The organism is Mesobacillus harenae (assembly GCF_013343715.1).
Taxonomy (GTDB): Bacteria; Bacillota; Bacilli; order Bacillales; family Cytobacillaceae; genus Mesobacillus_A; species Mesobacillus_A harenae.
In genome coordinates, this window is record NZ_JABUNR010000022.1 from 1 (window position 1) to 53991 (window position 53991).

Consider the following 53991-nt stretch of genomic DNA (forward strand, 5'->3'; position numbering starts at 1 on the left):
TGAAGTCACTATAAATATTGTTTGTTGACGCTTGTTTGTTTAGTTTTCAAAGAACAATAACCGTCATCCGTTGATCGAATCAGCGGCGACAAATACTATCTTACCATAACGTTTCGTTGTTGTCAACTTCTGCGAAGTATTTATTTTTGACGAACACGATCAATTTCGGATCGCCCAACAACATATTCTATCTTATCATGTTATTTCGCTTGTGTCAACTTCTACGAAGTAATTCTAAACGGGCGTGCATCCTAGCCATATTGTTGTATCAGCAATATTATTTTGAAATCTGATAAACAACGGTCTATTCGTCTTTCCAGGAGCAACGTTTGTTATTCTACTACGAGAGACTTAGAAACGTCAAGTATTATAACTTCATTTTATCCACAGTCCCCAGCATATTTTTATCTTCTCCCTCCTACCACTTAAATACAAGAGAGAAGATAAAAATATAAAGTATTATATAGAAGAAAGACATTTAGAATAAAGCTAGTTCCAAACCTAAAGACCATGTTCCACACAATACTTGTCCACTAGCTGTTCGATTTGATTGAGTTCAGGAAAAGGCCCGCTAAATTCAAACCTGAGCTCTTCAATAAATTCACCATTTCGATACACATGAACTGCACCATTTTGCTCGATAACACTAAATTCAGGCTCAAACCTATATCCATCTCTTTCAATAGCACCCAATCTGACCACCTCTTTAATTTCATACCCCACTTAGATTGTCTATATCAAGCAACAATTAATCACTGAAAACAGAATTTAATAAAGATAGCTAGTAAACATCTCTCCGAGTAAACACCGAAAAGGAAACAATAAGTGCTGCTGCCCACCAAATTGTAAGAACTAACATTGAAAAAGGCAGTGTCATACCTTCAATTGGAGGAGCAGACCCAGTAAGATAGTCAGTTAGCTTTAAATTCACCATAAACAAATACTTGGCTGATTCCCAGGAAGAAACTACATTGTTCAATATAGCTCCAGATATTAAAGTTGCCAGGATAATCCCCATTGCCGCTGCGGTACTTCGAACCAATACTGAAAGCATAAAAGATAGGGTGCCCACAACGACTGCTACAAACCAAGCTAGCCCAAAAGTCATAAGTAAGAACTTCCACTGTTCAATAAGTCTTACATTGGAAAAATCCAGACCTTCGGGGCCTGTATTGAACCCTGTTAAGATAGGTGCTCCCCACCCGCCGTATCCGAAGACCAGTCCAGATATCAGAAATGATAAAAAACCAACAATGGCTATTATAGAAGAAATTGATAAGAGAAGTGTTATGTATTTGCTTAATAGTACCTTCCATCTCTTAACTGGCCTTGTCAACAAAAGTTTAACTGATCCTAAACTGTATTCTGAGGATACTAGGTCACTGGCAATAACCATTACTAGTAACGGAATAAATAAGTCAATCGCGCTCTCAATAAACAATCTCATAAAAGTTGGGGCACCTGGTTCAGAGGGATTAATATTTTGATCCAGATAATATTGCTGCTGTGTAAGGCCCATTTCAAGCTGCTGTCTCCACTCGTCAGAAACTCGGCTGCTGCTTAATCGGTTTTGAGTATCTATAATTTGTTGTTGCAGAATAGGTCTCCAGTCTTCTGTTCCTAACGTTTCTCGCTGAGTTTCAATTGCACGCATCTGAGCGTACGTAAACAGGCTAACCAATACAGCTACAATTATAATTATTACCCAAAGCTTTTTTTTCGCCAGAAGCTTCATCACCTCATTATGAACAAGGTTACTCAATGACATCATCTCCTGTAAGTTCCAAAAATAAATCTTCCAACACAGGAAGCTTCCGATTCATTTCAATTACACTAATTCCTTCTTTCACTAGGATTTCGTTCCATTCGGGCACCTTACCTTCATTAAAGTCTGTAATGATTGTGCCAAAAGGCCCTTCTGCTGCTGTTTGAGTTAACCTGTCTAGAATCCCTTTTCCTTTTTCGTATGGAGATAGCCGCCAAACCATCTTTTCTTGTGTACTTAGCAAGTTATGTACTGAGTCCACCTTGATAATTCTCCCTTTTGAAATGATGGCAACTCGATCGCAGAGCAGCTGTATTTCACTTAATAAGTGGCTTGAAACTAGAACACTTAATCCTTCTTTTACAGCCAAATACCGGATAAATTGCCTCATTTCCCGGATACCGGCTGGATCAAGTCCATTAGTCGGTTCATCTAAAATTAAAACCTTCGGGTTACCTAATAAAGCCTGGGCAATTCCTAGGCGCTGTTTCATTCCGAGAGAATAGGTTTTCACCTTATCTTGAACCCTTTCTTGCAAGCCAACTAATTCCACTACCTGTTGAATTCGGTCAGGTTCAATTTTAGGCAGCATCCCTGCAAAATGTTCAAGGTTTTCCATGCCTGTCAAATAGGGATACAGTTCTGGATTTTCAACAATACAGCCGATAAGATTCATCGCATTCATAAAATCCTTCTGGACATCAAAGCCTCCGATATTGACAGTACCGGATGTTGGCTTAATTAATCCAACTAACATCCGGATAGTAGTTGTTTTGCCAGCTCCATTGGGACCAAGAAACCCAAAGACCTCACCTTCATAGAGTTCGAAATCAAGCCCCTTAATAATTTCTTTTTTCCCAATTTTTTTTCGAAGCTTTTGTACCGACAAGGTCACCTTGGACATATTAGTCCTCCTTTTGAATAGAAATTTCGGTTTATTGCCATGTGATGAGTGAAGCTACCCGCTCTGCAATGATCTGATGGCCTGCTTTATTCGGATGAAATTCATCTGTGTATAAATAGTCAGCTACATTCAATTCAAATAAATCAAACGTAGGTACGAAGACAATCCCCTGATAATCAGCTGCTAACTCTGCACTGTTATAATTCCATAACCGTACAACATCTGAGGTCTTCTTACTATCATCTAACTCTAAAAAAGGATTGTATAATCCTACAAAAAAGATGGTAGCTTCTTTATTAGCAGAGCGTATTTCCTGAAAAATTGACGAGAGGTTGCTCAAGTAATCCTTCTGCAGTTTTTCAATGGTATCCTGGTCCGCATCTAATAGAGTTTGTCCCCCCTGAAATAAATCATTTCCGCCGATTGTTATTAAAATATAATCAGCTTGTTTTAGCTGATTTTTAACTTGGGTTTCCTGTACCTGATTCACCAACTGTCCGGATCGTTGCCCCCTAATTCCAAGGTTGAATAAAGTAACTGGCTGAGCAGACTTTTCCTCTAACTCTTCGCGAACATAGCCAACATACCCTTTTCCCGAAGAGTCGCCTGTGCCTCTTGTCAAGGAATCGCCTAACGCAACTACAATAAGGTCTCCCTCCTTTTTCTCAGCTTCTGGAATGTCTGTATTATTTGGGATAGGCTGTTGTTCACTGCTGTAATATTCGATAAAGACGAGTGCTAACCCAGCAGCCCATAGCAAACAAAAAAAAGTTGAAAGAATTGTAAAAAACCTAATTTTATTAATCTTCAACTAACTCATCTCCCTGTTATTTCCTCTTATAGTCCATTGAACCACAAAACTGTATAAAAAAAGAATTTTTACATAAAAAAAAGAGCCCGAGGGCTCTTTTTTTATGCATCCATTACTTCTACTTTTTCCATAATGTCGCCGTTTTTCATGGCTTTAGCTGCCTCTAAGCCCGAAGTGATTTTACCAAAGACTGTGTGCACACCATTTAAATGAGGCTGTGATTCATGGACAAGGAAGAACTGGCTCCCGCCTGTATCTTTCCCTGCATGTGCCATGGATAGTGAGCCTGGCTCATGCTTGTGAGGATTGCCTTCCGTTTCACATTTAATTTGATATCCAGGGCCGCCTGTACCTGTTCCGTGGGGGCATCCGCCTTGGCTAACAAAACCTGGGATAACACGGTGAAAGGATAGCCCGTTGTAAAAGCCCTCATTAGCAAGCTTTTCAAAATTGGCTACTGTTCCAGGTGCTTCATTAGGATAAAGCTCAAATTCAATTTTTTCTCCGTCTTTCATTTGTATGTATCCTTTTTTAGACACTGTTAATCCACTCCTTAAATTAGCATCCCTACTATCATACCATTATTAATATTGAAGTAAAAGCAAGCAAGCTTCAATGTCGAAGATTTGGAACATAAATCATGATATGTTATAATAGAAGTGCCTCTTCCGGACATTCGCGCTTGTTGCGGGACACTTAACCACTGTACGGACGGAAGAGGCAGGTGTCTGCTTTTGCAGGCACCTTTTTTATTAGGTCTAAAACGGCTGGAGCATTAAGCTTCGTTTTTTAATTTAATATCGGTATTGAACTAAGCCTAAACAGGCAACATAGGAAAGTATGCTTATCTATAATAAAACATCGTATCAGATCATAGGAGTACGGGTTATGAAAAAGTGGATTGTTGTTATAACTTATTTCATTATAATAATCATCGGTTTTATTTACCGTGATTTTTTAATTGGCTGGATACAGGATAGCGATCCGTCGCAACTCCTCTTAATGCTGTTTATATCTGTTTTCTTATCAACCGTTCCGGTCATCCCATTCACCTTGTTTGCAGGGATAATGGGCATGAAGTATGGTATATTTCTTGGCTTTTTTATTAATTGGTTTGGCGGGCTTGTCGCAGCAGTTATCTATTATCTGTTAGCACGTTACCTGCTATCCGATTTTTTTAAGGAATATGTCCTGAAATACCCTGCCATAACTAAGTTCAATCAGCTCATAAAAAAAAATGCCTTTCTTGCAGTATTTTTAAGCCGCATGATTCCGGTAATACCTCCGCCAGTCGTCAATATTTATTCAGCCCTTAGCAAAATACAATTTCCGGTATATTTTACAGCTACTGCACTCGGAAAAATCCCACCTACCTTCTTTATAGCTTTTGGAGGAAATCAACTCTTTTCGCATCCAAAAACGTTTTTGCTGGGTTTGATTCTGTACGGACTTTTTTTAGCACTGATCTTTTTCTTTTACCGTACTACCTTTAAATCGAAAGCCCCGGCATAAACCTATTGCCTCGGGCTTTTTCGTTTTCGAAAAAATACTTCAGGCTCCCATTTGTCAAAAGGGTGTTCGCGAATCGGACTGACAGGAGCCATGGGTGCATGCTTTGGTGTATTTTTCTGTAAAGCTGATTCCATTAGAGAGTTTTGGAGCGGTCTCCACTTTTTCAGGCTTAGTACCACAATAGATAAAATTACACCTGCCAAGGCGAAGGTAAGCCATGGCAAATAAGGTGTTTCTTTTCCGTATTCAAGAAGGCTGCTTCCTAAAAACCTGCCTCCCGCTTCTCCCAGTCCCGCTATTACATTCGCAAGCCCAAAAAACAACCCAATTAAGTTCGCCTTTGATAGCTGTGAAATCGTACTGTCAATAGTAGGCAAAATCAGCATTTCTCCAAATACAAAGATAACTCCGCTTAAAGCTAAATGCATAAAGGAACTTGCCCAAAATAACGACGCAACACCCGCCCCAACAAATAGCAGACCAATGCTTAAAGTGGTTAACGGATGGAGCCGCCGCGTGATTCGGTTTGAAACTTGATTTTGAGCAGCAATAACGATAAGGCTGTTTATCGTCCAGACAAGCGCGACATTCTCCGGAACTGCTAATACGTCTGCCGCACGTAAAGGGAGCATAAGTGAAAGCTGGGTGTATAAAGCCCATATGAATAGACTGATAAACCCAAACATCATAAATGGTTTGTTTCTAAACGCCTCTCCATATGCGCCTTTTGGTATTTCAGGGCAAGGCTCATTGCCACAGTTTTTCGGCAGAAAAATCCAGCTGATTGCAGTTAAAATATAAAAAATAGAGCCGGCAACCCAAAATATGAGAGTGGTGGAGCCGGAAATGAACAAAAAGACAATTAGACCGGCAGTTCCCGTCCCTACATTAGCCGCAATCCCGCGAAGGGAGAACGCAGTCGTCTGATTTTCCTTTGCTGCCATAGCCGCTATCGCCGCCTTCGTAGAAGGTGCATTGAGCCCATTTCCTAATCCTACAATTCCCGCTAATATCAGCAGATGTAAAAAGCCAGTAAAAAAACTAAAGCCAATTAGGCCTGAGCCTGTTATTAGTGCACCGAGCCCAATAATAAATCTTCTGCCGATTCGATCAGCTAAAAAACCACCGAGAATGCTTCCAAACTGAAAACAAATTGAAATAGCTGCTAATATACTTCCGATTTGAACGAGGGACAGACCTGCATCCATCTTTAAGAGGATTGGCAAAATAGGGAGCACTAAATAAATGCCCAGGTGTGTCATCATGACCCCTATCAATAGCACAGCCATTGGACGCTCAATGTTTTTTAATATACCTATGATAAAAACCTCCGCTCACTTAAATGAATACAGTTAGTCTGAACATAGCGGAGCAATCTATTCATAGGCTATTTTTAAGTATGCAAAAAGGCCAAACTGGTGTCGTAAGCACCTAATTTTCTTCTTTTATTAATATTATGTTAAAAATTCCAATACCTTTTTGGCCGCCTCCTGGCTCTGATCTATACAATCTGGAATTCCCACACCTTCAAAGGAGCCCCCCGCCAAAAAGACACCTGGCAGTTCTTTATTTAAAGACTCCTTTACGTTGCGGATCCGTTCTATATGGCCAACACAATATTGGGGCATCGCCTGCTTCCATCTTGTCACAACATGAAACATGGGTTTCTCTGAAATGTTCATCGTTTTATTTAAGTCCTTCAGCACTATGTCGATAATTTCTTCATCTGACAAATCAACGACTTCTTGATCATCTGGCTTCCCAACGTAGCAGCGCAAAAGTGCCATTCCCTCCGGTGTTGAACCAGGCCATTTTTTATGTGTCCATGTACACGCAGTGATTCGGTAATCATTATTTCTTGATACAACAAACCCCGTTCCTTCGATACCTTCCTTAATAGCTGACTTATTAAATGCTAAGGCAACATTTGCTACTGAGTTAGAAGGCATTGCTTTAAAGTTATCCATAAAAGAGTAATCAGACAAAATCCGTTGAGCATGATGATGCCCTGTGGAGATAATGATACTGTCCGCTAGCAACTCGGTTCCATTTGAAATTCGGACGGCATAGCCCTTTTCTGTTTTCCTCACTTTAGCAACCGGTGTACCTTTAATAACCGTGCCTTCCTCTAAACGTTTTTCAAGCTCACTGACAAGGCTGTTCAATCCTTTGCTAAGTGAGATGAACATACCCTTTTTTGTTTGTTTCCTACCTTTTTGAGGAGGAGCTGGCATCGTTTTCTTTAATCCAAATACAATACTCCGGTGTTCCTGTTCCATATGATAAAACATCGGAAAAAGTGACATCAGGCTAAGCTTATCTATATCGCCCGCATAAATACCAGATAACAAAGGCTCAATCAAATTCTCGACTACTTCATCTCCTAATCTACGTCTGAAAAATGCACCAAGGGACTGATCTTCATGCTTAGGACCTTTAAGCAATACAAAGTCACCGGCTGCACGCATTTTCCCTTTAAGAGAGAATAAACCGGAAAAAGCGAACGGGGTTACCTTTGTCGGAATCCCCATAAAAGACCCTTCAGGCATCGCATGAAGCTTTCCTCTTGCAAGTATATAAGACTTGCCTGCCAGATTTGAGACCACCTCATCCTGCAATCCGAGCTCCTCGATTAATTTAAGAGCGCTTTTTTTTCTTGCTAAAATTGAATCAGGGCCTTTCTCAATGATAAATCCATCTTTTTCAATCGTATTTATGACACCGCCTAACCGGCTGCTCGCCTCAACTAACTTAATTTTGAACGGTAAACACTTCTCTTTTATTTCCTTTTGAAGAGTATAAGCTGCTGCCAAACCAGTAATCCCGCCACCCACAATAAGGATTGTTTTCTTTTCCATTAGCTCACCTGCTCAAATATTTTTTCTTATCGTCTAATCAAGATTGTTAAGTATTTCACAAATATAGCTTCTAAAAGAGAACGACCTTCTTTCTCTTATAGATATTGATATTGTATAAGAAGAATCCATAAAAAACAGGAAAACTAGTGATTTGTTGAAAAGTGTTAATAAAGATGTCTAGATGAGGATGTAATTTTTCCAATTTTTTCAGTTATGTTTAATAGGACTCTAAAATGAATATAGAAACTATATAGGAGGGATATAAATGGCAGATAAAAAAAGAACAGGTGAAGTAAACTGGTTTAGGACAAATCAGGGATTAGGTGAAATCAATGTCGGCGACGGCGATGTGGCAAGGGTTCACTATTACGACATTAACCAGGATGGATTTACGGACTTAACTGAAGGAGACAAAGTAGAATTCAGATTGGATAGAGAGGATGACGGAGAATTAAAGGCAGTAGATGTAACAAGGATAAAGAACTAAACAAAATCCGGATGGAGATTCCATCCGGATTTTTGTCTAAAAAGATTATATTCTTTTCTGCCCAATTAATATTGGCAGCTGCCTGTATATCCCAACTACCTCATCCATTTTCATTCTGACAAGTCCGCTCGAGGAAGGTGCCACAAAATCAAGAACTCCGGGGATCACGGATTCGGATTGTACGCCCCAAGATACAACTTTCCTCTTACTGTACTGCTGGTATACACCTTTACCGACAAAACAGACGATCCGTGGCTTTAACGTTTGTATTTTAACTTTTAATTTTTCTCGGCCTTCCTCGTATTCTTCTTTAGTAATTTCATCTGCAGCTTTTGTAGGCCTGGCCACAATGTTTGTTAAACCGTAACCTAAGTCCAGAAGTCTGTAGTCCTCCTCTGTTTGATATTTTCTTGGAGTAAGCCCTGACTCGTAAAGAATTTTCCAAAAGCGGTTATTGGGATTAGCAAAATGATGACCTGTTTCAGCTGAACGGATACTGGGGTTAAATCCAACAAAAATCACCTCCAGTTCTTCCTTTAAATGGTCTTGAATAGGCTCCATAATCATTCCTCCTCATTAAATGCTTTTTTACACTTTATATAAGAGGCTCTTCTACTTTCAAGGGAAAAGGAAAGATATTATAAAACACTTTCTTTATAAAAAGCCAACAATAAGTTTATTCTTTTTATTGAAGAAAAAAAGAGTTGGGATAATGAGGCAATACAGAAGAGGAGCGATACCAAGCCAGGAAACGGGTAATGCACTAAGGTCTTTTTATGTACACCTTATGGATTATCTCATGGTCAATAATTCTTTATTTATACTTGATCCATGAGACAATCCCTAAAACTTCTGGTTTTACTGAACAACATCAGGCTGGGTTCGCTGCCCATGGAATGCCGGTCAACTTCTCTGGAGGATTGTTATCACACAACTGGGAAGAAAAAAAGATTAAACAATACATGGATCGGGCTAAAAAAAGATTATGCACAAACAGGCAAGGATTGCTCCATGCCTGTTAGAAACCATTTTTCTCATACATATTTTTGTATATTTGAAAATGATATTGAAATTCATCAAAGTAAAGTTCTTCTGCTTCTTCAAACGAATAATGATCCAAAAAAGACTCCAGAATATCAGAATCAACCTGGTTCATCATTCCGCTTACCCAGATTTTAAAACCATGCTTTTTATATAAGCTGGAACAGCCAGCCCAATCAAATATATCTTCCACTTGTTCCTCATTCACTGAACATCCGCCTCCAGTCAGGTTTAGAACTATTCATTGCCACCTTGGCAAAGAATATTCACGGACCAAGTAAAAGGTTCTCTTCTATTCGGAAAGCTTTTTGATAATCATGGCAAGCAGTAAGGTTCGTTCTGTCAGCGAGTCTATTTCCAAATATTCTTTTTCACTGTGGGAGTTTCCTCCTATTGGGCCGAGACCATCGACAGTAGCAACACCCACCGCTGCAGTAAAGGAGGCATCAGAACCACCGCCAGTTGCAGTATCGGTAATTTCTAAGCCAATTTCTTTGCCTGCGTCCTTAATAAACTTAAGCAGCTGAACAGTTTGCTTATTTTTTTCCATGGGCGGTCGATTCATTTCTCCTTCGAGCTCAACCTCTGTACCAGGAACAGTTGTAACCGAGCAGATTTCTTCAATTTTTTCTTCAATCTCCTGGGCCTGTTCTTTATCAGATATCCGGATATCAATCTGGGCAGTTGCATGCTCTGAAACAGTATTAATTGAAGACCCACCTTCGATTAAGCCGACATTCACACTAATCCCTTTTTCATGGTCGTTTAGGTCTTGAAACTGAATTACCTTATAAGCCAGCTCCTCAATGGCACTTCTGCCTTTTTCTGGCTCAATGCCTGAGTGGGCCGCTCTTCCTCTTACATGAAGCGTGAAATTACCTTTGCCTCTACGTGAAGAGACAAGAGAACCGTCCTTTCGGGCAGGCTCCATGACAAGCGCGAATTTTTTATCAGCTGCTATTTCTTCAATTAATGAGCGCGATGTAGGAGAGCCTACCTCCTCATCACTATTTAAAAGAAGCACTACGTTTTGATATGAAATATCCCCTGATTCTTTCAAGGCTTTTATCGCAAATAAAACGGATACCAGGCTGGATTTCATATCAATAATTCCGGGCCCGTATGCTCTGTTGCCGTTTATATGAAATGGCCTTTCTTTAACAGTTCCTTCAGGGTAAACTGTGTCCATATGCGCCATGATGAGAATGGCTGGGTCCTTGGCATCCTGATGATGAAACACAATATGATTGCCAAAGTCTTCTTGCTCATAAACTGTTGCCATAAAGCCTAATGCTTTATATTCCGTCAGTAAAAATTCACCAATCTGATCGACACCTGATTTCAAATACGAACCACTGTCTATGTTAACCAGATTTTCAAGCGTGTTGATCATTAGTTTTTGCTTTGTCTCTAAATAATTTTGCATATTCATTCTTTCTCCTACCCCATTGCACTTTATCTTATTATCAATATATTTAGCATAATTTAAGAACGACACGACATTTCATTTAAAAATTAGTCAATTTTGTATGGTATTTGGATGATTTCTTTAATTGATTGAAGGTTCGGAAAATTAACTGTACCATATTAAGCCTAAGTGATCTTAAATTGACCAGCTTAGCAGTACTTTTAGTAGATAGGGTGAAAACTATACTATATCCCCTGGTTTCGGTTTTAAATGTTCTATACTGTTTAATTTATCACATACTATGCTTCTATAATAAACGACCCGACCCTTTCTAACACAATCTCTTTCAATAGAAGAAAGTGTTATTCTTATTTCTTAATTTTAATAGGAATTAGCTGAAAAAGATTAAGCTTTTTAGCGATTAGAGGCGTTGTGAAGGAATTTTGGAGCACACATTTATAAAGTAGGGAATATAAAATGGATCGTGTCAGATTTATTTCACCCGGGTAAAACGGAGGTTTCACCCAAGTGAAATAAATCAAAAAGGGCACTAAACTATTATGAGCAAAAAGCCGGCAGCACCACTAAAATTTTTTTATAAAAGAACTTCCTCAAGCTTTATAACCATTGTCTTCCCGATATCCACAAACTTATCTGGGGTTGGTGCATTTTTGTCTGCCGGTTCTTTAAATTGGTTAAATGATCCAGTCAGTGCTCCGACATTTCCCTCTTCATCTACGCCTTGTTCCTGGATATGAGATAAAATAAACGGTCTTCCCAGTTCCACTTTAGCAGTTTCCTGGTCAACCTCCCCAGTAACAGCTTGAAACGGAAGCCTAAGGTACTGGTCGCCAGTTCCGTCATCAATCTTATAATCAAAATATCCATGGTCGTAATCCCAATTACCGCCAATTGTAAAACCGATTGGCTCTAATCGTTCTTCTAACTTGTTCATCGTATAGTTGACGCCTTCGACTTTTGATGGAATTTCTATCATCTTCAAAACCTCACATTCATTTGATATAAGCATGAACTCTCTCTATCTGCTTATCTTTATATGAGGCTTTTTCCACCCAGTTATGTTTCTCAAACATTCCTTTAATTTAGGAATACCGTCTTTTAACCGAATTTTCGATTTGCCAGCTTTTGCTTGTTCATGACATCGTATGATTTTTCAATAATATCTGTTAGAACGTCCCCTTTATAAACTCGGCCAACCTTTGTGTTTGCCTGATAATATTCGACAATTTCATCTAACTTATTTAACGTATCATGCGCCATTCTGACATTAAGCTGTTGTTTGGCTTGTTCTGGCATGACTCTTAGCCTCCTTGCAACGCTTTGCTAATATATCATTCTGCTAGCAATTGCTATTTATTATATATCAATTCGCTATAAAGCGCTATAGTCCTTCTGTTCCAACAAAAAAAGAGCAGGATTCCCTGCTCGATACCTATTCACTAAGAACGGCACTACCCGATTGTTTCCCCCTTTTTAGATAAAGCCCAAATGTAAATAAGGAGCATAAGAGTAGCATTGTAATGCCCAAAAAGATTGTTCTGTAAATATTTTCTGGGGACAAGTCGTTTAACAAAGTGATCAGGATACCTGTAAGACCGACACCAAAAGCTCCTCCGAAAAATTGAACAAGCTGAATTAATCCCATCCCGGAACCAATTTGGCTTTCGGGTAAAATCCTTGAGGCTTCATTTGCCATACTTGATGTTAAGGCTGAAAATCCCAGGCTAGTGAACATATACGTCACCATAATAAAATAAGGAGACTTTCCCGAAAGAAAAGCAAACATCAACGTTGAGATTAACAAGAAGGCATGACCAAAGAGAATAACAGGAACATTCCCTAGCTTATCGATAACACGCCCTATCAGTTGAGCTGCTGCAGCAGACAGGATGGCCCCTGGGAAGATTATCATTCCTATTTCACCCGGGGCTTTATTAAACACTACTGTCAGCATAATGGGCATTAGGAATAGTGCAGAGAAATGTGTTATAAAAGCGGCAAATCCTATAAATAAGAGCTTTACATATTGACGGTAATTAAGCAGGTCTGGTTGAATAAAAGGTGTTTTCACAAGATGTATATGCCGCCAGAGCACATATAAGAGAACAACACTAACTAAGAGAATAATCATGGAAAAAGAAGATAAAAATAGCAGAAGTCCAGTTACACTAAGCCCAGTTAATATACCGCCAAAAGTATCAAATTTTACTTTCTTTCGTTCTTCTATCGGTAAAAGGCTTTTAAAGAAGGGAATAAGAATTATAACAAAAACGGTAATAGCAAAGAGAAAGTTCCATCCTAAATATTGGGTAATTAATCCTCCAATAACAGGTCCAAGCCCAAATCCAAGTGATGCAGCAGAAGCGATCATAGACATTGCCTTTCCGCGTCTTGTCACAGGTATATATCTTCCTGCTAACACCATTGCCAGGCCAGGAACAGCACCTGCACCAGCTGCCTGAAGTATTCTAGCTCCAAGCAATAAATAAAACTCATCCGCCAGAAGGCCAATTATTGAAGCTAAACCAAGCAGTGATAACCCGCTAACAAGGAGTCTCGAAATCGGAATGAAGTCTGATAGGCGGCTATAGGTTAATGTAGAAATGGCAAAAACAATTGAGTACCCGGAAACAATCCATGAAGCAGTTGCTGAAGACAATGACAGATCAGTGAGAATGCTTGGAAGGGCAACATTAAACATCGTTGTGTTCATCACAACGAGCCAGACGGTAAAGCTCCAGACCAAAATTATTTTATTTTCGTTAATAACTGGTTCGTTTGGGGCAGGAGCAGACATGGGTATGCCTGTCATGTAATCCCTCCTTTTTCGTACAATAAAATACTTTAAATTACTTAACTGACTATAAAACCCTTCTTCATAAAGGTCAAATATTCCCCCTTACAGATACAAATTAATTTTTAAAACTTAATAGATAATACTAAAAATCCATTAGACAGCTTTAGTGAAAATGAATTTAATGTAAAACCTGCAGACGCGTTATGTATACGATTTTAGTTTATTGTAGCTTAAGTTAGTTACTAGCTTGAATTTTCGGGGTACATAGTAGACTATATTTCAATTACACCAAAATACCACTAAAAAGTGAGGTTGGCTTATGAACTTACCCCTGGCCATTGGCTTATTTTTATTAGTCCTTTTTCTTGTAAGAATAGTTGGGATCAAGTTTATAAAGATTCCGGATATCGTTTTATACATTCTGTTAGGGTTAGGAATAGCACCTTTTTTTCAAGAGGCAAAAGCAATAGAAATTGCAGGAGAGATCGGTCTTGTCCTGTTATTCTTTATCCTCGGATTAAAGTTCTCAGTCAACAGAATTACAAAGGACGGGAAAAAGGTTTGGAAAGCTGGCCTACTTGATGTTCTTTTTGGCATAGGTGTTACTACAGCTATTTGTTCTTTTTTTGGATTGGACTTTCTTTCTTCTATTATAATAGGCGGTCTTTCCTATGCAACAAGTTCTTCTATTACAGCTAAGCTTCTCGAAGATAAGAACCGCTTGAAAAATCCGGAGTCTGAATTCATGTTATCCATTTTGATTTTCGAAGATTTATTTGCGCCCATCCTTGTCTCTGTTTTAATTGGACTATCTGGTAAAGGCCTTACTGTTGTAGAATTTTTGTTGATATTCATTAAAATAACATTGCTTGCTGCTGTTGCTATTTTTATCAGCAAAAAAATCTTTAAGAAATTCCACTTCCTTCTCAGCGAATTACAAAAAGATGATTCCTTTATCGTCTTCATTGTCGGCTTTGCGTTATTGTACAGCGGCTTTGCAGTTTATTTAGGGCTATCGGAAGTTATTGGAGCATTCTTGGCCGGCATTATGTTGTCAGATTCTCCTGTTAGCAAAAGGGCAGGCCGTTATGCTGTGCCGATACAAAACATATTTTTGCCATTTTTCTTTGTGAATTTTGGTATGCACATTGAGCTGACAACAGATATACCATCACTCGGTCTGCTGATAACTGTTCTGGCCTGGTCTATCATTTTTAAGATCTTCATTGGTTATTTTGGAGGACAGTGGTTTGGTCTCTCAAAAGAAGATTCTCTTAGGGCTGGACTTTCCCTGACTCAACGAGGTGAATTTTCGGTTATTATAGCCGGCTTGGCGGCTGGAGCTCTTCAGGTTTTTGCTGGGATTTATATTTTAGCTGCTGCGTTAATCGGGACAATGTTATTCCAGTTTGCCCCGCAGCTGAACAAATTCCTTTTTAAAAAACTTGCCAACTAATCCCCCTTTTTAGGGGACAAACCTAGTTAAGTTTACATAAAAAAGTTATTAACAACCAAAAGGTGACAGGCACCATCCATAAAGTGGATGGTGCCTGTCACCTTTTTATTATTCTGCTTCAATTGGTACAATTTTTCCGTCTTCTACTGCTGCTACAATTAGTTCTGATTCAAATCCGCCATCATCGCCGATACCAGGAATGATATAGATTTTTTTCTCTTCAGGAAGATTGGCTAATCCTTCCTTCATAGCCTCACGAATTTTCTTAGGATCATCAACAGATCCGGCAGCTTTCATTGCTTCAGCAAAAGCGTGCATGCCAATATAGTTCAATCCTGCTTCAGAGCCTGGTTCTTCATCAAATTTCGCACGATAATTTTCAACAAATTGTGGGATTGCAGGAGTATCAGATTCAACTAAAGGCATAACTCCAATTGAACCGTTAAGAACATCATAAGAGCCTGTTACTCTCTTCATCTCATCAAACTTAGCCTGATCCATTACGATAAATCCACCTTCGAAGCCAAGCTCTCTTGCCTGTGCTGCAAGTTTAGCAGTCGGCTCAGATGGGCCTCCGATAAACAGTACATCAGGATCTTCTTTTAATGCATTTGTAATTAAAGTAAAGAAGTCAGTGTCTTTTGCAAAGTCGATAGAAGAATTGTAGACGATTTCTCCACCTTCTTTTTCCCAGAAAGGTGCCAATTTTTCAGACCAGTCCTTCCCGTATTGGGAAGCAGTTGGCAAAAAGGCAATTTTCTTTCCGTGTTTTTCCATAGCATACTTAGTAAATGGCTCTAGGTAACCGTCATATCTTGGCGGGATCCGTACTGTCAAAGAATTCCCTGCTTCGGTAATTTTAGGCTCACTAGTATAGGCTCCAATAATAAAGTTCTGCTGTTCATTGAAAACCTGCATGGCCAGAACTCCTCCGCTATGCGGCGTAAATACGATTGGTGTTTTGTTTTCTTGAATAAGACGCTGTGCATTACCAGCAGCTTCATTCGGCATATACTTATCATCGAGAGCAACTACATTTAGCTTATATTTCTTTCCGTCTACTTCAAAATTGCCTTCTTCATTTATTTCATCAACTGCCATTTGCACACCGCTCAATGTACGTTCACCGTAGAAGGCAGCTGGTCCGCTTAAAGGTCCGCTATAGCCAATATTAACAGTTCCAACCTCTTCACTTCCGCTATCTCCGCTTCCACTGTCACTTGGCTCCTCAGTGTCACCGCCTGATGATTGATTACATGCAGCTAGGCTTAACATTACAGCAAATAGAAAACTGACCATAAAAAGAAATTTTGACCTTTTCATGTTTTACCCCCTCAGATTAATAGTTTATAATTTTGCATATTTGATGCAGAATATTATTGCTGGAAAAACCACCTCCTTAACGGACCGTCTTGCTTATGCTCCAATATAGGCTTTACGGACTTCATCATTGGAGAATAGCTCCTTAGAGGTACCTTCTACTACAATGGAGCCACTTTCAAACACATATCCTTTATTGGAAATTCTAAGGGCAGCATTAGCATTCTGTTCTGCTAGTAAAATAGTCGTTCCTTCTCTATTAATCTGCTGAATAACATCAAACATCTGTTCAACAATTAGTGGTGCAAGGCCAACTGAAGGCTCATCCAGCATCATCAGCTTAGGCTTGGACATTAATGCTCTTCCAATCGCAAGCATCTGCTGCTGACCTCCGCTTAACGATCCTGCCGGGTCATCTGCCTTATCTTTAAGTATCGGAAACAAATCATAAACGTGGTTCAATGATTTTTTTATTTCTTCCCGCTTGCCACGGTGAACATAGGCTCCCATGTTCAAGTTCTCATAGACAGTCATCCCTCCAAACAGGTGCCGTCCTTCAGGGCATTGCACAATGCCTGATTTAACAATGCGGTCAGCTGAGGTCTTTTTTATGCTTGAACCATTGAAAAGGATATCTCCTTCTGCTGGTTTTATTAATCCGCTGATCGTCTTAAAAATTGTACTTTTTCCAGCGCCATTAGCTCCTAATAGAACAACAATTTCCCCTTTGGCAACCTCAATGTTTACATTTTGTATTGCAGTAAAGCTGCCATAGTTGACGGTAAGGTTTTCTAGCTTAAGCAATTGCGCTCCCTCCCAAATAAGCCTTGATAACAGCATCATTATTTTTAATTTCATCTGGAGTGCCTTCTGCTATTTTCTCACCGTAATTCAGCACCATAATCTTATCGGCAATTTTCATAATCATTGACATTTTATGTTCAATCAGACAGACCGTAATTCCCTTATCCACCATTTTTTTCATTAGGATGGCAAGTCCTTCTGTTTCGTCTGGATTGATCCCGGCTGCAGGTTCATCAAGGAAAACAATTTCAGGATCTGTAGCAAGAGCTAATGCAAAGGCAGCCCGCTTCTTTTCCTCCTGAGTAATCCCCCCGATTAATTGATTGGCCGATTCAGTAAGGCCGACAAAGTCGAGTACTTCCATAGCCTTGTCACGGCACATTTTTTCCTCTCTTTTTAAGCGTTTTGTCCTGAAGACCGCATCAAACAGGTTAGAATTTGTTCTGAGTCTGTGCCCGATAATTACATTATCCAGCACAGTTGCTTGTTCAAACAGATTGGTACTCTGAAAGGTTCTAGCTATTCCGAGCTCTGCTACCTTGTTTGGCGGCAATTTCGTAATATCCTGTCCGTTAAAAATCACCTGGCCTGAGGTCGGTTTATAAAAGCCGCTAATTAAATTGAAATATGTTGATTTACCTGCGCCGTTCGGTCCAATAATTGCATTAATTTTGCCTTTTTCGATTGAAAAATCAACCGAATTTACTGCAACTAATCCGCCAAACCTTTTAGTTAAATTTTTGGTTTCCAGGAACATTCTTTACCCCTCCTTGACTTGATCTTTAGCTCCTATGGCTGAATCACTTGATTTAGCTGAATTTGCCTTCATAGCTCGTTTATGTTCTCTCTTCATTTTCCAGGCATAAAAGCCCCCGACCAGGCCTCTTGGATAAAAAATAACCAAAAGTGTTAATACTGGTCCGAAAATCAGCATCCGATAATCCTGAAGGAATTGTAGCTGTTGGGAAATCCAGACGATCAGCAATGTACCGACAATTGGTCCCGTGAGTGTTCCTATTCCGCCTACTAACAGGAAGGTTAACAAATCAAACACGACAGTGGTATATGCGACTTCAGGTCCAATGAAACGGATAAAGGATGCATATAACGCTCCGGCAACCCCTGCGAAAGCGGTTGAAATCACGAATACGACTAGTTTGTTTTTCCCAGTATCGATTCCCATCGTTAGTGCCAATTCTTCACTGTTCCTGATCGCAATGTATGTCCGTCCTGTCAAAGAATTAACAATCCGGTACGCGACCAGGACAGCGAGCAGCATGAAGAACAAGATTAGATAATACAGGGATACAGGTGTCTGAAAAGAAATAGGGCCAATGTTTGCTGGTGCGGGTATGCCAATCAGGCCTCGGACCCCTCCTGTTAAGCTATCCCATTTATCAATAACAAGGTAAATGACATATCCTACACAGAGTGTGTAGATCGCAAAGAAGTGCTCTTTCGTTCTCAGGGAGATCAACCCGATTAACAGTCCAAGAAAACTAGTTATAAGGATAGCAAGAATAAACGCTAACCAATAATTTAGGCCTGCTTTAACCGTCAATAAACCGATTGAATAGGCACCAATGGCAAAGAATCCGGCATGTGCAAGTGACAAGTATCCTGTATAGCCAGCCAGCAGGTTTAATCCGTATACTGCAATCGTCCAGATAAAGGCTAGCGACATAATGTGAATATAATAGGTATTGTCAGTTAAATAGGGGAAAGCTATCGCAAATAATATAACGGCGATAATAACGTTTTTGCGCTGAAATATTGTTGACATTAATGGCCCCCCTTTGCAAACAGTCCTGTTGGTTTCACAGATAAGATGACAATTAGGAGAACGAAAGCAATAATATCTTTGTAATCATTGGATATATAGGTCGCACCTAAACTTTCACTGAATCCTAATATATATCCGCCTAGTATTGCACCAGGAATACTTCCCATTCCGCCTAGAATGATGATGACAAACGCCTTCAGGATAACCAAATGGCCCATGCCAGGAAAAACAAGATTGATAGGTGCTGCAAGCGAGGCTGCGACAGCCGCAAGTGCTCCTGAAATCATAAAGGTAAGCATAGCAACCTTATGTGTGTTTATACCTACAAGATTAGCCCCTTCACGATCCTGGGACATGGCAATAATCGTTGAGCCTGTAAAAGTCTTTTTCAGGAATACATATAAAAGGATCATGATAACAATTGCAGCAACGATAATCAGAATCCTTTGGAGGGTAAAGGTCAACCCTAGAACATTAATGACTTGACTGTATGGAGAAGTCATCATCTGATAGTCTGCTCCCCATACAAACTGTGCAAAAGCTTCAAGGAATAACAGAATCCCAATTGCGGCAATTTTGTCATGAATCGGCGGTGCTTCACGTAAAGGATAAAAAATGAACCTTTCCATCAAAACACCAAGCAGTCCTACCACAAGCATCGAAACAAGTATTGCAAGCCAATAGTGAAACCCATAACTCGTCATCATTGTGAGGGTAATATAGCCACCCATCATATACAGTGCTCCATGGGCGAAGTTTGGTATATGCAAAATTCCATAAACTAGGGTTAAACCGAGAGCAACCAGAGCGTAAACGCTTCCAATAGTTAAACCATTGAATAGCTGTTGAAGTAAAATTTCCAAATGTTCTCCTCCTTTTAAATGTGTTTAGCTAGAATAACTTCGGAGTCTGCTGTAGCTGCTAGCGCTTTCCCGCTTTTTCCTTTTCTTCATCCTGCAGTTTTCTCCATAAAATTTTACCGCTGCTTGTAACCGGGAATTCCTTTCTAAACTCTATAAATCTCGGATACTTGTAGGCAGCCATATGCTCTTTAGCCCATTCAATAATTTCCTCTTCACTCACATTCCCTTCATAACCATCATTCAGAATCACGAAGGCTTTGACTGTTTCACCTCTTCTCGGATCTGGAACACCTACAACACAGGCCTGTTGGATAGCAGGGTGTTTATATAGATAGGATTCGACCTCTGTCGGCCATACTTTATATCCCGAAGCATTAATCATCCTTTTGACCCGGTCTACCATGAAGAAATAGCCTTCTTCATCATAGCGGCCAATATCACCGGTCCGGAAAAAAGATTTCCCATCAATCTCAATGAATGAACTTCTGTTTTCGTCATCACGGTTGTAATAGCCAACCATAACCTGCGGGCCATTTACAACAATTTCTCCAACTTCATTCGGACCCATTTCTTTGAGAGTAACAGGCTCGAGAATTCTTGCGTCTACATTAAAGGATGGAATACCAAGACATTGCATTTTTGGACGGTCAGCCGGATTGAAATGCGTCTGAGCGATCGTTTCGGATAAACCATATCCTTCTACAAATTTCAAACCGCTTAAATTAAACAGCTTTTCCCCAACTGCTTCTGGAAGTGCTGCTCCCCCGCCAGATATTGATTGGAGTGATGTTATATCTTCTTTCTTCAAGTTTTGATTGGCTAAGAAGTCAACGATCATTGTCGCAATTGTGACCCAATGGGTACATTCTTGTGATTTTATCAGCTCAACAGCCGTATTCCGATTCCATCTAGTCATAATGACCATAGTGCTTCCACTATAAATTGGCATATGCATGCTATGTACCATACCTGTAACATGGAAAAGTGGAAGCGTCATCAAGTGAACAGTCGTAGCCGTAGAACGTGACCAGTAGTGCGCTCCTAAAGTGTTTGCCTGAACGGTCTTATTTGTGTGCATACACCCTTTTGGCAGTCCAGTGGTTCCAGAGGTATACGGCAGAACTGCAAGGTCGTCCGCTCCTGCCTTATGCTCACTTGGTTCCAACCCGCACTCAATCGCATCTTTCCAAAGATAATGATTCGGCTTAGTAAAAGTACTGGCAGGCACCTCTGCTTCAGGAGGGAGTTCACCTGCGAATTCTTCACCCGTATAGTCTGAATAAGCAGCGACAATTAAACTGTTCAATGACGTCGTTTCTAGCAGCGGGCTAACTTTTTCATAAAGCTCCTGCCCTGCAAGAGCAGTTTTTATTTCACAATCCTGTACATAAAACTCTAGTTCACTAGCTGTAAGCATCGGATTAATTGGCACGACAACAGCATCTGCTCTTAAGATGGCATAATAGCCGATGACGAACTGAGGGGAATTTTGCATGAATAGCAAAACCTTCTCTCCAGCAGTTACACCTAGCTTTTGCTGGAGATATCCTGCCAGTGCATTGACTTCCTCATCCAATTGCCTATAGGTTATTTCTTTTCCATAATAGTAGATGGCTGTCTGATCTGGATAACGTGTTGCTGTTACTTTTAAGTTATCGTACAGCGAAGTGTGTGGAACTCGTAAAGTTTTCGAAAGTTTTGGCCAATGTTCATAATGAAGAGTTAACATGTGGATTTATCTCCCCTTTTCTATTAAAGTGTTGTATCCTTTACTTTGGCAAAATGTGCTTTAAGTTCAAGGGCTGCATTTTCAACTGCCTTTTTCCCATCCTCCAGGACTTCTGTCATGCAGAAAAATCCATGAATCATCCCAGAGTAACAAACATATTTCACTTCAACCCCTGCGTCTTTCAGTTTCCTTGAAAAAGCTTCTCCCCCATCACTGAGCGGGTCATACTCTGCCGTTACGATATAGGCAGGCGGCAGAAGAGCGGTTTCAGCCTCCGGTATTAACATCGGGGCAGCAAGGGGGTTTTTCGTGTCTTCCACATTGTTTAAGTATTGTGCACGGAACCATTCCATCGTGGATTTATTTAAATAATATCCTTCGCTATACTTAACGTATGAATCCGTTAATTCAAAACCAGTTGATGGGTAAAATAGCATTTGGTAGGCAATGGAAGGACCCTTTCTATCGATCGCCATATAGCAAACCGCTGCCGCCAGATTTCCTCCTGCACTATCCCCTCCAACCGCCAAAGAGCTTTTGTCAATATTCAGCTCGCTGGCATTATCAGATGCCCATTGAACTGCTAAATAAGCGTCCTCAACGGCTACTGGAAACTTACTTTCAGGAGCCAGACTGTAATCCACCGAGATAACTTTACATTCAGATATTGCAGCTAGTGAGTGACACAAGGCATCATGGGTTTCTATGTTCCCAATAACCCAGCCGCCTCCATGATAATAAACGAGAGCAGGTTTTGGTCCATCCCCCTCTGGTGAATAGATTCTTATCAAAATGTCACCTTCATAGCCTTTTATTAAACGATCCTCTGTGTGAACAACTTTAACCGGCTTGGCCAAGATCTGGCTTGATTGTATATACATCTGCCTCGCATCCTGTGGCGATTGTTCTTCCAGTGCTGGCATTCCATTAGATTCCATCATTTTCAGCAATGCAGAAGCTTGTGGATGTAAACTCATAGTTCATCCTCCTTGATCTCCTAAAAAAATTAACTATATTGGCAAAATATTCAGTATTTTAAAACCGTTATTTCTGAACATTTAAGATCCCATTAAAAATCATATCTGTATAGGCTTTTGTAAGTTCTTGTTCAGATATATTCCCGTCAGGATTGTACCAATAGTAACTCCAATTGGTAATACCAAGGATACCAAACGTGATTATATCTGGGCGAGCTGCCTGACTAAATTCTCCTGCTCTAACACCTTCTTCAACCATAGTCTGGTAATTTTCCCTAAAAATGTTTCGCTTCACTCTGATTTCTTCTACATGCTGTTCGGTCAAATGTCTCATTTCTCGAAAGAAGATCCTGGCACTTGGCCTTTGTGTTTTAATATTGCTGATTAGCATAAAAACAATCTCATGGAGCTTATCCTTATGACATTTTTCGGGATCCTGTAAAATTTTCTCTTGCTGAATGATCAAATCTTCAATGTAATTTAAGTGGATAAGCTTCAGTAATTCTTGTTTGCTTTTAAAATAATAGTAAAATGTGCCTTTTGTTACACCGATTGTCTCTACTATTTCCTGGACCGATGTTCCCGAAAAACCTCTTTCGTCAAATAGCTGGATACTTGTCTTAATAATCTTTTGCTTCATATGCTGTTTACCCCTCGGCGTTGGTCGTAAAAGGCATACTCCGCACAAAGGCTTTGATCTGAATTTGGTAAATAGGAAATGCAAAGCGCCTTTTTGCACAGGCGCTTTGATACTATCCCAACCAAGCGGTATTTCATACGCTATTCCTTCTCGATAATTGTGGCAATTCCTTGCCCGCCGCCGATACACGCCGTGATAAGGGCATATCTGCCTCCCGAACGATGAAGCTCATATGCAGCTTTTGTTACCAGGATCGCACCAGTAGCTCCCAGTGGGTGGCCATGGGCAATTGCTCCGCCATTTACATTCACTTTTTCCATATCCATCCCTAGCTCTCTGTTACAGGCAAGGACCTGAGAAGCAAAAGCTTCATTTATTTCGATGAGGTCCATATCGTCGATACTGAGTCCGGATTTCTCCATTACTTTCTTAGTAGCCGGAACAGGACCAATTCCCATTATGTTAGGATCAACCCCGGCTACTGCAAATGCTCTAACGACAGCTAGTGGTTTGACTCCTAATTCTTCGGCCTTTTCTCTGGACATGATCACAAGTGCAGAAGCTGCATCATTTAATCCTGAACTATTCCCTGCAGTGACTGTCCCATCTTTTTTAAAGGCAGGCTTTAGTTTTTCCAGGGCTTCAATTGTTGTTTGCGGACGAGGGTGCTCATCTGTTTTGAAAACAATGGGATCACCTTTTCTAACTGGTATTGTTATTGGTACAATCTGTTCATCAAAACGGCCGCCTTCCATTGCAGCTGCCATTCTTTGCTGGCTTTGTAAGGCAAACTCATCTTGCTCTTCCCGGCTGATATTGTATTTCTCAACTAGGTTCTCTGCGGTAATTCCCATTGGCGGATCACCGATTTCCTTAGGTGCCAGCTGTGATTTCTTAAAAGAAGGCGGAACCGGGCTGAACGGCTTTTCCGGACGCTCCATTAAGTATGGAGCACGGCTCATGCTTTCTGTCCCTCCAGCAATATAGATATCCCCATCGCCGGCTTGGATTGCTTGAGCAGCCAAGTTAACAGCATTGATTCCTGAGCCGCATTGACGGTCAATCGTCAAACCTGGCAGGTTAACCGATAGGCCTGTTTGTAAAGCAGTTAAACGAGCGATGTTTCCGCCCCCGCTTAAAACATTTCCGAAAATAACGTCATCTACCATTTCAGGATCTACATTAGCACGCTTTACAGCTTCTTTAATAACCTCCGCACCTAAAACATGGGCTGGTACAGATGAAAGGGCACTCCCTTGTCTTCCTATTGCTGTTCTAACTGCTGATACTATAACTGCATCTCTTTTCATATCGATCTTCCTCTCTTAAGATATTTTTTTATCAATCTATTACATTGCATTTTTCCCGCCGTCTACTACAACGATTTCCCCTGTGACAAAATCAGAAGCTGGGGCAGCTAAAAATAGTGCAACACCTTTTAAATCGGTCTCTGAACCATATTTGCGTAAAGGAGTTCCTTCTAGCAGCTTTCCTCCGCCCTGCTCCAGCACTCCCTTTGTCATTTTGGTCGGGAAAAAGCCAGGAGCAATTGCGTTCACATAAATTCCGCTTGACCCCCATTTTACAGCTAGATCTTTTGTGAATGTTATGACTGCACCCTTACTGGCATTGTAGCCAATCGCATTCATAAATTTGGGATCGGACCCGTTTAGTCCTGCTGTAGAGGCAATATTAATGATTTTTCCGGATTTTTGTTTTAACATCACTTTACCTGCGGCCTGTGACATCAAAAAGGTTCCCGTTACATTTACATTCATGACTTTGTTCCATGCTTCAAGCGGCATCTCTTCTGCAGGTGCCCCCCAGGATGCCCCGCTGTTATTAACTAGAATGTCAATGCGTCCAAATTTCTTGACCGTCTGTTCGATAACATTGTTTACATCATCAGGGTTTGTTACATCACATTTAATGGCTAGTGACTCTACTCCCAGCTTCTTAAGGTCGGCGCTGATCTCCTGACACGCCTCAAGCTTCCTTGAACAAACGACAACATTTGCTCCCGCTTCAGCAAACCCTTCTGCAATCTGTTGTCCGAGTCCACGCCCGCCGCCGGTTACAATGGCTGTTTTACCCTTTAAATCAAATAGCTCTTTAACATGCATTTACCTTCCTCGCTTTCCTTATTTTCGTTAGGAAAAACCTATGTACCTTTACCATTTGCTCAATTTAAATCCGTGAATGCGCTTACATGACTTTTTTAAAAAATACCGCCTACTAACTAGTCGGTATGTAACCCAAGTTAATCATAACTCATGATTTCTGAATATTCAACCAGAAATATTTCGACATGTTTCTCATTACTCCGTGTTAGTAACTAAAATTAGAATCCGAATACATGAATTTCGGTGTTGCTTTTTGTTGATTGTAGCGGAAGCTGGTCAACTCCTCAGTAATGCATACGCATTTCAGGGAACGGGTAACGGGAGACCCAGCTGGCGCTGGACGCCATAGGAGCTGCTGACTAGCCCCCAAAACCAAGCAACTGAAGCAAACATTCATAAAGTTTACAAAGCCTTAATTTTTTAAAAACAAATTCTACTAACTAGTCGGTATGTGATTAACAGTAATCTTAACCCATGTTTTCTGAATATTCAACATTATATTAAAAAAACTTCCCTGCTAGGCATCTAATCGACCCAACTATTCATCACGGATAATTTTATATACACCCGTACCTTTGGCAATTAGAGTGTGATTCTGATCCAAAATTTCGGCCTCTGCTGTAGCGGTCATATAGCCTCTTTGGATAATAGCAGCTCTTGCAAAAACATCACCCTCACTCGAGGGAGCAATATAGTGAACATTAACATTGACCGCTCTTACTTTTGCTTTGTATGCAGATCGGATCAGCAAAGCCTGGACCGTATCCAGCATGGCTGCGTGAACACCACCATGAAGAGACTGGGCTGTATTATGGAGCTGTTTTCTTATCATAAGCTTAAGGATAAGCTCCTCTTCATCGTGTCTTTCCAGTTCAAAGCCCATATGCTTTAAAAAAGCACTCTTTTCGATCATGCTGTTAATCTCTTGAGTCGTTTCTGCCAATATTTTCACCGCCTTGGATGCTAGTTTATTAATTTACCTTATTTTAAAAGTGCCAATTCCCTTTGCAATAAGATTATTCCTTTCATCCAGAATAACTCCCTCTCCTGTCACATACTTACCATCCTTGTGCATGAAAGTAAGCTCGCCCCTATAATGGGTTTTAGGTTCCACATCTAAAAATGAGAGATTTAGATTGATCGTCGTTGCAAACGAATTAAATCTTTTTGAAATGCTAGCCCCCAACACAATATCAAGCATGGTTGAAAATACACCCGTATGAATCGTTCCATCATCCTGCAGCAAATAAGGCTGAAAAGGCAGCTCGATAACAAAGCCGCCTTCTTCCAACTCTTCTCCAGCAAACCCTAAAAATTCAAAAAAATTTGTCGCAGTATCTTTAACTTTCACGATAAGCCTCCTCTAAACCAGTTCTATCATGATTGCCATACCTTGGCCTCCGCCGACGCACAATGTAGCAATTCCTCTCTTTTCTCCCCTTTGAATCATTCCGTATAGAAGGGTTGTCATAATTTTAGCCCCTGTTGCACCTAAAGGATGCCCTAACGCAATCGCCCCTCCATTCACGTTTACCTTCTCTGGATCCAGCTCAAGTTCCCTGATAACAGCTAAGGCTTGAGAGGCAAATGCCTCATTTAATTCAATTAGACCAATATCACTTAATGACAGTCCTGTCCTGGCTAAAAGTTTTCTCACGGCAGGTACAGGACCGATTCCCATTACTTCTGGCGATACCCCAGCTGCTGCCCAATCCACGATCTTCGCAAGAGGCTTTAACCCCAGTTCCCTTGCATGTTCTGCGGAAGTTAGGACCATCGCGGCGGCTCCGTCGTTCCTTCCACAAGCATTCCCAGCCGTTACAGTACCATCGGCCTTAAAAGCTGGGCGAAGTTTGCGGAGAGCCTCTATAGTTGAATCCGGACGCGGGTGTTCATCTGTATCAAAAAGAAACGTATTCTTCTTTTCCCTTACCTCTACGGGCACAACTTCATCGCGAAAAGCCCCTTCAGCTATGGCTCTTGCAGCACGCCTTTGGCTTTCAAGAGCAAATTCATCCTGATCCTTACGAGAAATGTGGAACCTTTCAGCCACATTTTCAGCCGTCATACCCATTCCTAATTGGTTGCCGTAAGTTTCAACTGGCTGCTGTCCTACTTCTGTATTAGAATCGACAAGCTTTGCGTGATCCCCTCCAAATCGGGAGTTTCTCAAATAAACGGGGGAATTGCTCAGGCTTTCTGTACCACCGGCAACAACAATGTCAGCTTGGCTAAACACAATCTGCTGGACAGCAGAAGCGACAGCCTGCATTCCTGACGCACACAGGCGGTTGATCGTAAAAGCTGGAACAGTATCAGGAATACCAGCCCGAAGCGAGGCGACACGGGCAACATTTGAGGACTCTGTTGATTGGCGCACCTCCCCAAAGATCACTTCATCCACTGAGGAAGGTTCCAGTCCTGCCCGCTCTATAGCAGCTTTAACCGCCACTGCCCCAAGGTGCCCAGAGTTCAGACTTTTTAGGGTTCCGCCATAGCGACCGACAGGAGTTCTAACAGCACTGACAATTACAATTTCTTTCATTATTTCTGAACACTCCCTTTACCTTAATTTACTAGGATTCTCGTTCCTAGTGAGATGCAATGACTTTGGATTCCGCCTGCTTGCTAAGAGGTAAGATGGAAGCAATTAAAGTTTAGTTAGTTACTCTGACTCTGCTACAAGCAGCCTTTTTAATAGTTTGCCAACTGAATTTCTAGGCAAGGATTCTTTTACCTGAAATTGTTTGGGGACTTTATATCGTGTTAACTGGCGGTAACAATGCTCCTTCAATAACTCCAGATCAATTGTTCTGCCGGTTTTGGGAACGATAAAGGCTTTAACTATTTCTCCCGCCTGCCGGTCTGGTATTCCAACCACTGCTGCTTCCTGTATATCTGGATATTCATATAAAACGCTTTCAATTTCTTGAGGGTAGACGTTAAACCCTCCGACAATAATCATTTCTTTTTTTCTTCCAGCAATGTAGAAATAACCATCTTCATCCATAACAGCTAAATCTCCTGTATAAAACCAGCCATTTTTGATTGCGTCGGCTGTTTCTGGTTCTTTCCCCCAATATCCAAGCATCACTTGAGGACCCTTGATAAGTAATTCTCCAATAGCATTCACTGGAAGGTCATTTCCTTCTTCATCAATAATACGGCAATCTGTACCAGGCACTGGGATTCCAATCGACCCCACTTTTCTTACACCATGGCAGGGATTTCGATGAGTGGTTGGGGAAGTTTCCGACAAGCCGTATCCCTCACTAATAACAGCCCCAGTTAAGTCTTCAAACGTTTTTATAATTTCTACCGGCAGCGGCGCAGAACCACATGAGCATATTTTAAGACAGTCGAGCCCGAATTTTTCTATTTCGGGATATTCAACAAATGCACTATACATTTTAGGAACACCTGGGAAAAAGGTTGGCCTGAATTTTTTTATAACATCAAGAACATTTTCAATTTCAAACTTTTTCACAATAAGAATCTTGGCACCCACATAGATACCTAAATTCATAGCAACGGTCATTCCATAAACATGATAAAGCGGGGTTACAGCTAAAACCGTTTCTTCCCCAAAAGACATCTTATCACCATACAGAAGTTTACTTTGCACGACATTGGCCACCAGGTTAGAATGAGTCAACATGGCACCTTTTTTCACCCCAGTTGTGCCTCCTGTATACTGTATGACAGCAATATCTTCAGAAGGATTAATTGGGGATACTGCTTCAACGGCTTCAGCATCAATAATAAGTTTGTCTATCTGAAGCAAATTCGCTGATTTATTTTGGTCGGGGAGACTATCGGTAAATATCCACTTAAAACTATATTGCTTTGGCAGTCTGGTTAGATCTTCTTCTTGTAAAATAAGATAGCCTGGCTTTGAATCATTAAAAATCTCAAGCAGTTCCCGCTCTGTATACATTGGGTTAATTTGAACTACGATCATCCCTAATTTTAGAGCTGCGTAGTAAGAGATGATATAGAGAGGGTGGTTTGGCAGCATTAAACCAATTCTGTCACCTTTATGGGCCCCAAGAGAACGCAAGGCACTTGCAAGTCTGTCAACCTTATTTTTAAATTGTCTATAAGTCAATCTTTCCTCTTCAAAAATAATCGCTGTCTGTTCTGCATATAGTTCAGCAGTTCTTTCTAGTAAACTGTATACGCCCATGGCTGAAAAATCTGGCAGTTCCCTGCCTGATTCGGGCAAATGATTTTTCCATGGACGACTGATTAAATCTGTCAATCTTATCACCTCTGAAATAATAGTCCGCTAAGGCCGCACTTCCAAAACAGTTTTAGGTTTGGATGACTCTGAAAATTTAAGAAGATGATAAATGGTTTCCAAAACAGGAGTACTTGTTCCCACTTCCTTTCCTTTTTGGACAATATAGCCGCAAATTGACTCTATTTCCATCGGCTTACCGTTCATTCTATCTTGAAGCATAGACGTTTTATGGTCGCGGGCTAGCTGTCCCTGGGACATAATTTGCTCGTGAAAGGTTGTATCAATTTCCACTCCGGTTTTCCTTGCGACTGCAATTGCTTCTTTACAAATATTTTTCGCTGTTTCACACGCGCCTGGGTCATCAAGTAATTCTCCCACACTGGAAAGCATAAGTGCTGTAAGCGGGTTGAAAGTTACATTCCATAAAAGCTTTTTCCACTTCACCTCAAGAACCTTTGAAGAAGAATAGGTTTGAATGCCTGCTTGATTAAAAAGGTTTGCAACCTCTTCTAAAGCACCTGACCGTTTTTTATCGAGTGAGCCAAGAACAAGCTGTGGAGGGATTCCTATCTGTTTTACTACTCCTGCCTCTTTCATAAAGGCCTGTATGTATGCAGCCGCAGCTAAAATCCGGTCCTTCCCGAACATGTCGCTTAATATTTCTTCGTTATCCACCCCATTCTGAAATGTAAGTATAAGTGCATCCTTCTTTAAAAATGGCTGCAGATTTGCTGCCATTTCCCTTGTAACAGTAGATTTCACACAGAATAAGACTAGATCTGCCTCACTAAGCGACTCATAGCGATCTGAAAACTCAGCGGATATTATGTCTCTTCCAGTCTCGCTCTCCACTATCAAGCCGCGCTCTTTCATTGCTACCAGTGATTCTCCTCGCGCAAGAAAAGTGACCTCGCTTCCCGCCTTGGCTAATAGCCCTCCAAAATAACCGCCAACCGCGCCTGTTCCGGCCACACCGATTTTCATAAATTGCCTCCCCTGTCACCTTAATTCATATGTTCATATTAAACCGAATTTTAAGCAGGCAAAGAGACGAAGAATATGCCAACGTCTCTTTTATTATTAGTCAAGCAAATCCGCCTGTTCTTTGACAATCCGGTTCCATAATGGCTGGAACTGAAACCAGCCCGCCTCATTTGTCCCAACTTGCCCTCTTGTTACTTCAGCATGATCTGGATCAATTAATATTGGCTCACCAGCGGCTTCCGCAAGCAGCTGAGCTTGACAAGTACGTTCCATTGTAATGAACCACCAGGCTGCTTCATCAACAGATTTACCCACTGTAAGCAAACCATGGTTTCTTAAAATACACGCCTTATTTTGACCAAGCGATTTGCCAATACGCTTTCCTTCCTCTGTGTCCAGAACAACCCCCGTAAAATCATCAAATAAAGAGTGGTCATTATAGAAAGCACAAGAATCCTGGGTGATCGGATCAAGCAAGCGACCCAAGGAAGACCAAGATTTGCCGTATACTGAATGGGAGTGAGCGGCAGCAATCACATCTGGCCGTGCTGCATGGACTTGGGAATGTATTGCGAACGCGGCCCTGTTTACTGGATACTTCCCCTCAACTACTATCCCATCATGATTGCAAAGGATTAAATCAGAAGCCTTAATTTGGCTGAAATGCATTCCAAAAGGGTTCACCCAGAAATGATCCTTTCGTTCCGGGTCTCTAGCCGTTATATGACCTGCAACTCCTTCATCAAAGCCAAATTTTGAGAATAGCCGGAACGCTCCCGCCATTTTCTGCTTGAGATGTTCCCGTTCCTCCTCTACTGAATGAAAAACTGGAGGTTTAAAGCTTAATTCTAATTTTGCCGACATAAAATCAGTCCTTTTCTAAGTATTGAAACCTTTATGTTTTTTAGAAATCATCATTTTCCCCTGTTACTGGAATGACCTGCGACTCAGCCATTGGCCTCCATCTACTGTAAGACATTCTCCATTAATGTAACTGGCTTCCTCTGATAAAAGGAAGGCAGCAGTACTAGCGATTTCTTCAGGGACAGCAAGTCTTTTTAATGGGATGCTATTAAGTGTATTCTGATAAGCTTCCTCAGATGCCCATAGTCTGTCTGCGCCCCCCGTATTAGAGACTGGGCCAGGAGCAATCGCATTAACACGAATTCCATACTTTGAGCCCCACTCAACTGCAAGAGTTCTTGTCATCGCAAGCACTCCTGCTTTTGCACTTGCTGAATGAATGACACCAGGCCCCGATGTCCATGCATATGTTGCTAGGATATTGAGGATGCTTCCTGTTTGATTGTTTTTAATCCATTCCTTGCCAACAGCTTGGCTGCAGTAAAAGCTGCCGTTTAAAACAATATTTATAACTGCATTCCAGCCATTTATCGACAAATCTTCCGCAGGACAAATAAAATTACCAGCTGCATTATTTACGAGGAAGTCTACTTGGCCAAATGCATTTTTTGTTTCTTCTACCATCCGTTCAGCATCTTCTGGCAAACGGACATCCATCTGTACCGTTTTAAGCCGACCTTCATTGTCTCCAAGTTCATTAGCAGCTGTGCTGAGTTTCTCTTCGCTGCGTCCAGTAATGACCACATTTGCTCCTTTTTCCAAAAAACGCTTCGCCATTGCCTTGCCAATACCGCTGTTGCCTCCAGTAACAATTACCGTTTTACCATTCAAACTAAAAGCCTCCTTTTCCAAGTCCGAACTAAGTACTTTATGCTTCTGCCTCTTTTTTCATAGACTTTATTCATATATATATATTGAATTCACTAAGCCTATATAACTATATTGAAAGTCTTACATAAAGGCTGATTGCATAAACCTTCTGCTACCTTGAACCACTCATCAACCAATTTACGAAACAGCGTTTTAAAAAGAAGGCTCTGTTAAACTTGGCTGTTGATTTTCGTTCTAGGCGCTCGCTTTCCGCGGGGCGGTCGGGAAGCCTCCTCGGCGCTGAAGCACCTGTGGGGTCTCCCCTGTACCGCTGCTCCCGCAGGAGTCGATCGCCTTCACTCCAATCACCACTGCTTAAAATCAACAATGTTCTTTAACAGAACCAAAAAGAAAAAACCAGCAACAAAACTACATTTAAGTTTATGTCACTGGGTTTTGGAAGATATCAGCAGACTACATTAACCGCTTTCAAATCTGGCCGTAAAACTATAAAGTTAATATTGAGTATATACAACCTGTCCTTTAATTACTTCATTGCCATTTTGATTTACAGCCTTAACGTCAAATTTCAGCGTTTGATCTTCTTTTTCTTTCAGCTCTGCATTTAGCGTAATGACGTCATTTAAAAAGACCATTCCTTTAAATCGGATTGAGTAATCCTGTATAAAGCCGGCCTCATAATAGGGAGTAAACAGCTTTGCAAGATTCCCCATTGTCCACATGCCATGAGCAATAATCCCTGGCAGTCCAGCCTTTTGGGCCTCTTCGTCAATCGTGTGAATAGGGTTATAGTCACCTGAAGCGCCTGCATACTTAATTAAATCCAATCTTGAAACAGGGTCTAATTCAATGCTTTCTAAAGGTTCTCCAACTTGTAGTTCTGCTAGATTTGTCATACCGTCAGCCCCTTTCTGACAGCTTCGGTAATAATAACGACCTGTCGTGATGTAAAGATCGTATTTCCGTTGAGATCCTCTCCGTTACTTGATAACACGAGGATTCCCATCTTTCCGGAGCTTCCAGTCCGTTCATAATAGTCTTCCACCTCTGAGTAACAGAGTAATTCTTCTCCTACAAGCAGTGGGCGTTCATAATGATAGAGCTGCTCACCATGAATGAGTCCTTTGTTAGGCAGTTTTAATTCATCAATCACTCCATAATCAAATACTCTTGGAAAGGTAGGCGGAGCAATATTTCTCCCATATCTGGATTTTGCACCAGTTTCTTCATCCAAGTAAATTGGGTGCATGTCACCAATGGATTCAGCAAATTTTTTAACAGCGCCACGTTCGACCGTGTTTTTAACCTTTTCGGAACGTTTCCCTATTTGTTCTGTGAACATTTTCCACTTCACCTCGCTATTTTTTTTACTAAGCCTTTGGACCACCTGCTACATACAACACTTGCCCGCTTACAAATGATGACTTTTCATCAGCAAAGAATGCTACTGCATTTGCGATATCAGCTGGCTTTCCGCTGCGGTTAACCGGGATCATGGAGACACTCGCGCTCACCAAGTCCTCAAACTTGATGCCAATTCTATCGGCTGTTTCCTTGGTCATTTCTGTTTCGATAAAACCAGGAGCTACTGAATTTGAAGTGATCCCATATTTACCAAGTTCAATCGCCAAAGTTTTTGTAAAGCCTTGCAGACCAGCTTTTGCAGCAGCATAGTTTGCCTGACCACGATTCCCGAGTGCTGAGGTCGAGGAAATATTGATAATTCGGCCATACTTCTGTTCAACCATATACTTTTGAACAGCTTTAGCAGCATTAAATGAACCCTTTAAATGGACATCCATAACAGTCTGCCAATCGGAATCCGTCATTTTAAATAAAAGATTGTCACGGATAACACCTGCATTATTAACGAGGATATCAATCGATCCGAAAGCCTCATTAACTTCTTTAACTGCGTTTTCCACTTGTTCATAATCAACAACGTTAGCTACCTTGGAAAAAACCTCGTAACCTTTCTCCTTCAGGTCGTTAGTTGTTTGCTGTAAAGCTTCTTCATTCACATCAATCAACGCAACCTTTGCTCCCTCTTCAGCAAGCAGTTCAACAATCCCTCTTCCAATTCCGCGGCTTCCGCCCGTAATAAATGCAGTTCTTCCTTCAAATCTTCCTGCCATTACTAATACCCTCCTAAAAATCTAGCTCTTTTTTAAATACATTTTCATATTACTATAATAATAGAGCGCTTACACTTTTCTACTAAACAAATTGGCCCACTTTTACATGGCCCTTAATTAAGTTACGGGCGATAATCATACGCTGGATTTCATCTGTACCATCGTAAATTCTCCATAGCCTTGCTTCACGGTACCACCGCTCAATTGGCAATTCTCTCGTATAGCCCATACCTCCGTGAATTTGCATAACGCGGTCAACCACTTGATTCCCCATGTTTGATCCGTATAATTTTGCCATAGAGCCAAGGTGGCGGTTATCTTCGCCCTGATCAAGTGTGAAAGCTGCATTAAGGACTAGCCATCTAGCTGCTTCAATTTCAACAGCTGAATCAGCAATCATCCATTGGATAGCTTGTCTTTCCGCGATTGGCTTTCCGAATGTCACTCGCTCTTTAGCATAATCAATTGCCATTTGAAGGAGTCTTTCAGCGGAACCAACAGCTCTTGCTCCTACAACCCAGCGGGCAAATCCAATCCACTCGAGTCCAAGATTATAGCCCTTGTTGAGTTCACCCAGGATGTTCTCTTCCGGTACACGCACATTGTCGAATACTAGGCCTGCTGGACCCCATTCTCCCATGGTATGGATATACTCAGACTTCCAGCCCATATCACGGTCAGCGATAAAGCATGTAACACCTTCACGCCCGCCTGTATCCTGGTGTCTTTGTTTATCAGTAATGGCAATTACCATTACAAAGTCAGCTTCATTTCCACCGGTAATAAACGTTTTTTCCCCATTTAGTACCCATTCGTTTCCATCTTTTACAGCTGTCATTTTGATATTTCTAGTATCTGATCCTGCTCCTGGTTCTGTCATTGCGAAGCAAGACTTCCTATCTCCGTTAATCGTTGGGATAAGGTATTTTTCCTTCTGTTCGTCGTTGCCGTAAAACAGAATATTATCAGCTGAACCACCGAATGTGAAGGGAACAAAAGTCTTGGAAACTTCCATAAGTACAATTGCCATCATCATCTGGCCAAGATCTGCACCACCATACTCTTCTGGTGTGTTAATCCCCCAGAAACCTGCTTCTTTTGCTTTTAATTGCAGTTCTTTCAGCTTCCCAGGAGGCAGGCTTGGCTTACCTTCACGTTCATTTCTTAATACATCGTTTTCTAACGGTATTAATTCTTTTTCCACGAAGCGGCGTATCGTTTTTTGCACCATTTGCTGTTCATCAGTTAGGCGTAAATACATAAGACCACTCATCCCCTTAATAGTGATAGCTTAATAGTTTTGTTTATGTACTCTGTGTTGAAAACAGTACATACCTACCAGTTGGTATGTTAATCTAATTCTATTTGGAATTTTCGGAAAAAACAAGTCTTTTTGCTTTTTTTGTTGAAATTTCTTTTATCTTTATCAGAGATTTTCATCGAATCTCCTGGTATAGCAGGGTTTTACAAAGCTGGCCAGTCATTTGGGTGCGTTTTCCTTAGCATCTTCAAATGGCAAGGCAGGAAAGCGGGCTGTCCGCTAGGGCATTATTTATCCCTTCATTATTACTTTCATTTAAGACAACAAAGGCACTGTTAAAGTACCTTTGCTGCATCTAATTCACACTTTATTTTACCCCTAGCGGAACTACCTTTTGACCTATTGCTGCAATCAGTTCCTTCGGCATTGGGAACGATAATGAAGCAGGGTCCTTTGAAACAGCCGGAATTGTACGTTCCAGATCTTCCTCTGACAAATTATATTCAGAGAAGTCGGATGGCAAGCCTGTTTTCTTTTGAAGCAGTCGGATTTTTTCAATAGTCAAAGACAGCGCAGTTCTTGGATCAGCATCTCCTACCTCAACCCGCAATGCCTGAGCGAGCTCGTAAACCTTAGGCAAATACAAATCAGGGACGCTCTCCATGACAACCGGCAGGAATACAGCGTTGGCCAACCCGTGCGGGATTCGGAATAAGGCTCCGTATGCGTGGGCCATATTATGGACTGGGATAGCGTTCAAAGCAAAGCTGAATGCTGAGATTCCCATTAGGCTAGCCTGAAGCATTTCCATTCTCGCCTCTAGATTTTTTCCATCTGAAACAGCAACAGGCAGATGCTTTTCAATAAGCCGGATTGCATGAAGGGCATGTGCATCAGTCAGCCCTGTTGCTGTTGGTGATGCTAGTGCTTCAATTGCATGAGTTAACGCGTCAAAGCCCGTGAAGGCTGTTATCGCAGGTGGCAGCCCAACTGTAAGCTCCGGATCCAGTACAGCAATATCTGCACTGATAAACGGATTTATTATGTTGGTTTTCATTTCAATCTCTTCGTTAAAAATAACAGCGATAGGCGATACTTCCGATCCTGTTCCTGCAGTGGTCGGAATCGCAATGTGCGGGATCGCAATATGAGTTGCCTGTGGAAACGATTCATACAGCAGACCGCCAGGAATGGCATCTTTAATATCTGCCAAACCTTTATGCAAAGCATATTTAACTCCTTTAACCGTGTCGAGAACACTTCCTCCCCCCACAGCAAGCAGGGCGTCTGCCCCTACTTCTCGTGCATATTTAGCTGCTGCATTTACTGACTGGCTCTCAGCATCTTGAGAAATGTCGAGATAAATGCCCGCCAATTGAGGGCCGGATCCATGTTGTGTTAATTTGAAAATTTGTGCAACCTTTTCGACGACGCCTGCCTTTTCCAAACCCCGGTCGCTAAACAGCACGACGCGTTTAGCACCAAGCCCTCGAAATAGGTCTGGAACCATTGCACGTGTATTTGCTCCGCTGTAAATGCCCGTACGAAGGTTAAATTGAGATAGTGTAGTTGACATCCTTTTCACCTCTTTGCTTTCTTTTATTTTTATTGCTTCGTATCTGAGAATAAGATTCCATACCAATTCTTTTTATTAATCTCTGGAACCATTGATGTGTGGACATGCTTTGTCTGGGTGTAAGCATCAAGAGAATGCATGCCCATTTCACGGCCAATTCCGCTCTGTTTATACCCCCCGAATGGAGCATCACTGCGAAGCATATGCCAATCATTTATCCAGACCACACCTGCTTGAAGCTTTCTGGCAACCTCATATGCTTTATTGACATCTTTTGTCCAGACTCCTGCAGCCAGACCATAAATGGTATCGTTAGCCATCCGGATAGCTTCTTCAACATCAGAATAGCGAATGATAGACAAAACTGGTCCAAATATTTCTTCCCTGGCTATTTTCATATCATTTGTTACATTCGTAAAGATCGTCGGTTCTACGAAATGGCCTTCCTCACATCCAGGAATCGTTACAGCATTTCCTCCGCAAACAAGAGTTGCGCCTTCCTGTTTACCCGCTTCAATATAAGAAAGGATAGTTTCTTTCTGCTTTTTAGAAATAACCGGACCTACATCTGTGGCAGGGTCAAGCGGGTGTCCCAGTTTAATTTTACTCGCTAGAGCCACAAGGCCTTCTACTACTTGATCGTGCATATGATCCGGCACAAACAGCCTTGTGCCAGACTCGCATAATTGTCCTGAATGAAGGAAAACTCCGAATAAGCTTCCCGGCAAAGCAATGCTAAGGTCTGCATCCTCTAGAATGATATTTGGTGATTTACCACCAAGCTCAAGTGTTGTGTTTTTAATCGTTTCGGATGCCAATGACATGATTTTCCGGCCAACTTCAGTTGAACCAGTGAATGCAACTTTATCAACCTTTGGATGGCGCACTAATGCCTCTCCTACCTCAGCACCTGGCCCTGTTACAACATTGATAACTCCTGGCGGTACAACTTGTGAAATGATTTCAGCAAGCCTTAAAGTTGATAATGGTGTATAGCTTGCCGGTTTAATCACAACTGTATTTCCCATCGCCAATGCAGGAGCGATTTTCCAAGTTGCAATAACCATAGGAAGATTCCAAGGTGTGATAGCTGCACACACTCCGATTGGTTCCCTCCAAATGAAGTTATGAGCCGGACCAGGAAACGGCGGCACAGGCAAAGTTTCTGAAAAGGGATAGTCCAAAGTAAACTTTGCAAGTGTCTGAAACAAGTCAACCATTTGCAGGATGTCGCTTGCACCAATCCTGCGTACCGTGCCACCTGAACTAACCGCTTCCAAAAAGGCAAGTTCCTCAGCATTTGCTGCTATTTGTCCAGCAATAGCATAGAGAACCTTTGATCGGTCTTTAGGATTCATATCTTTCCAATCCGTGTTATCAAATGCATCCCTTGCAGCCTGAACTGCACGGTCAACATCTGCTTCTGTACCCTTAGCCACCCTAGCAACAAGCTGGCCATCTGCTGGATTAAACACATCAAAAGTTTCCTGGCTGCTTGCAGGCTCCCATTTGCCATTAATAAATAGTGGGAATGTTTTTACATCAACATTTACAGTCATATTTCTTCCTCCTTTACTTTATAAAACTCCTAATTCACTTTCGGTGAATTTATAAATTTCTTCGATTTTCTTTCCTTTAGCACGTGCTAAAATTTCCATGCGAACAGATAGCTGTTTCATCGTAAATGCCATAGTGTCATCAATGTCATTTCCAAATGCACTCACTTCTCTGCCTCGAATACCTTCCTGGTTAATTTCGATAGCAATTGGAGTAAGCTCCTGCATTTTACTCGTAACAAAATCATAGAGATGCGGATGTTCACAAATTAACCGCTGCAGCAAGAACGTACCATAGCCAATATGCCTTGATTCATCCCTTTTTAACAGGCCGATTCCTTTTAAGAGGCCCGGCATAAATCCTGCTTTTTCAAGAGATTGATAGAAAGAGTAATATCCTGTTTCAGCCAGCACTCCTTCTACGAACATGTTATAGACTACTGATGCTTCTGCAATTGCTTCAGGTGACTGATCATGGACAAGACGCTCCATAGTAGCAGGAAGTATTTCATAGAATACCTTTTTATAGGTATCAGAGTGGAAGTGAGAAAGATCGCCTTTTTCCCCGATAGCATTTAGAACAAGTCTGAAAAATTCAGTGTGTTTAGCCTCTTCAAATAAAAATGTTGTTAAAAACATCTCTTCCTCTAGACGTCCTTCTTTAGCAATAGTCATGATTAGTGGCAGTAAATCAAGGGTTACAGCTTCCTCCCCAGCCTGAAACATAGAAATAAGCCTTAAAATATCCTCTTGCTGTTCACTCGTCATTGCCTTCCAGTCTCTGGCATCCTGACTGAAATCAATGTCCATAGGATTCCAAGTTCCAAACTTCTTAGCTTTCTGATACAGCCGGTAAGGAAAAGAATCCTCCTGTATACCTCTGGCGCTAGTCGTTAGAATCGTTCTTTGTGACATTGTTAATTCCTCCTATAAATAATTTTTTATATTGAAGTTGCTTTTAACCTATATACATTGCCTTCAGCTGTAAAAATCTATTGAGAATTAAGTCTTGATGCAGGCCTGGTTCCCTCTTAAGCAAATTCCAGCAAGATTCGAGTTTTGTAAGCCCTTTCATTTTGGCGTTAACTAAATGGGTGAGGGATTGTATAAATCTGTAAAAACTGCATAAAAGCGCCTAATCTATTAACTTGCTATAACTTTTTATAAAGCTAAGAATGTACCTTCAATTTTCTATAGTTATACACCTGCCTTCCAGCGAGCCAAGCTTCTTGCTAATAATTTTGATTCTCCTAGACTTACTTACTCAGGAGATCCTGGCAGCGTATGTATTTCAATATCTGCTCAGATTTATCATAAAAGCTATTGAGCGAGCCTGTAAAAAAAGACAGAATCTCGTTCATTGGCTTCTACTTCACCGTTTAGTTCCAACAAATCTAAATGCCCCTGAATTTGGGACAACCCGAGGAAAATCATCTTACCCTTCAACTGAGGGTAGAGGATTTTACATATCTCAAAAACAGACTTGGCACCATCTTTAAGTGCTTCTCTTATAAATCGGAAGCGCTTTTCCTGTTCCAAGAACCGTTTGTCAATCCCATCAAGATGGTTTATGAACACTTCGCCATGTCCTGGATAAACTGTACAGAGTGGAAGCATCCTAACTTTTTTAAGTGAATCACGAAATTGCAATAAAGGCTTGGGACGCTCAGTGCTTCCAGGGTATGGCGGCTCTATAAAAGCATTGACAGACATGTTTGCAACTAAATGATCACCTGAAAACGCATCGCCTGTCTTTGGATTCCACAGCAGAATATCTGATTGACTATGACCCGGAACATAAACGACCTCAAACCAATCGTCTCCAATAGGCAGCCTGTCACCATCTTTTATGTAGTGCACTTTACCCCAATTTATTTCACGATACCGCTGAGCATGTTTATGTATGGAGGCATCCGCTCCACATTGCTTTAAAAAGCCGTGGTAAAACGTCTCGTTCCTTTCGTGCTCAAGCTTACCTCCATTAATCGAGATACTGGCCTGTTCGTGGATGTAGACGGGTATATCAGTTTCTTCCCGGATCAGTTCGATACCTCCTGAGTGGTCGGTATGCATATGTGTTAAAACGATCTGATCAAAATCTGAAAGTTGAAGACCGTTTTGTCTCAGCAGAGACTTAAATTCTAAAAACGACTTTTTCCCTGGGTTGCCGGTATCGATTAACGTAGCCGTTTCACCTATTGCGGCAAATGCATTTACATATCCTTCTGCAAAAGGAGTTTCGAGCTGAAGCTTTATTATTTTGACGATAGGCCACTCTCTCCTTTCCCCCAGAGATAAGATTGAAAAGGTATTTCAAAAATGCTTCTGTGGAAAAATATATTTTAGACAATCTAATATTATGTATAAGTTCTATCAACATTTAAGAAATCCTGCTAAAATTTTTAATTATTTGAAAATTATATTTATTTCTGGGTTTTCTTGTTGATCAGTTAGATTTACGCCTTATACCGATAAATTCATACAGATTTCTCAAAGGGCCGAAAGTTTTTTTCCGCCAGGGTACACTTAATACACAAAGTCGTTAAAATTCAGTGATTAATTCTGCTCTGCGCTTCTTCAAGGGGATGTTCTATTTTCTTTATTGGGATAATGGCTGTCTTAGCTTAGTCTGTTTTATCAGTGATGATGGTCGCTAACGCTCAAAGATGATCAATCAATCCGTTAAAGTGTCTGTGACAGACCAGCACTGATTCTCTCTTTACAGGTGATGATTGGAATATTGTGAATCCCAGCTGGTACTGCTGAATGAAAAGGTTAGGATGGGCTATATTTATGGATTAAGTGTCTCATCTGTAAAAGATCAACAAAATGCAAGAAGAATTCAAACTAGATTTCCTATGTTCTCTGAAAAAGATTTAAGGCCTGAACTAAAGGATTTGGCTGGCCTTAATTCGCTGTGCTGATTTTCGATTAAAGATACTGATTTTTACCCTTTGGTGAACAGCTATATTCACCATAGACCACGGTACAGACACAGTACAGTTATTGACCTAAAGTAGTAAATATATTGTTTGAATGCCATAAAGCCTTTTAAGTAGCACGAAATGAAAATAAAACCAGACAGCCAATTTGATGGCATGCCTGGTTTTTTCGGACCTATAGTTCTCTTGCTAGCTTTATTTATTTAGAATAATGTCCTTCAAACCACATTTTGGCCTGGTCGACTTCTTCCCTTGTTAGCTCATGTCCGCCTTCGCCCCAATGCTCGGTTACCTCTCCCCCGGCTTCTCGCAGCACTTCAGCCAATTCCCTTGTTTCATCCGCAGGGATTAACGGATCTCTCTTGCCTGCACCTATGAAAACAGGAGTGCCTTCCAGATTAGGAAGTTTTACATTTTTCAGCGGCACCATGGCGTGAAAAAGTATGGCGCCTTTTAACACATTTTCAAAGTGATATAAAAGGCTGGCAGCAATATTTGCACCATTTGAATAGCCGATCGCTACGACTTCATCTCGTTTAAACTTAAATTTTCCGGCCATTTCATCAATAAATTGATTTAGTTCTTTTGTCCGAAAGACCAAGTCTTCCTCATCAAAGACCCCTTCAGAAAGCCTTCGAAAGAACCGTGGCATCCCATTTTCCAGTACATTGCCTCTGACACCGAGAACAGAGGCTCCTGGTGCAATCATCTCAGCTAAGGGAAGAAGATCTCGTTCGTTTCCTCCTGTACCATGTAAGAGAAGCAGTACAGGTCCTTGTTCATTTTTTCCTTTTATAAAGATATGTTCCATTAAAAAATCGCCCCTTATTCTTTAGTATCTAAAGGTTTTAGTTTAGCTTCTATCGACTCTCTTTGATTCTCCAAATACGGAGGCAAGGCCAAATTTTCGCCGAGTTGTTCAAAAGGCTCATCTCCTTCAAACCCTGGACCATCTGTGGCGAGTTCAAAAAGGATTCCGTTTGGCTCCCTGAAATAGAGTGACCGGAAATAATACCGTTCCACAAATCCCGAACTAGGAATCTTTAACTCCTTAAGTAATTCTACCCATTTATTAAGCTCTTCAGTGTTCTCAACACGGAATGCTACATGATGGATGCTTCCTCTACCTGGCCTTTCAGCTGGAAGGTCGGTTCGTTCTTCGAGATGTACCTCCGCCCCAGTACCTCCCTCGCCCGTTTCATAAACTACAATATCCCGCTGCCCTTCTGCAACTGATGGGTATTGGCTTGTTTGGCGATATCCTAAAATTTGAGTTAACACAGCTGCCGTTTTTTCAAAACTGCCGACAGTCAGTATTACTGGTCCGAGACCGCGGATTCCATGCTCGTTTGGAACAGGACTTTTATTCCAAGGGTTTCCTCCTTTTACGCCTTTATTATTCTCATCCGAAACGAGCATCAGGCGCTGGCCCTCAAAGTCCCGGAACGATAAGGTCTTTCGCCCGCCCCTTTCCTCGATGCCATCATGTCTGACTTCATGTGCATCAAAGCGGTTTATCCAGTAGTGCAATGACTCATCATCGGGCACCCTTAAACTTGTAAGCGAAATACTATTCGTTCCATAACGAGTTTGTCCTGCACGCGGGATTTCAAAAAATGTTAAGTCTGTACCCGGATTCCCTCTTTCGTCAGCATAAAATAAATGGTACACAGATGTATCGTCCTGATTGACTGTCTTTTTCACAAGCCTTAGGCCAAGGATTTTTGTATAGAATTTATAATTCCCTTCAGCATCAGCTGTTATAGCTGAAACATGATGCTGCCCTTTTAGCGGTCTAAAATTCATGTCAGTTCACACCTTTAATTTTCTTTACTTTATTTTGGCTTAACTAAATATAGATTGCAAATAAACGGTTTGTTTCCTGTGAAAATACAAGCTTTCCGTAAACATTTTCCACTTGCCGGCACGCTTACAATAGTGGTATAGTAATTAAGCGATGAGCTGAGTTGTGTAAGCCGACAGACACTCCCTTGCGGAAATGTACGATGTGGCGTACAGTCTGTCGCCTCAATACGCAAAAAAGACACCTTTTGGGTGTCTTTTTTTATTGGATCTAGCATTTTTTCATATATAACCTTTAGATTAGGGCCGGGTCATAATAAAACTTGCATAAGGATATCCTATAAAAAAGGAGGATGTTATATGCAGAATAAAGATAACGACGAGGAATTAACCAGCGCACTCCAAAATATTGGCGCCAATACTCATGAAATAATAAACTTTCTTAAACAAAGCGGCGAACACGATAAATTAACATGTAATAATGAGCTATTTTATAAAGAACTGCGTGCAGCAGCAGAGGATGGATTTTCAGATCCAGAAGAAACCTAAAATAATGGCCACCGAAATGATTCGGCGGCCATTTCTTTTTCACAAACAAAAAAGACCCAGAACGGATCTCTCACAACAATGAACTAGTTATACGAATATTAAACGCAAACACAGAATGCTATCATCTATTGTTGTTGTGCACTTATTTCACTTGTTCAATTTCTTCCTCAAAATAGAAAGTATTGGGGTACTCTTTTACGGTATAAGAATACCGTTTCATGTTTGCCACATAGCTGCATTTGCTAATGGTTACTGTTTCGCCCGAATTCTTAATCGTTACTTTGTCGCCACTTTTAAAACTCTTTTTTTGTTTCAATACCTTTTCCCTCTTTCTTTAGATGGGATTTGTTAAATCACTTCCCTTTATTATCTCATAAATCCGCAAGCTTTGCTGAATTAACGCCCAAAAACATTTTGGAAGGTTTTTTCAATTGAAGTATTTGTCGTCTGCTCCTATATACCTTAAAGGGCACTGCAGGCTATTTTAATAATTTATCCAAAATACAGGATGATATTTATATTGTTTTTAAATTAAAAAAATGTCTGCCTAAGCAGACGCCATAAAGGCAAACTCGCAAAATCCTCGTTTGCCTGCTGTTGTTTGGAGCTATGTGAACCCTTAATACTTCCAGCTCCAAACACTCAAGACTCCTACCTGCTAAAAAAGCTAGTAAGTAAATATTTGTGTGTCTAGGCCCGTTTTTGAAGATCTCTCGCCGTTTCGCTTAACTTAACTTCTTTTTCTTCCTTCAGCGTCCCAAAGAGGACATCCATTAACGGACTGCTGACTCCATACCAGTAATTCTCGTTCTTATAATGATGTAGGGTATGCATTTTCTTGGCCCACTGTCCAAATTTTGTTTTAGGCTTGATTGGCCGGTGTGCCACGTAGTGTTTCCATTCATAAACCAGCAGCATGGCAATCAGACCAAGTCCAAAGGACAAAGTTACCATTATATTTTTTGATAAATAATAAAAGATACCTGAGAAAATAAAAAAGTTAGGAAGGCTGTACCACAAAGGCAAAAACAGAAGCTTTAAATCTTTGGGGTCTGTATGGTGATCATAATGGATACGCTTCATAAATTTTAAAAAGAAAGGATTCTTTGGTGTCTTAATATGAAAGAAATACCGATGAGTTAAATACTCACTAAAGGCAAATGAAAACATACCCACCAGAAAAAAGATCGACATATAAAGGGTAATTCCCTGCCAGGCAGCAATTCCTACTCCGGCAACTAACAGACTAATTAAAATAGATATATCCGGGAAGAAAAAAAAGTCCCTGTACAAACGCTCCATTCAAACTCCTCCTCATTCTTATTTCACATAAAATTGTCCTTTGAAAACTTAAACTCTTTATATATTAACTTTCAAACTGCTCTTGTTTTTCCATAACTCAGTGCTGGTACCCATAATTTTTTTTACGGCGATTTCAGCCCCCTCTCCATCTCTTTTTATTGCAATTTGTAAAAGTTCCTGATAATACTCGGTAGAAATCTTTCGTAAATAGCTGTTTTCAAAATAAGCTTCAGCCATTCTTATATAAAAATTATCGAAGCTGTTTAGTATCAATAAATAGATAGGATTGGGACATAAGCTGGCAAGTCGCTTTTGCAGCTTCCAGTCAAAAGCTGCATAACTCTCCTTGGTATCTTCCAGATCCGCCGATTCTGCCAAAACAGCTGCAACTTTTAACGGCTGGCAAGTGATAGCCTCTCTAATGTAAACAGGAGCTAATGATGTTCTTAGTTCAAGCAAGTAGATAATAAATGCGTCGGGTATAAGCTCCATTTGGTCAATAATATTCACGATTGTAGTAAGGTTTCCGCTCTCCCAATAATCGTTTACTATTGCAGGAAGACCCTTCCGAAACGTGATCCAGCCGTCCCTTGCTAACCTTTGCTGCGCCTCCCTAATTGTCGGTCTGCCTACCCGGTAAATGACTGATAACTCCCTCTCTGATAGCAATGGCTTACCGACAGGAAATCGCCCATCTAGAATTTCCTTTATTAGTTTCTTTTCCACCAAATCAGACGATCGCTCAGCTTCCACTTCACCACCTCCTTTTGGTAATACCACTTTCCAAATTGGTATTACCAGTTAATATTAAAATGTTCAGAATAATTAGTCAACATCTAATTCCATAAAAAAGGAGACTTTTGGCAAAGTCTCCATTAACAAGTCACTTCCTTTATGATCCACTTGCATAGCCTTTTTACGTTCATTGTTAACCTATGCGGCCGCCTGGACTGTAATGGAAGACGCGTCTCGTCGAAATTCGCTTTTCCCTCGTAAATTGTATCTCGAGGCTGCATGATCATTAAATGTTAATTAAATTACTAGGGTAGATAACACTGGCAAATGATCGGATGCTTCAGGTATTTCGGCAAACACCATGCAGTCAATAACCTCAACCTGTTTATTTACAAATTGGTAGTCAAGCCTCATGACCGGCCTCCGGGCAGGAAAAGTAGCTCCATCCGCTTTGCCTGTTTTACTCCAAACATCAGTAAAGTGGCTTGCAATCCGATTCCACTTCCAAGTGGATGGCTTCATATTCCAATCACCCATCAGCACTAGGGGACCTTGCTTTTTATTGGCTATTTCGATAATGCTATTGGACTGTTTTTTATGAAGGAATGGGTTAAGGCTCAAATGAGTAACAAAAAAGTCAGCCTGCTTTCCATTTATCTCAATTGAAGCTTCCAGCATCGAGCGCCCCTCAATCATTCCAGACACAAAGTTGAAAGGGTGCGACTTTATTGTTCCAATTGGAAATCTCGACAGAATTCCATTTCCATACTGACGGATTTGACCGTTTTGAGCTTTAATAGTTACTGACGGGCTGAAAGCATAATCATACTTTAATTTATCTGCAAGTGTCTGGATTTGATGAGCATACCTGCTTCTCTCCGAGAAATTGAAATCAACTTCGTTCAAGCCGATTATATCGGCGTTACTTCTGTCAATTACCTTACAAATTCGATCGAGGTTAACTTGTTTATCCAGACCTTTTCCGTGATGGATATTATAAGTCATCACTTTTGTTCCCATAGCTAAACCTGCCTCACTTAATAAATGAGTAATGTTAAAATCAATAATCTTTAAAGCACCCTACTTGTTTGGGTTAGCAAGCGACATAAACCATTCTTTTAGATCAACGATCCGGTTGTATTTGGGCTTTGAGTCTGTACCAGCAATAATCATTGGAAACAATGTATCCTGCTTGTGCAAAGACCCATGGCTTCCGCCTCCAATATGGGTTGGTGAGCCCTCTCCAATAAATTCATAACCCGGCTTCGCATTAACAATTAGAAACTCACCTTCGTGGGAATGAAAAGAAGTGTATAAACGCTCAAGGCCATCTGGATAATCATGGTATCCGAGGATTCCGTCAGCTTGAATGGTTAAATCCAGTACTGCAAGATTCCCTTCAACCGTCCAAGTTTGGTCATAACAATCTTTAAGTGGTCCTCCTCGTTTAAACGAAAGTCCTGAGCTGCTGTCTGGTGAGATCACTCTGATCCTTTCCCCATCCTGCCATGAGATATTAGCAATTCGGTTATCAGTTTTTAACTGGTCAATAACATAATTTCTTTGAATCTGGGAATCCAGAAGGTAAATAAAACTCATCCGTTCATTTAACCCGAGTACTATTTGATCATCCTTTTGGATTGGTTTACTAATCTCATAAATCTGATAGTTATTTAAGATGGACCTCAAGTCAATCAGTGCTGTTTCTTTTTCATTTAGGACGGCTGTTTGTCCGCTGTCACCCATTACCACCCAGATATTACTTTTAATGGCCTCACTCCAGGATGGATAAGTGTTTAGCACCTTTTGCAGCTCCTTATCCGCATCAATAATGCCCTGAGTCTCCTGAATACCTTTTTTATGAACCTTTTTATCGTTATTTGAAAAATAAACGAGCGAAAAAGATGGGAGTTTATTCTGTTCAATCAGATAGCTTAATTCTTCTGCAGCAAACGTATCATTAATTCCAAAACCCTTCCAAGCGTGGGTATGCTTATTGCCTTTCTTATATTTAGACAATATTCCAAAGCTGAAAAAATCCGGTGCTTTAATTTGCTGGTCCTTTGATAATGGGTTGAAGAACCAAGGAAAGTTAAATTCCTTCTCCGTATTAGCCCGGTACATAAGGGCATTGATAGAAGCGGTTTGTAAGCCGGCTTCGTTCATATCTTCATGAATTGTCTTAACACCTTTGCTAAGGTGAGTGTTATTCAAATGATACAAGCTATTTTCAAGAATCTTTGTTACCCCCACTTTCATAATCTCAGACCTTGCGCTTCCGTAACTGACAAATTGATTCTCCTTCTGGTTAAACCATACGAGAGCCGGGACTTTATGCTCGTCAGGGTACTTGCCTGTTAAAAGTGTACTATCCAGTGAAACTGACATTGTTGGAAAACCACTAACTACATTTGGTTCATAACTGCCATTTTCAATCAGAAACTCCATTGCTGGTGTTTGTCCTGTTTTCATTGCGTTTTGCAAAGGAACATCCATAAGAGAGTCTACTATAATTACAATTACCGGCTTTTCGGGTTCATGGTTTAACTGTGGCAGCGCCTTCGTTTTACCTGTCCAAGATGCATGAATCAACCAATATAACAATAGAATGGCTGCAATAAAAATAAAAAAGACGCCTGCATATTTCAAAAAAGCCCCTCCTTTATAGGTTATCCTGTCATTTATTCAAACCAATTATTCAAAAAATGCCACAAAAAAAGAAGCCCTACTAATCAGGCTTCATTACTTCTATTTTGCCACATATGTTGCAAGTGCTTTTTGAACATCATAAATGCTTGTATCCTTTTTGAATTGTTTCGTTATTGGCGAGGCCATACCAGATATCCAAATTTTTAATTCAGCATCCATGTCAAAGGTGCCGGCTGTTTCAACACTAAAGTGAGCTACACTTTTATAAGGGATTGAATGGTACTCCACCTTCTTTCCTGTCATCCCTTGTTTATCGATTAAAATTAGCCTTGTATTGGTAAATACAATTAAATCCCTAATAAGCTTATAGGCTTTTTCCACCCGCTCATTTACCGCAATAATAGCTTCTAATTCCCGCTCAACATTTTTACTATCGACCTCTGATACATTTCCCATTAAACCATCCAAAAAACCCATATAATCTCCTCCTATTAATTTCTACACACTCATTCTTATTCTTCCCTATCTGCTTTAATCCTTTTTTATAAGTGAAAGCTTAGCACAAGTAATCATAAATAAACGGGCATGAAACAATTCCATGCCCTTCATCTCAACTGAGATTAAGGTTTAAGGACTACTTTGATGCAGTCATCTGTCCGGTCATTGAATATTTTATATGCGTGAGCTGCATCTGAAAGGGGCAGCCTGTGCGTGATAATATCGGTCGGATTGATTTCCTCATTAATGATCATATCGTAAAGTTTCGGCATGAAATGGACAACAGGAGCCTGTCCCATTTTAAGTGTAACATTGCGTTCAAAGAAACGTCCGAGAGGGAACATATTGTACGTCAATCCATAAACGCCGGTTATTTGAACTGTGCCAAACTTTCTGACTGCACTGGTCGCTATCTGGATTGCGCTTAAAGTTCCACCCTGAAGTTTTAGTTTCTGCTCAACCTTTTCTATGGCTGACTTCTTCCCGTCCATACCTACACAATCAATGACAACATCCGCCCCGCCCTGAGTGATTTCCTGAAGATATTTACCAGCATCATCATGCTGGGTAAAATCAAGTGTTTCAACATTATTCGTAGCTTTAGCGTGGTTCATTCGATAATTAACATGGTCGACGGCAATAACTCGTTTAGCGCCTTTTTTCCAGGCAAATTTTTGTGTCATAAGACCAATCGGGCCGCATCCGAGAACAATTACAGTATCTCCCGGCTTTACGCCAGCATGCTCTACACTCCAATAGGCTGTTGGAACAACATCCGATAAAAAAAGAAGGTACTCGTCTTCTAGCTCGCATGATTGGGGAACTTTAAAAGCAGCAAAATCTCCGAACGGAACCCTTAAGTATTCTGCCTGGCCTCCTGGATGATTGCCGTATTGTTCGGAGTAGCCGAGCAGCCCTCCTGTATCCTTGTAGTCGTTAGCATTATCGCATTGACTTTCCATGTCATGATGACAGAAGTAGCAATGCCCACACGAAACATTAAAAGGTATGACCACTCGATCACCTTTTTTAATTTTTGATACACCAGGACCTACCTCTTCTACGATCCCCATTGGTTCGTGACCAATAATATAGCCTGGACGTACCGGAATCGCACCAAGATAAAGGTGCAGATCAGAACCGCAGATGCCTGTCGATGTAATCCTTACGATGATATCATCTTTGTCTTTTATACTCGGAACATCCACTTCTTTTACCTTAATATCATTAGAGCCCTGTACAGTTACTGCTTTCAATGAGCACACTCCTAACATAATTTAGTCAAAAAAATCGTAAAGCGATCCTCAATTCACACAAATTTTTCCTTTATAAAAAAGTACCCTGAAAAACTCTAAAAAAAACTGCTTTTATCGCATTCAACTGTTTTTGTCTATGATTTTTCCTGCGTTCGAAAACATACATATTTATCAAAAAATACTGCAACCTAATTTTAGGAGGTGCAACTTTATGGAGCCAAAAACGCCTGGAAATGAAAACATGCCTGACTTTAAAGAATTGGAAGACAGGGTTATTGCTGAGCATACCCCTTCTCCCATGCTTGTGATAAAAACGAACCTAGATCCAAAAGAACCAACAGAGGATAATCCGTATTATGAAAACAGAAAACTAACAGATACAAATGCATTTAAGGAATACTTTGAGGAGTAGATACAATGGATCATACCCTAGGATATTTAAGAGAAATTTTAGCTAATTACACAGAGGTACACCCTAAAAGCAAAGATATTTACAATAAAATTGAACACTATGATTTTAAATCAGAGGGTGCGTTTGTTAGGATCCTTGATGAAACTGAAATTCAGTTTCTCAATAAAATTCTGCCTGATGAAATCAATCACGCCAAAGAAGCCCAAGATGATAAACGGGCAGACGAATTAAATGAGGTGTACGAGCTGCTCTTTTAATATTAAATTGGGACCGAGATTTTAAATCCGGTCCCTTTTTTGCTATTAGATTAGCGGAATCTTTTCTAAATTCCCTAATTATAAAATTCAATAGAAAAAACAGACGTAACATAAGAAATTTGTTTGGTAGAATGTTAAAATATTAATTGGCTCTGTACAGCTTTTTAAAAAATTGGCTCAAGGGCAATGCCAGCATTCAATTCTAAAGTTCTGCCAGGGGGATTTTATGAAATTAATTGGACATTTATCTTTTAAATATAAAAAGACAGTTATTGGAATTTGGGCTTTCATCATTATTGCTTTTGGTTTCTTTGCATTACAACTGCCATCTGTCCTAAGTGGCAATGGTTTTGAGTTTGATGGGGAATACAAAGAGACCAGGCAAATTCTTGACGAAGACTTTGAACAGGCAAAGTCAACGATAATTCTGCTTTTTGAAAAAGAGAATTCAGTCAGCGAAGATGACTGGCATACATACATAAATGACACGCTGGATAACACTCGAAATATCACCGACCTTGAGGGCACTGTCTCTCCTTTTGACCGTGAAGGTATGATAACTGACAATACCTCCTATGCATTGCTGCTGTTTGAAAAAGATTCCAGTGAACTAGGCGATACGATTAACGATCTTGATCAATTGCTTAAAAACGAACCTGGATTGAAGGTAACAATGACCGGGGAACCTGTTATTGTCCAGGATTTAAATGAGGCCAGCCAAAAGGATTTAGTAAAGGCAGAATCAATTGGATTGCCCATTGCACTAATCGTGCTCATTCTGGCCTTTGGAGGGCTTGTTGCAGCAGGTATACCACTAGTTATTGGTGTCGTGTCCATATTGACTACAATGGGGATTGTTTACTTTCTGAGCTACTCCTTCAGCCTATCTATTTTTGTGCTGAATATTGTTCCTATGATTGGCCTTGCCTTAAGTATTGATTTTGCCCTTTTGGTCATAAATCGATTTAAAGAGGAAATCAAAACAAGAACAACACAGGAAGCCGTTCAGATTACTGTGTTAACAGCAGGTCGTTCTATCGTATTTTCTGGATTATGTGTATTTATTGGTTTACTTGGTCTAATGTTTATTCAGATTGATATTTTTCAAAATGTAGCCCTTGGGGGTATGGCAGTTGTTCTAGTTGCTGCCTTATCGGCAATAACTTTACTTCCTGCTTTGTTAGGATTATTAGGCCATAAGATAAATGCCTTAAGTATTTTCAAAGCAAATAGCCGCCAGGCCGGAATATGGAGCTCGTTTGCCAAGTTCGTTATGAAAAAGCCGCTCATCATGGCCTTAACTGCCCTTTTCATTTTGATCGTCGGATTAATACCCGTAAAAGATATAAACCTTTCGATTCCAGGGACAGATTCACTCCCTGAAACCTATCAATCAAGAATAGCCTATGAAACATTTACTGAAAAGTTTATACCTGCTGACAGACAGGATGATAAACATGTCACCATCATTTTTGAGACCGACAGAGCCGTCTTGACTTCAGCTTCTCTAGAAGATATCAAAACAGTCACTGATTTGCTTTTAGCTGATGAGGACGTATCTGAAGTTGAATCCCCCTTTTCTTTATCAGGAATCCAGGACCCAGCCTCTTTTGCTCAAGCTGCCAGCCAAGAGGGGAACAGTCCTTTAGCCCCGATTCTGGATAACTATACAGCAGGGGATAAAATGCGTGTGAACGTTTATTTAAAAGAAGAGTTAACCTCCCGCCAGGCTCAGGAATGGATTAGAAACTGGTCAAATAAAGACTTAGGTGTAACAACCTTTTTTGGAGGAAGTATTAAATTCGAACAAGAAATCTTTGATGAAATTTACGAAAAGGCTCCTCAAGGTTTACTGCTAATTTTAGTTTCAACCTTTATTATTTTAATGATCGCCTTTAGGTCTATTTTAATTCCTTTAAAGGCAATAATAATGAATATTTTAAGCCTCGCTGCGACATTTGGAATTGTCGTTTGGATCTTCCAGGAGGGTCACCTTGGCATTGAGCCTACAAGCATCGCGTTGATTCTCCCTGTTTTTGTGTTTAGCCTGGTGTTTGGACTATCGATGGATTACGAGGTATTTCTTATATCACGGATTCAGGAGGTTTACCACGAAACAGGGGATAACGACCAGGCCACATATATTGGTCTAACGTCAACAAGCAAAATCATTACATCTGCTGCTGCTATCATGATTGTGGTTACAGGCGCATTTGCCTTTACTGGTGTCGTGCCGGTTAAGCAAATTGGTATAGGAATTGCACTCGCCATATTTATTGATGCCACCATCGTCCGGATGGTGCTTGTTCCAGCCTTAATGAAGCTTCTCGGTGATTGGAACTGGTGGTTCTTCGGGCTGCAAAAGAAACCTGTAAAAATAGCTCAAGCCAGTAAAAATTCTCATTGAAAAAGGAATAAGGATACCCTCCTTGCAGAACATTGGGTTGACATAAACAAATCAGCTTACTACAAAGAAAATACGAATGCTTTTTCGAGAAATCTTCGTGCTTTTCCCTACGCTCAACCAAGATTTCTAACTTAACTTGAAGAAAGCAAAGCCTCTTGTAAATAGAAAACAACTTGGCAAACAAGAATTGGTGGAAACCCTTCGAGAACTTAAAAAGGGCCAATTGGCATGTGCAGGGTTAAAAGCTGATGGCTAGTGTTATTAATTAAATAAAAGGGGTTCGGAATGCGAACATTGAGCTATACCCCGTATAACGGACACTGATAAAAAAGTGTCCCTTATACGGGGTTTTTTGTGTTTCAATAGAATTATTGAGGGGACGGAGGAGTATCATGGGGAAGAATTTATATACCGATTTTCAGATAAAAGAAC

The 53991-nt window shown here is 40.7% G+C and carries 54 protein-coding genes; 7 read left to right on the forward strand and 47 right to left on the reverse strand.

Annotation, left to right across the window (positions count from 1 at the left end; all coding sequences use genetic code 11):
• Positions 1–501 precede the first annotated feature (501 nt).
• The 5 genes from HRJ06_RS20530 to HRJ06_RS20550 form a co-directional block, all read right to left on the reverse strand.
• Positions 502–693: a YbxH family protein gene (locus HRJ06_RS20530; protein ID WP_174734848.1), complete on the reverse strand. Its 192-nt coding sequence runs from the start codon at positions 691–693 to the stop codon at positions 502–504.
• Between the two features lie 88 nt (positions 694–781).
• Positions 782–1762, reverse strand: a complete 981-nt coding sequence (locus HRJ06_RS20535) for an ABC transporter permease (RefSeq protein WP_174734849.1) — start codon at positions 1760–1762, stop codon at positions 782–784.
• On the reverse strand, positions 1755–2669 hold the full coding sequence (locus HRJ06_RS20540) for an ABC transporter ATP-binding protein (protein ID WP_174734850.1): 915 nt from the start codon (positions 2667–2669) through the stop codon (positions 1755–1757). Before HRJ06_RS20540 ends, HRJ06_RS20535 begins: the two co-directional genes overlap by 8 nt.
• A 31-nt stretch (positions 2670–2700) precedes the next feature.
• The gene (locus tag HRJ06_RS20545) at positions 2701–3480 is read right to left on the reverse strand and encodes an SGNH/GDSL hydrolase family protein (protein ID WP_174734851.1); all 780 of its coding nucleotides are present in this window, start codon (positions 3478–3480) and stop codon (positions 2701–2703) included.
• A 101-nt stretch (positions 3481–3581) separates the two neighbouring features.
• Positions 3582–3995 carry a peptidylprolyl isomerase gene (locus HRJ06_RS20550; protein ID WP_174734898.1) on the reverse strand — a complete coding sequence of 138 codons (414 nt, stop codon included), beginning with the start codon at positions 3993–3995 and terminating at the stop codon, positions 3582–3584.
• Positions 3996–4368: 373 nt separating this feature from the next.
• Here HRJ06_RS20550 and HRJ06_RS20555 point away from each other — a divergent pair, with 373 nt between their 5' ends.
• Positions 4369–4992: a TVP38/TMEM64 family protein gene (locus HRJ06_RS20555; protein ID WP_174734852.1), complete on the forward strand. Its 624-nt coding sequence runs from the start codon at positions 4369–4371 to the stop codon at positions 4990–4992.
• A 2-nt stretch (positions 4993–4994) separates the two neighbouring features.
• On the opposite strand, the gene HRJ06_RS20560 is transcribed toward HRJ06_RS20555, so the two are convergent.
• Both HRJ06_RS20560 and hemY read right to left on the reverse strand, forming a co-directional pair.
• Positions 4995–6281, reverse strand: a complete 1287-nt coding sequence (locus tag HRJ06_RS20560; protein WP_174734853.1) for an MFS transporter — start codon at positions 6279–6281, stop codon at positions 4995–4997.
• 165 nt (positions 6282–6446) lie between these two features.
• A complete protein-coding gene (gene hemY, locus HRJ06_RS20565; RefSeq protein WP_174734854.1) occupies positions 6447–7850 on the reverse strand; it encodes a protoporphyrinogen oxidase in 1404 nt (467 codons plus the stop codon).
• Between the two features lie 265 nt (positions 7851–8115).
• Between hemY and HRJ06_RS20570 the strand changes: the two genes are divergently transcribed.
• Complete coding sequence (locus HRJ06_RS20570) at positions 8116–8337, forward strand: cold shock domain-containing protein (protein ID WP_174734855.1); 222 nt, start codon at positions 8116–8118, stop codon at positions 8335–8337.
• 45 nt (positions 8338–8382) lie between these two features.
• Here HRJ06_RS20570 and mug read toward each other — a convergent pair whose 3' ends face one another.
• From mug to HRJ06_RS20600, 6 genes are all read right to left on the reverse strand, one after another.
• Positions 8383–8898: a G/U mismatch-specific DNA glycosylase gene (gene mug, locus HRJ06_RS20575; RefSeq protein WP_174734856.1), complete on the reverse strand. Its 516-nt coding sequence runs from the start codon at positions 8896–8898 to the stop codon at positions 8383–8385.
• Positions 8899–9355: 457 nt separating this feature from the next.
• The gene (locus HRJ06_RS20580) at positions 9356–9586 is read right to left on the reverse strand and encodes a hypothetical protein (RefSeq protein ID WP_174734857.1); all 231 of its coding nucleotides are present in this window, start codon (positions 9584–9586) and stop codon (positions 9356–9358) included.
• An 84-nt stretch (positions 9587–9670) separates the two neighbouring features.
• Positions 9671–10804 carry a M20 family metallopeptidase gene (locus HRJ06_RS20585; protein ID WP_174734899.1) on the reverse strand — a complete coding sequence of 378 codons (1134 nt, stop codon included), beginning with the start codon at positions 10802–10804 and terminating at the stop codon, positions 9671–9673.
• A 577-nt stretch (positions 10805–11381) separates the two neighbouring features.
• Positions 11382–11783 carry a YugN-like family protein gene (locus HRJ06_RS20590; protein ID WP_174734858.1) on the reverse strand — a complete coding sequence of 134 codons (402 nt, stop codon included), beginning with the start codon at positions 11781–11783 and terminating at the stop codon, positions 11382–11384.
• 122 nt (positions 11784–11905) lie between these two features.
• On the reverse strand, positions 11906–12103 hold the full coding sequence (locus tag HRJ06_RS20595) for a hypothetical protein (protein WP_174734859.1): 198 nt from the start codon (positions 12101–12103) through the stop codon (positions 11906–11908).
• Positions 12104–12239: 136 nt separating this feature from the next.
• Positions 12240–13619, reverse strand: coding sequence for an MFS transporter (locus HRJ06_RS20600; RefSeq protein WP_174734860.1), 1380 nt, complete (start codon positions 13617–13619; stop codon positions 12240–12242).
• Between the two features lie 304 nt (positions 13620–13923).
• Between HRJ06_RS20600 and HRJ06_RS20605 the strand changes: the two genes are divergently transcribed.
• Complete coding sequence (locus HRJ06_RS20605; RefSeq protein WP_174734861.1) at positions 13924–15060, forward strand: cation:proton antiporter; 1137 nt, start codon at positions 13924–13926, stop codon at positions 15058–15060.
• A 108-nt stretch (positions 15061–15168) separates the two neighbouring features.
• Here HRJ06_RS20605 and HRJ06_RS20610 read toward each other — a convergent pair whose 3' ends face one another.
• The 27 genes from HRJ06_RS20610 to HRJ06_RS20740 all read right to left on the reverse strand — a co-directional run bounded on the left by HRJ06_RS20610 (position 15169) and on the right by HRJ06_RS20740 (position 43497).
• The gene (locus HRJ06_RS20610; RefSeq protein ID WP_174734862.1) at positions 15169–16383 is read right to left on the reverse strand and encodes an ABC transporter substrate-binding protein; all 1215 of its coding nucleotides are present in this window, start codon (positions 16381–16383) and stop codon (positions 15169–15171) included.
• Positions 16384–16476: 93 nt separating this feature from the next.
• A complete protein-coding gene (locus HRJ06_RS20615; RefSeq protein ID WP_174734863.1) occupies positions 16477–17184 on the reverse strand; it encodes an ABC transporter ATP-binding protein in 708 nt (235 codons plus the stop codon).
• Positions 17177–17941: an ABC transporter ATP-binding protein gene (locus HRJ06_RS20620; RefSeq protein WP_174734864.1), complete on the reverse strand. Its 765-nt coding sequence runs from the start codon at positions 17939–17941 to the stop codon at positions 17177–17179. The genes HRJ06_RS20615 and HRJ06_RS20620 overlap by 8 nt, the downstream gene beginning before the upstream one ends.
• 3 nt (positions 17942–17944) lie before the next feature.
• Entirely contained in the window at positions 17945–18967 is a 1023-nt protein-coding gene (locus tag HRJ06_RS20625; protein ID WP_174734865.1) for a branched-chain amino acid ABC transporter permease, read from the reverse strand.
• The gene (locus HRJ06_RS20630) at positions 18967–19830 is read right to left on the reverse strand and encodes a branched-chain amino acid ABC transporter permease (protein ID WP_174734866.1); all 864 of its coding nucleotides are present in this window, start codon (positions 19828–19830) and stop codon (positions 18967–18969) included. Before HRJ06_RS20630 ends, HRJ06_RS20625 begins: the two co-directional genes overlap by 1 nt.
• A 58-nt stretch (positions 19831–19888) precedes the next feature.
• Positions 19889–21559 carry a long-chain fatty acid--CoA ligase gene (locus tag HRJ06_RS20635; protein WP_174734867.1) on the reverse strand — a complete coding sequence of 557 codons (1671 nt, stop codon included), beginning with the start codon at positions 21557–21559 and terminating at the stop codon, positions 19889–19891.
• A gap of 23 nt (positions 21560–21582) precedes the next feature.
• Positions 21583–22536 (reverse strand): alpha/beta hydrolase, encoded by a 954-nt coding sequence (locus tag HRJ06_RS20640; protein ID WP_174734868.1) that lies wholly within the window; start codon positions 22534–22536, stop codon positions 21583–21585.
• A gap of 67 nt (positions 22537–22603) precedes the next feature.
• Complete coding sequence (locus HRJ06_RS20645; protein ID WP_174734869.1) at positions 22604–23176, reverse strand: TetR/AcrR family transcriptional regulator; 573 nt, start codon at positions 23174–23176, stop codon at positions 22604–22606.
• A gap of 140 nt (positions 23177–23316) precedes the next feature.
• Positions 23317–24486: a thiolase family protein gene (locus tag HRJ06_RS20650; protein ID WP_174734870.1), complete on the reverse strand. Its 1170-nt coding sequence runs from the start codon at positions 24484–24486 to the stop codon at positions 23317–23319.
• Positions 24487–24525: 39 nt separating this feature from the next.
• Positions 24526–25299, reverse strand: coding sequence for an SDR family oxidoreductase (locus HRJ06_RS20655; RefSeq protein WP_174734871.1), 774 nt, complete (start codon positions 25297–25299; stop codon positions 24526–24528).
• A 538-nt stretch (positions 25300–25837) separates the two neighbouring features.
• Entirely contained in the window at positions 25838–26242 is a 405-nt protein-coding gene (locus tag HRJ06_RS20660) for a PaaI family thioesterase (RefSeq protein ID WP_174734872.1), read from the reverse strand.
• Positions 26243–26275: 33 nt separating this feature from the next.
• Complete coding sequence (locus tag HRJ06_RS20665) at positions 26276–26650, reverse strand: PaaI family thioesterase (RefSeq protein WP_174734873.1); 375 nt, start codon at positions 26648–26650, stop codon at positions 26276–26278.
• A 12-nt stretch (positions 26651–26662) separates the two neighbouring features.
• Complete coding sequence (locus HRJ06_RS20670) at positions 26663–27844, reverse strand: thiolase family protein (protein WP_174734874.1); 1182 nt, start codon at positions 27842–27844, stop codon at positions 26663–26665.
• Positions 27845–27964: 120 nt separating this feature from the next.
• Positions 27965–29569 (reverse strand): long-chain-fatty-acid--CoA ligase, encoded by a 1605-nt coding sequence (locus tag HRJ06_RS20675; RefSeq protein WP_338421132.1) that lies wholly within the window; start codon positions 29567–29569, stop codon positions 27965–27967.
• 18 nt (positions 29570–29587) lie between these two features.
• The gene (locus HRJ06_RS20680) at positions 29588–30526 is read right to left on the reverse strand and encodes a ketopantoate reductase family protein (RefSeq protein ID WP_174734876.1); all 939 of its coding nucleotides are present in this window, start codon (positions 30524–30526) and stop codon (positions 29588–29590) included.
• A 96-nt stretch (positions 30527–30622) separates the two neighbouring features.
• Positions 30623–31390: a class II aldolase/adducin family protein gene (locus HRJ06_RS20685; RefSeq protein ID WP_174734877.1), complete on the reverse strand. Its 768-nt coding sequence runs from the start codon at positions 31388–31390 to the stop codon at positions 30623–30625.
• Between the two features lie 63 nt (positions 31391–31453).
• Positions 31454–32221 (reverse strand): 2,4-dienoyl-CoA reductase, encoded by a 768-nt coding sequence (gene fadH / locus HRJ06_RS20690; RefSeq protein WP_174734878.1) that lies wholly within the window; start codon positions 32219–32221, stop codon positions 31454–31456.
• 494 nt (positions 32222–32715) lie between these two features.
• Positions 32716–33117 (reverse strand): MaoC/PaaZ C-terminal domain-containing protein, encoded by a 402-nt coding sequence (locus HRJ06_RS20695; RefSeq protein ID WP_174734879.1) that lies wholly within the window; start codon positions 33115–33117, stop codon positions 32716–32718.
• On the reverse strand, positions 33114–33563 hold the full coding sequence (locus HRJ06_RS20700) for a MaoC family dehydratase N-terminal domain-containing protein (protein ID WP_174734880.1): 450 nt from the start codon (positions 33561–33563) through the stop codon (positions 33114–33116). The genes HRJ06_RS20695 and HRJ06_RS20700 overlap by 4 nt, the downstream gene beginning before the upstream one ends.
• 28 nt (positions 33564–33591) lie before the next feature.
• Positions 33592–34356, reverse strand: a complete 765-nt coding sequence (gene fabG / locus HRJ06_RS20705; RefSeq protein ID WP_174734881.1) for a 3-oxoacyl-ACP reductase FabG — start codon at positions 34354–34356, stop codon at positions 33592–33594.
• Between the two features lie 82 nt (positions 34357–34438).
• Positions 34439–35617, reverse strand: coding sequence for an acyl-CoA dehydrogenase family protein (locus tag HRJ06_RS20710; protein WP_174734882.1), 1179 nt, complete (start codon positions 35615–35617; stop codon positions 34439–34441).
• A 367-nt stretch (positions 35618–35984) separates the two neighbouring features.
• Positions 35985–37193: an iron-containing alcohol dehydrogenase gene (locus tag HRJ06_RS20715; protein ID WP_174734883.1), complete on the reverse strand. Its 1209-nt coding sequence runs from the start codon at positions 37191–37193 to the stop codon at positions 35985–35987.
• A 29-nt stretch (positions 37194–37222) separates the two neighbouring features.
• Positions 37223–38752 carry an aldehyde dehydrogenase family protein gene (locus tag HRJ06_RS20720; protein WP_174734884.1) on the reverse strand — a complete coding sequence of 510 codons (1530 nt, stop codon included), beginning with the start codon at positions 38750–38752 and terminating at the stop codon, positions 37223–37225.
• Positions 38753–38770: 18 nt separating this feature from the next.
• Complete coding sequence (locus tag HRJ06_RS20725; protein WP_174734885.1) at positions 38771–39664, reverse strand: R2-like ligand-binding oxidase; 894 nt, start codon at positions 39662–39664, stop codon at positions 38771–38773.
• A gap of 405 nt (positions 39665–40069) precedes the next feature.
• Entirely contained in the window at positions 40070–41050 is a 981-nt protein-coding gene (locus HRJ06_RS20730; protein WP_174734900.1) for an MBL fold metallo-hydrolase, read from the reverse strand.
• 840 nt (positions 41051–41890) lie between these two features.
• Positions 41891–42502 (reverse strand): alpha/beta hydrolase, encoded by a 612-nt coding sequence (locus HRJ06_RS20735; RefSeq protein WP_174734886.1) that lies wholly within the window; start codon positions 42500–42502, stop codon positions 41891–41893.
• Between the two features lie 14 nt (positions 42503–42516).
• Positions 42517–43497, reverse strand: coding sequence for a ring-cleaving dioxygenase (locus HRJ06_RS20740; protein WP_174734887.1), 981 nt, complete (start codon positions 43495–43497; stop codon positions 42517–42519).
• Positions 43498–43854: 357 nt separating this feature from the next.
• Here HRJ06_RS20740 and HRJ06_RS20745 point away from each other — a divergent pair, with 357 nt between their 5' ends.
• Positions 43855–44043 carry a hypothetical protein gene (locus HRJ06_RS20745; RefSeq protein WP_174734888.1) on the forward strand — a complete coding sequence of 63 codons (189 nt, stop codon included), beginning with the start codon at positions 43855–43857 and terminating at the stop codon, positions 44041–44043.
• Between the two features lie 142 nt (positions 44044–44185).
• Here the strand turns inward: HRJ06_RS20745 and HRJ06_RS20750 are convergent, their stop codons facing one another.
• The 7 genes from HRJ06_RS20750 to HRJ06_RS20780 form a co-directional block, all read right to left on the reverse strand.
• Entirely contained in the window at positions 44186–44359 is a 174-nt protein-coding gene (locus tag HRJ06_RS20750; protein ID WP_174734889.1) for a hypothetical protein, read from the reverse strand.
• 374 nt (positions 44360–44733) lie between these two features.
• A complete protein-coding gene (locus HRJ06_RS20755; protein WP_174734890.1) occupies positions 44734–45345 on the reverse strand; it encodes a sterol desaturase family protein in 612 nt (203 codons plus the stop codon).
• Between the two features lie 57 nt (positions 45346–45402).
• Entirely contained in the window at positions 45403–46098 is a 696-nt protein-coding gene (locus HRJ06_RS20760; RefSeq protein WP_338421133.1) for a GntR family transcriptional regulator, read from the reverse strand.
• Between the two features lie 279 nt (positions 46099–46377).
• Positions 46378–47100, reverse strand: a complete 723-nt coding sequence (locus HRJ06_RS20765) for an endonuclease/exonuclease/phosphatase family protein (RefSeq protein ID WP_174734892.1) — start codon at positions 47098–47100, stop codon at positions 46378–46380.
• Positions 47101–47160: 60 nt separating this feature from the next.
• Positions 47161–48729 (reverse strand): alkaline phosphatase family protein, encoded by a 1569-nt coding sequence (locus tag HRJ06_RS20770; protein ID WP_242035316.1) that lies wholly within the window; start codon positions 48727–48729, stop codon positions 47161–47163.
• A 99-nt stretch (positions 48730–48828) separates the two neighbouring features.
• Positions 48829–49206 (reverse strand): PH domain-containing protein, encoded by a 378-nt coding sequence (locus tag HRJ06_RS20775; RefSeq protein WP_174734893.1) that lies wholly within the window; start codon positions 49204–49206, stop codon positions 48829–48831.
• A 143-nt stretch (positions 49207–49349) separates the two neighbouring features.
• The gene (locus HRJ06_RS20780) at positions 49350–50483 is read right to left on the reverse strand and encodes a zinc-dependent alcohol dehydrogenase (RefSeq protein WP_174734894.1); all 1134 of its coding nucleotides are present in this window, start codon (positions 50481–50483) and stop codon (positions 49350–49352) included.
• A gap of 211 nt (positions 50484–50694) precedes the next feature.
• On the opposite strand from HRJ06_RS20780, the gene HRJ06_RS20785 reads away from it, so the two are divergent.
• The 3 genes from HRJ06_RS20785 to HRJ06_RS20795 all read left to right on the forward strand — a co-directional run bounded on the left by HRJ06_RS20785 (position 50695) and on the right by HRJ06_RS20795 (position 53559).
• Positions 50695–50895: a hypothetical protein gene (locus HRJ06_RS20785; RefSeq protein WP_174734895.1), complete on the forward strand. Its 201-nt coding sequence runs from the start codon at positions 50695–50697 to the stop codon at positions 50893–50895.
• Positions 50896–50900: 5 nt separating this feature from the next.
• Complete coding sequence (locus HRJ06_RS20790) at positions 50901–51152, forward strand: sigma-G-dependent sporulation-specific acid-soluble spore protein CsgA (RefSeq protein ID WP_174734896.1); 252 nt, start codon at positions 50901–50903, stop codon at positions 51150–51152.
• Between the two features lie 226 nt (positions 51153–51378).
• Positions 51379–53559 (forward strand): MMPL family transporter, encoded by a 2181-nt coding sequence (locus HRJ06_RS20795; protein WP_174734897.1) that lies wholly within the window; start codon positions 51379–51381, stop codon positions 53557–53559.
• Positions 53560–53991 lie beyond the last annotated feature (432 nt).

Bases quoted from the DNA above. Each gene is read 5' to 3' on its own strand.
- HRJ06_RS20785 (WP_174734895.1), top strand. From the start codon at position 50,695: ATGGAGCCAAAAACGCCTGGAAATGAAAACATGCCTGACTTTAAAGAA.
- HRJ06_RS20625 (WP_174734865.1), bottom strand. From the start codon at position 18,967: ATGTCAACAATATTTCAGCGCAAAAACGTTATTATCGCCGTTATATTA.
- HRJ06_RS20605 (WP_174734861.1), top strand. From the start codon at position 13,924: ATGAACTTACCCCTGGCCATTGGCTTATTTTTATTAGTCCTTTTTCTT.
- HRJ06_RS20685 (WP_174734877.1), bottom strand. From the start codon at position 31,390: ATGTCGGCAAAATTAGAATTAAGCTTTAAACCTCCAGTTTTTCATTCA.
- HRJ06_RS20650 (WP_174734870.1), bottom strand. From the start codon at position 24,486: ATGAAAAGAGATGCAGTTATAGTATCAGCAGTTAGAACAGCAATAGGA.
- HRJ06_RS20725 (WP_174734885.1), bottom strand. From the start codon at position 39,664: ATGTCACAAAGAACGATTCTAACGACTAGCGCCAGAGGTATACAGGAG.
- HRJ06_RS20645 (WP_174734869.1), bottom strand. From the start codon at position 23,176: ATGAAGCAAAAGATTATTAAGACAAGTATCCAGCTATTTGACGAAAGA.
- fabG (WP_174734881.1), bottom strand. From the start codon at position 34,356: ATGGCAGGAAGATTTGAAGGAAGAACTGCATTTATTACGGGCGGAAGC.
- HRJ06_RS20680 (WP_174734876.1), bottom strand. From the start codon at position 30,526: ATGAAAATCGGTGTGGCCGGAACAGGCGCGGTTGGCGGTTATTTTGGA.
- HRJ06_RS20555 (WP_174734852.1), top strand. From the start codon at position 4,369: ATGAAAAAGTGGATTGTTGTTATAACTTATTTCATTATAATAATCATC.
- HRJ06_RS20755 (WP_174734890.1), bottom strand. From the start codon at position 45,345: ATGGAGCGTTTGTACAGGGACTTTTTTTTCTTCCCGGATATATCTATT.
- HRJ06_RS20735 (WP_174734886.1), bottom strand. From the start codon at position 42,502: ATGGAACATATCTTTATAAAAGGAAAAAATGAACAAGGACCTGTACTG.
- HRJ06_RS20775 (WP_174734893.1), bottom strand. From the start codon at position 49,206: ATGGGTTTTTTGGATGGTTTAATGGGAAATGTATCAGAGGTCGATAGT.
- mug (WP_174734856.1), bottom strand. From the start codon at position 8,898: ATGGAGCCTATTCAAGACCATTTAAAGGAAGAACTGGAGGTGATTTTT.
- HRJ06_RS20745 (WP_174734888.1), top strand. From the start codon at position 43,855: ATGCAGAATAAAGATAACGACGAGGAATTAACCAGCGCACTCCAAAAT.
- HRJ06_RS20720 (WP_174734884.1), bottom strand. From the start codon at position 38,752: ATGACTGTAAATGTTGATGTAAAAACATTCCCACTATTTATTAATGGC.
- HRJ06_RS20595 (WP_174734859.1), bottom strand. From the start codon at position 12,103: ATGCCAGAACAAGCCAAACAACAGCTTAATGTCAGAATGGCGCATGAT.
- HRJ06_RS20655 (WP_174734871.1), bottom strand. From the start codon at position 25,299: ATGCATGTTAAAGAGCTATTTGATTTAAAGGGTAAAACAGCCATTGTA.
- hemY (WP_174734854.1), bottom strand. From the start codon at position 7,850: ATGGAAAAGAAAACAATCCTTATTGTGGGTGGCGGGATTACTGGTTTG.
- HRJ06_RS20695 (WP_174734879.1), bottom strand. From the start codon at position 33,117: ATGACAAATCTAGCAGAACTACAAGTTGGAGAACCTTTAGAAAGCATT.
- HRJ06_RS20715 (WP_174734883.1), bottom strand. From the start codon at position 37,193: ATGTCAACTACACTATCTCAATTTAACCTTCGTACGGGCATTTACAGC.
- HRJ06_RS20590 (WP_174734858.1), bottom strand. From the start codon at position 11,783: ATGATAGAAATTCCATCAAAAGTCGAAGGCGTCAACTATACGATGAAC.
- HRJ06_RS20710 (WP_174734882.1), bottom strand. From the start codon at position 35,617: ATGTATTTACGCCTAACTGATGAACAGCAAATGGTGCAAAAAACGATA.
- HRJ06_RS20600 (WP_174734860.1), bottom strand. From the start codon at position 13,619: ATGACAGGCATACCCATGTCTGCTCCTGCCCCAAACGAACCAGTTATT.
- HRJ06_RS20640 (WP_174734868.1), bottom strand. From the start codon at position 22,536: ATGAGTTTACATCCACAAGCTTCTGCATTGCTGAAAATGATGGAATCT.
- HRJ06_RS20740 (WP_174734887.1), bottom strand. From the start codon at position 43,497: ATGAATTTTAGACCGCTAAAAGGGCAGCATCATGTTTCAGCTATAACA.
- HRJ06_RS20550 (WP_174734898.1), bottom strand. From the start codon at position 3,995: ATGAAAGACGGAGAAAAAATTGAATTTGAGCTTTATCCTAATGAAGCA.
- HRJ06_RS20790 (WP_174734896.1), top strand. From the start codon at position 50,901: ATGGATCATACCCTAGGATATTTAAGAGAAATTTTAGCTAATTACACA.
- HRJ06_RS20560 (WP_174734853.1), bottom strand. From the start codon at position 6,281: ATGGCTGTGCTATTGATAGGGGTCATGATGACACACCTGGGCATTTAT.
- HRJ06_RS20700 (WP_174734880.1), bottom strand. From the start codon at position 33,563: ATGTTCACAGAACAAATAGGGAAACGTTCCGAAAAGGTTAAAAACACG.
- HRJ06_RS20585 (WP_174734899.1), bottom strand. From the start codon at position 10,804: ATGCAAAATTATTTAGAGACAAAGCAAAAACTAATGATCAACACGCTT.
- HRJ06_RS20795 (WP_174734897.1), top strand. From the start codon at position 51,379: ATGAAATTAATTGGACATTTATCTTTTAAATATAAAAAGACAGTTATT.
- HRJ06_RS20610 (WP_174734862.1), bottom strand. From the start codon at position 16,383: ATGAAAAGGTCAAAATTTCTTTTTATGGTCAGTTTTCTATTTGCTGTA.
- HRJ06_RS20765 (WP_174734892.1), bottom strand. From the start codon at position 47,100: ATGGGAACAAAAGTGATGACTTATAATATCCATCACGGAAAAGGTCTG.
- HRJ06_RS20570 (WP_174734855.1), top strand. From the start codon at position 8,116: ATGGCAGATAAAAAAAGAACAGGTGAAGTAAACTGGTTTAGGACAAAT.
- HRJ06_RS20635 (WP_174734867.1), bottom strand. From the start codon at position 21,559: ATGTTAACTCTTCATTATGAACATTGGCCAAAACTTTCGAAAACTTTA.
- HRJ06_RS20540 (WP_174734850.1), bottom strand. From the start codon at position 2,669: ATGTCCAAGGTGACCTTGTCGGTACAAAAGCTTCGAAAAAAAATTGGG.
- HRJ06_RS20620 (WP_174734864.1), bottom strand. From the start codon at position 17,941: ATGTTCCTGGAAACCAAAAATTTAACTAAAAGGTTTGGCGGATTAGTT.
- HRJ06_RS20670 (WP_174734874.1), bottom strand. From the start codon at position 27,844: ATGAAAGAAATTGTAATTGTCAGTGCTGTTAGAACTCCTGTCGGTCGC.